Raw genomic sequence first — 55,921 nt, forward strand, 5'->3', positions numbered from 1 at the left:
GCTGAAGCTGACGTCGCGCGCGCAAAAGCTGCTGTTAAATCAACGAAATCTCGTTTTCAACGAAGTGAAGATTTGCTTAAAGATAAAGCAATTAGCCAACAAGACTTTGATGAAGCTGAAGCTGCGTATTTGCAAGCCGAGGCACAGTTAAAAATGGCTCAAGCAAACCTTACTCGGGCCAAGCTAAATGTCGATTATACGCGCGTTGAAGCGCCTATTTCTGGTCGTATTGGTCGTTCGCAACTTACTGAAGGTGCGCTACTTAGCGTGGGCCAAGCGCAACCGCTAACCACAATCACACAACTAGACCCGATTTATATCGATATTGCCCAAAGCACCAGTGACTACCTTAAATTGCAGGCCGCAATTGCCGATGGCCGCATTGTGACGGATAGCGAAAATCGCGCGCAAGTTACCGTCCGTGTTGGCGAGGCTGGTAACTACAGCACCACCGGCGAGCTGCTATTCAACGAGGTAACCGTTGATCCGCAAACTAGCGCCATTACCCTGCGTGCTAAACTGGAGAATTCAAACCACGCCATTTTGCCGGGTATGTACGTGCGGGCAGAAGTTGGAACCGGTTCGCTGAAAAATGCGTTATTGGTGCCACAAACAGGCGTATCTCGCGACCCTCGCGGTCGCGCGTTCGCCATGATTGTGAATAAAGAAGGCCAAGTTGAACAGCGATACTTAAGCGTCGATAGCACCATAGGTAGTGACTGGATAGTGACAGACGGTCTTAGTGCCGGTGAACAAGTTATCGTTGAGGGCTTACAGAAAATTCAGCCTGGTATGCCAGTACAAACTGAAGAAGTGAAGTAATTTATGGCTAAATTTTTTATTAACCGACCAATTTTTGCTTGGGTAATCGCTATTGTGATTATGCTTGCTGGTGGGCTTGCGGTTACGCAGCTACCGGTAGAGCAATACCCAGAAATTGCACCACCTTCGGTACAAATAAACGCAAGCTACCCTGGTGCTACCGCTGCCACGCTTGAAGAAAGTGTCACGCAGGTTATCGAACAAAACATGAATGGTATTGATAACTTGAAATACTTTGCGTCAACCAGTGACTCAGCCGGTAATGCAAGCATCACGCTAACGTTTGAGGCTGGCACCGATGCCGATATCGCGCAGGTGCAAGTGCAAAATAAATTGCAATTAGCCCTCCCCTTGTTACCGCAAGCGGTGCAAGATCAAGGTCTGGTAGTCGCTAAATCAAATAACTCGTTCTTATTGGTTGCAGCGCTCACATCGAGTAATCCACAAATTAGCCAAATCGATCTAGGCGATTATATTGCCAGTAACCTGCAAGACCCCATTGCTCGTACTGCTGGGGTTGGTAATGTGCGCCTATTTGGTGCGCCCTATGCAATGCGCATATGGTTAGATCCCGACAAGTTAGTGCGCTACAACATGAGCACCCAAGACGTGGTTTTGGCATTGCGCGAGCAAAATAACCAAGTTGCAGCGGGTCAGATTGGTGGCACGCCAGCTGTTGAAAATCAGCGACTAACTGCCTCAATTATTGCGCAAACACGGCTAGAAACCGTTGAACAGTTTAAAAACGTGCTACTTCGGGTAAATAGTGACGGTTCCAAAGTTACTGTTGGCGATGTCGCAGAAGTTGAACTTGGGGGCCAAGACTACGGCATAATTGCGCGCTACAACCGTCAAGCGGCAAGTGGCCTTGCGGTAAACCTAGCGACCGGCGCAAACGCCCTAGATACAGCCGCTGCCGTGAAAGAAAAGCTCAACGAGCTGCAGCAGTTCTTCCCTGAAGGCGTGGAATTAGTTATTCCTTATGACACCACGCCATTTGTTGAAATATCCATTCAAGAAGTGGTTAAAATTCTGTTTGAAGCAGTGGTTTTAGTCTTTATCTTGATGTTTATTTTCTTACAGAACCTGCGCGCAACAATTATTCCATCGCTGGCTATTCCAGTGGTGTTGCTAGGCACATTCGGCATCATGTCGGCATTGGGCTTTTCAATTAACACCCTAACCATGTTTGGTTTGGTTCTGGCCATTGGTCTGTTGGTGGATGACGCCATTGTTGTGGTGGAAAACGTTGAGCGCTTAATGAGCGAAGAACAGCTCAGCCCGCGCCAAGCAACGATTAAATCGATGGGGCAAATCACCGGCGCACTTGTAGCTATCGGCTTGGTCATGGCGGCAGTTTTTGTTCCTATGGCCTTCTTTGGTGGCTCAACCGGTGCGGTGTACCGTCAATTCTCTATCACTATTATCTCGGCAATGTCTTTGTCAGTATTAGTGGCGATTATTTTCACGCCCTCACTGTGTGCGACAATTTTAAAGCCATTGGACCACACCCACGAAGCCAAGGGCATTTTGGGCTGGTTTAACCGTAAGCTCGACAGTGCCACCAAAAAATACACCAACTCGGTACAATCAATTATTAAACGCAGTATGCGTTTCTTGCTGGTTTACTTGGGGTTAGTTGTGGTCCTTGGGTTTTTGTTTGCCCGTATGCCAAGCTCGTTTATTCCGAACGAAGACCGCGGCGTATTCTTAACACAAATGCAGTTGCCTTCGGGCGCAACTCAAGAACAGTCGCGTCAAACCATGGCAAAAATTGAAGACTACTACCTCGACCAAGCGGCCGGTGTTCGCTCGGTATTCTCGGTTGTTGGTTTTAGTTTTAGTGGTCAAGGGCAAAACTCCGGTCTCGCTTTCGTTCGTCTAACAGATTGGGACGAGCGCACCACACCAGAACTGCAAATCGACGCCATTATTGGTCAAGCCTTTGGCTTCTTTTCACAAATTCGTGAAGCTATGGTATTTGCGTTTAATTTGCCTTCCATTCCAGAGCTAGGCACCGCCAGTGGCTTTAATTTGTACTTACAAGACCGCGGCGGCCTTGGCCACGAAGGGTTACTTGAAGCGCGCAACCAATTACTCGGTATGGCCGCGCAAGAGGAATCTCTAACCGGGGTTCGCCCCAACGGTTTAGAAGACACCGCGCAGTTACGTATTGATGTCGATTATGAAAAAGCGAAAGCGCTTGGACTAAGCATTAGCGATATTAATGCCACCCTGTCGAACGCTTTTGGTACCACTTATGTCAACGACTTTGTTGATCGGGGGCGCGTCAAGCGTGTTTACCTGCAGGGTGTGCCTGAGTCCCGCATGACGCCGGAAGATATAGGTAAATGGTACGTACGTAACAGTAATGGTGAAATGGTTTCGTTTGCTTCATTTTCAACCACCGCGTGGGACTTTGGCCCACAGCGTCTTGAACGTTATAACGGCGTGCCCGCTATGAATATTCAAGGTGAAGCTGCGCCTGGTTTCTCATCTGGCGATGCCATGCTGAAAATGGAAGAACTGATTGGCAACTTACCAACAGGTATTGCCTACGAATGGACCGGCATTTCACTTGAAGAGCGCACCTCTGGTGACCAAGCTCCGTTGCTTTATGCTTTATCGTTGCTTATCGTTTTCTTATGTTTAGCGGCGCTGTACGAGAGTTGGTCAATTCCGTTCTCAGTCATGCTAGTTGTGCCACTTGGTATACTCGGCGCAGTTATTGCAGCGACTATGCGTGGACTTGAAAACGACGTTTATTTCCAAGTTGGTTTGCTAACCACCGTGGGTGTTTCTGCTCGTAACGCTATTCTTATTGTAGAATTTGCAAAAGATTTACAAGCTCAAGGTAAAGAATTGCTGCAAGCTACTTTAGAGGCCGTTCGATTACGTTTGCGCCCTATTTTAATGACCTCGTTAGCATTTACCTTTGGCGTACTGCCGTTAGCCTTATCAACTGGTGCCGGCGCCGTAAGTCGTCAAGCCATTGGTACTGGCGTTATCGGTGGTATGCTCGGTGGCACAATCTTAGCAATCTTCTTCGTGCCGTTACTATTCTACGTGGTACGCCGTGCGTTCCCACCGAAACCGGCATATGACGACGAATAGACACTAGCGAGATAATCAAACGACGTGGTAAGGTTGAGTTGTGTTTCACAACTCAACCTTTTTTTATGCTGCATCGTTATTTTGTCATTGCATTAGCTTTATTGGCGGTATTGATCGGTGTCCAACTACCGAATTTCATAACTCAATATGAGCAACGGCTTGATGCCCAGTTTACCGAAGCCATGGTGTACTACAAAGAATACCAACGTATTGCCGATACCTATTTAAACGGCGATATGCAAGCGCTTATAAAAATGCATGAGCAAAGTGACAATCCTGTGTTCAAAGATGAAGCCGTGCCTATTCGTGAGCTAGTGCGAAGAGTGGAGTTGTACCGTTATGAGCAACAACAGCTCAATCAGGGCTACTTACATAAGATTTGGTTTGTCGCTTGGCACGCTAACCCAGAAATGCGCGATGACACTTGGCGAATGTATAGTTTTAACGTACCGCTTACGCGGCAGGCGGTGTTTACAGGCGTGATTGCTGCCCTACTTGCGGTGTTGTTATTCGATGGCTGTGTGGGAGGGTGTAAGTTTGCATACCGCCGTTGGCGCCGCCGACATTCAGCAGCACCACAACATTAGCGTTTATCGTTTTTCACCTGGTACTCGCCTTCAATAACATCGCTATCTTGACGATTCTGTTGGTATTCACGCTCACTACGATAACGCGCTTGCGCTTGTTTCTGGGCTTCTCGCGTGGCTTTGGTAAATTGCCACATTTGCTTCATTTGGCGACGCTTACGCCACATTAACGGCAGTAATAAAATCCAACCAAACAACAGCAGCACTAGGCCTACAGCCAAGCCTAGCAACAACAACATACCAAATACCAACCAACTAAAAAGCACTACAATGGGGTTGGCACCGGGTTGCGGTTTTACTTTTTGTTGCCATTGCTTGATGTATATAAGCATACGAGTTCTCCTGTTACTTCCCAGTATATGGGGATTATTTTAATTCAGACAAGCGTGCAGCCCGATGATCTTGTAACAATTTGAGAATAATGCTGGTTAAATTGACAATATTAAATACAGTTCCAGAAACACTACCAACAATAACGGCATACGCTAGGCCAAGAAGTTCCGCTAGCAAAAACCAACGGCGTATTTTTACTGGGTCTTCTAATACAATTGCGCCTACCGTGAAAATAATTGATGACATATAAGCCATTAATAATGGCAAAATATCGACATCCCCTGTTAATTCCCAAATAAAAAAGCCAACATTAATTGCCACAAATGACCATAATACAAATGGCCCACGCCAGCGCAGCGCTATTAAATTTCTTACTACCGCAATACCTGTGACGACACTACCCGCAATAGCATCGAGCATAAAAAAGTGAATTGATAAAGCACCTAAAGCAAACGCACTGACAATACGGTAGCGGTTCGCTGTACCTTGTCGGTATGCAATAAAGTTTGCCACTAAAGCAAATAGTCCAAAAAGTTCTGCTACAGAAATCACATATCACCCATAAAAAAAACGGTAATGAAGGCAAAACGCTCTCATTACCGCCTTGCTTAACTACGTTTAATTAATTTCGTTCGTCGGCCGAAGCATCGCGAATGCCACGAAACTCGTTGCCTTGATACCAATTAGGCCAATCATTGTTATTGGCCAGTTCGTTACCAACCCAATAATATAGCCATAAGTCTTGCTGCACTCCGCGCAAGTCCCAGCTTGGATCAAACTCATCTGCAGGCTTATGATACGCAACTTTCACGTATTCGGCACGCTTTTGCTGACCATATTCAACACCGAATTCTACATGATCATTACCGCCCTTCGCATACAACATTGGTACCCCACGTTTCGCCAGGTTAAAGTGATCTGAACGGTAAAACGAACCCGCTTCAGGGGTTGGCTCTGGGGCTATGTAGCGTCCTTGTTTTTCAACATATTTAGCCAGGTAGTTCTCCATTTCAGAATTACCATGACCAACCACAACCATGTCTTTCATAGGGCCATACACATTCAGAACATCGGTATTTATCCCACCAACGGCTTTACTTAATGGCAGCATCGGGTTATCGGCGTACCAATCGGAGCCAAGTAACCCGCGCTCTTCAGCGGTAACTAAGACAAACACAATAGAGCGTTCTGGCTGCGGTTGGCTGGCAAAAAATTCAGCCAAAGCCATCACCCCAGCGGTTCCACTGGCATTGTCTTGGGCACCATTAAAAATACCATCATCAGGGTTCACTGGGTCTACCCCTAAATGATCCCAATGCGCCATGTAAATAACATGCTCTTCAGGGCGCGATTTGCCTTCAATGTAACCAATTAAATTGGGCGATGATAAATAATCAAATTTAGTACGCACCGAAACGTTCATTGAGGTTTTTAACGCTATAGGCTTGAAGTCAGGTTGCTGGGCAGCGGTTCGCATTTCCGCATAGTTGCTATCTACTAGCGCAAATAACTCATCGGCCTTGCTATCCGTAATCCAACCTTCAATAGCCACGCGGTCCATGTTTTTATTTTCACGTGCTAAATCAAAACGCATCGGTGAACCACCGGCAATCACTCCCCAACCATAACCTGCCGGGCCCGTTTCATGAATCACGATTGCCCCTGCAGCGCCTTGGCGAGCTGCCTCTTCAAATTTGTAGGTCCAACGGCCGTAATAAGTCATGGCTTTGCCATTAAATACTTCAGGATCTTGAGTGTCGTAGCCTGGGTCGTTCACCAACATCACCACAGTTTTACCTTCAACATCCAAGCCTTCGTAATCATTCCAGCCAAACTCCGGAGCAACGATGCCGTAGCCGACAAAAACCATCTCACTGTTCGTCAGTTCGGTTTGCTCTTGTACGCGTGGGCTCCACGCCATCATATCGCGGCGGTATTCAAATGCTTCGAGTTGTTCAGAGCTGAACGACATATCTGATACTTGGGTTGGAAGCATGCGCACTAGGGGAACCTGCTGCTGATAATTATTTTCTTTAGCGTTGTATGGTTTAAGGCCCCACTCGCGAAACTTGCCTTCAACAAATTCTACGGTTTTTCGTTCACCCTCAGAGGCTGGCGCTCGCCCTTCAAATTCGTCAGAACTCAAGGTTTGCAAATAATCTGTATAATTTTCATTAAAACTATATGGGTCAACTGCAGCATAGGCCGCTTGGGTTTGATCTGCCGTTTGCTCGGCAGGGCTGCACGCGACAAGCGAAAGCCCCGCCATTGCAAACACCAGCAGGTGCTTATTCATGGTGTTCTCCTCTAGTTACAGCGTTTGAAGTGACGCCCTTCGTTAATATTATAAGTGTCGAAATAACCTTTATTGACTTCCACCGCACTATAGTAATTAACCTGCGGTGGGTATGCTGGGCAGCGATTCGGATCGATACTTGCGCATGGTTCCATGGTAATAATTTTCACAATTTTCATCTGCTCATCAAGAAACGCGATATCTAGCGGAATAAGCGTACGGTACATCCAAAAACCAGCGTAACCTGGCCGCTCCTCACCATAGGTAAACCACATTCCGTCGTGCTCAGCTAATTGGTCACGCATCATTAAACCACGTTGACGCAATTCAAAGGTGTCGGCAATTTCCACAGTTATTGAATGTGGATGATCGTCAATGCACAACTTCGTTGTCTTTATGCTTGCTTGTGCACAAGCACCAAACAACGCCGTAGCACTCAACATAAAGCAAGCAAGTAAACGTTTCATGGCTACAACCTAACTGTTTCAAAAATAAGATGACTTAGTATGGCGCGATTAGACACAGAAAAAAAGACAAAAAAAGCCCCCAACCAAGGGGGCTAACGGGAGAGACACATAATTACTCAAATGTTATGGTCGTTGTTTCACCTTCAGTGCCAATTGTCACGTTTTGGGTGCTGATAAAATCAATGACATCGTCAGCTTCAGGATCATCTTCGGTAGTACATGACCAAGCGGCTGTGTAATCGCCAGAAGCTAAATAACCTACTTCGAAGTTATATGCTGTCGCGCCATCAAAGTAAGCCGTGGTTGCCGTATAGGGTTCTTCTTCCTCACTACCACCGAAGTCAGCAAGTGTCGCGGCATCCAAATCAGCACCTTGATAGAAATACACCGTTGCGACTGGCGTCGAGATATCCGCTGGAGCCACAGTACACTCGTTTTCAATCAGTAACGCCTCGGCGATAGAACCTTCAACATGACCAATTGTCATATTATCCACAATTCGCACACCTCGTGGCTTCAGGAAGTACCCGGCTTGCCCCACAGGATTGACTAAAGCTTGACGCAAGTCGAACTCTACTGTGTAGGCCACGTTACCGCCGGCATCTAGTGTAAAGCTGTCGAACTTCAGTTCATTAGATGGCACTGACAACGGAATACGTTCTTCACCAATAAGAACATACGAACCCTCAGCCATTTCTAAACGCAATTGGCTATAGTTTCCAGCCGGCACTTCGACGCCAGAAAGCAAGTTTTCAGAGGCTGAACCGGTAAACTCAAGCAAGTTAATACCGCGCGTATTGGCAATAACATCGCCGTTGGCATCGGTACACACATCGTTTGCTTCAATGGTATTGGTGTCTTCGCCAATCGTAAATGTCTGGTTTCCTTCGCTGTTACCAACCAGCTCGATACTATGGAAGCAAGCCCAAACTTCATCAGCTGCATCAACAGGAGCATCACTGACCCCAAGGGTAAACATAGCGGTGTTGGGTTCATCATCGGAAGAGCCGCAGGCGGTAACCAAAGTCGTTGCCGCTAGCGCTGCTGCAACGGTCGTAAATTTATTGAATTTCAACATAAAACACCCTCTGTGTTATGAAACTTGCAGTAGTTATAGCAAACTGAAATAGCATTACGAGGGGATTTACTTGAGCTTAACGAAATGACGAATTCAGCAATCCAAGAATACTGTATAAATAAGCTTCACTTAGGTTAATTCAAGCTTATTAAGTACTGATTTACATAGATCAAGCGTTGATTGTGTATGACTTAGCGCTTAAAGTAGCAACATCAAAACAACATAGTTAGCAAACCATGACCGAACATTTGGTTCAATTATCAATACCGCGACCGAACTCTCACGCTATCGCACAGCTAAAATGCGTTACTGCCATTGGTGGTGGTCATGGCCTCGGTCGTGTTCTCTCTACCCTGTCATTTTTAGAACGCCGTCTCATTGGTATTGTCGCCACAACCGATGACGGCGGCGCTAGCGGGAAATTACGCCGCAGCCATGACTGTATTGCTTGGGGCGATATACGTAATTGTCTCTCGCAGTTGGCGCAACAGCCATTAGCGGCCGATGTGCTGAATTATCGTTTCGAATCTGAGCACGAGTTACATGGGCATAATTTGGGCAATTTGATTTTATACACATTGGATCAAGTCAGTGCCCGGCCGTTAGACGGTATTCAATTATTAAGCCGTTTGCTTAATATCAATACACGTTTGTTACCCATGTCAGAAATGCCCGTTGACTTAGTGGCATCAACCCATGATGGCTTGGAATGTTTTGGTGAGCTGCATGTCGACGGCTTGTTACATATGCCGCAAAAACTTGCGTTATCACACCCTGTGGTTGCAACCCCCGAAGCACTGGCTCACATTCGCCGTAGCGAATTAATTATTCTCGGGCCTGGCAGCTTCCTTACATCGGTGATGCCGCCGCTTTTGGTCAACGAATTTGTGCAAACCATCGCAGCAGCCACCGCACCTGTCATTTTTATTGATAATCTAGCACCTGAGCATAGCCCTGCAGGGGAAATGCCTATTAGCCAGCGCTTAGAATGGATGAACCAGCAACTCGGCGAACCCTTAGTCGATGCAGTGATCACTAATCGTCCTGACGCTCATTTAAAGTTACCTGTGTTTGATCATGTCAGCGCCACTGCAGACGCACCGCACCGCCATGATTCAAGCTCTTTATTGGCAGCATTGAATGCCGCGGTTACCTATTTTTTGAAGGATTAATCATGCAGTTTAAAACACGCATTGCTCACGCCATCGTCGGCGCGCTGTTGACGGGCACGCTGTTGCATAGCGCACCAACCTATGCAACAGAACTATCGGCAGTTGAAACTCAGCAGGTGAATGCTCAGCAAGCACAAGCATTAGGGTTAGCGGTACCCTACTCAGCTAAGGTTCCTACTATTGAAAGTGTGCTTGGCTATCCGGCAGCATCACGAATTAGCAGCCCAGCAGCCATTGAGGCCTATTTTGTAAAATTAGCGGAACAATTCCCAGCGCAAGTAAAGTTAAACTATTACGGCAAGTCATGGGAAGGTCGAAACCTCTACTATGTGGCCATATCTAGTGCTGAAAACATGGCTGCCTTTGCCAACTTCCAACGCGGTATGCAACAGCTAAGCGCTGCGGATAAAACCAGTGCTCAGCAAGCCAATAAATTAATAGCAGAACTACCAGCAAGTGTTTGGCTATCATATGGCGTGCACGGAAATGAAATTTCATCTCCTGAAGCAGCCATGTTAACGGCCTATCATTTATTAGCCGCTGAAGATGAACAAACCGCCAGCTATTTGAACAACGCCGTAGTGTTTATTGATCCGGTACAAAATCCAGACGGTCGTTCGCGTTTTGTCTCGCGCTATTACATGACAGCAGGCCTAGAACACAGCGCCGATCGCCATTCTGCAGAGCACAACGAACCCTGGCCTAGTGGTCGTTCAAATCATTACTTGTTTGACTTGAATCGTGATTGGATTGCCCTGACGCAACCTGAAATTAGCGGTCAAGTTGAAGCGCTATTAGAAAATATGCCATTGGTCTTTGTTGATTTGCACGAAATGGGCGGTGACAGCAGTTACTACTTTACCCCAGAAGCCGATCCTTATAACCCGCTTATCACCAAGAAACAGCGCGAAACCTTGTGGTACATCGGTGAAAACAACGCACAGTGGTTCGATGAACGCGGTTATGACTACTTTACTCGCGAAATTTTTGATGCCTTCTACCCGGGTTACGGCGCCAGCTGGCCGCTTTATCACGGCAGTATTTCAATGACCTATGAAATGGCTTCGGCTCGTGGTCATGTTTTTCGCACCAAAGATGGCGACATTCTTACCTATGGGGACGGCGTGCAGCGTCACTTCGTAGCCTCCATTGCCACCATTGAAGCCGTGGCCCAACAACGCCAACAACTGCTGAAAAATTTTTGGGACTATCGTAATCAAGGTATTGAAGCCGGTAGCGACAGTAAACAACGTGTTTATTTATTTGCTGGGCAACAAGATCCCGCCGCCACACAGCGTTTAGCCGGTTTGTTAACACGCCATGGCGTGCAAGTTCAGCAAGCCAAAGAAGCGTTTTCGGCATGCGGCGTGAAATACCCCGCCGGTAGCTTCTGGGTCGACACAGCACAGCCCGCGCACTATATGGCGCGCACATTGTTGGATAAAAACATCGCCATGGATGATAAGTTCATTGCCGAACAAGAACGCTTGCGGGCTAATAATTTGCCCGACCAAATTTATGATGTGACCGCTTGGTCACTGCCGTTGATGTTTAACCTTGACTATCAAACCTGTAGCCGTGTACCGCGTGCCGAAAACCAGTTAGCTACCGAGCAGTTAGTCAAACCCGGCACAGTGCTCAATGCTGACGCGGAAGTTGGTTACATTGTGCCTTGGGGCGACATGAATGCGGGGCGGTTTTTAACTGAAGCCTTGCGCGCAGGTTTAACTGTGAAGCGCACTGACCTTGCCTTTACGCATAAAAATAAACAGCGCTACCCAGCCGGTAGTTTGATATTAACCCATGCTCAGAACGCTCATTTAACGGCTGCCGTGCAAAAAATTGCGTTAAGTTCTGGTGCCACCGTGCACGGTGTTGACAGCAGCTGGGTGACTGATGGCCCCAACTTTGGTTCTAATAACGTCAAATTGGTTCATGCGCCAAACATTGTCATGCTGTGGGATGAACCTGTGTCGAGCTTAAACGCCGGGCATTCACGTTATGTCATTGAACAACAGTTTGGTTACCCAGTGACCGCCATGCGGGCAGCACAACTCTCGCGTGCAGACCTCTCACATTATCAAGTACTTATTCTGCCGAGCACCTATGGAAGCCTAAGCTCTGCGCTCGGCGAAAATGGCGAAGCCAATGTCAAAAAATGGGTTGAAAATGGCGGGGTCTTAATAACCTTTGGCAACGCGACCGAGTGGGCGGTGCAGTCGGTCCTACTCAATAGCGCACTGGAGCGCGTTATCAATGAAAATCCACAAGGCCACGGTAGCGAGAAAAAAGTCGACGGTTTGTTGATAAAATCAAAAGCCGAGCACATGCATTATATTACGCCAGACGCTGCTGACCCATATTGGACCGCAGGCGTGTTGACCAACCTGGATGTTGACCTTGAGCATTGGCTAAGTGCCGGTGTGCAGCCAAACTTAATCAGTGTAACGGTTGGTAACCAAATTTACCGACCACTGAGTATTGAGCACGGCCGAAATATTGTCAGCTACAGCAAAGATGTGCTTGCGAGCGGCTATTTATGGGAAGAAAACCAACAGCAACTCGCCTATAAGCCGTTCTTAATGTGGCAACCACGTCAGCGTGGCATGGTTATTAGCTTTACCCAAGAACCGACTTATCGTGCTTATTTAGACGGTTTAAACCTGTTGTTGTTAAATGCAATATTTGGTGGCGCTGCACACGCAACGCCACTGCGTTAAGGCCGCGTTATTTGTCGGCGCCAATGCGAGAAGCAACGGCGCCACGTTGATCTTTATATTTTGCGTCTTTACGACTGCTGTACGGGCGCAAACAATCTTCATCAAGTAATTCAAAACTTAACGCACCAATTTTCATCAGTGGCCGCAAGGCTAACGGCAATTTGCCACTGTTAAAGAACTCCAGCACCACCTGCCCTGACCAACCCGGATCAATACGGTGTGCGGTCACATGTACCATGAGCCCTAAGCGCGCGAGCGACGAACGCCCATCAAGCCAACCGACCATATTACTCGGTAACGTCACTGACTCGTGGGTGACTGCCAACGCGAATTCACCTGGATGAATAAAAAACGCTTGATCAGGCGTCAATACAATCGGGTCACTCATCACGTTATTGATTGCGTGATCAATGTCTTCTCGCGGGCCGCTAATATCAATATATGCCGCAGCATGATCTTGTAATACACGAAACTCATTGCCGAGGTGAATATCAACCGTCACACCGCTGACATCTTCCGGCACTGGGCGCGGATCTAGTACAATGCGTCCATCATCTAAATAGCTTTCTATTTGTCCATCGGTTAATCGCATACCACCACTCTCTTCATTATTGTTTGGTTTGCTGTTGGGCTTGCGTATAAAGCTCTATGGCTAATTGCTGTGCACTGTTGCGCATCATAACACTCAATTCATGCTCTGGCTCTGCACTTTGCAGCGGCTTACCACAATCTAACCCAGCTCGAATACGGCTATCAAGCGGCCATTGACCTAACAACGGAACCTGTTCCCGACGTGCTACTTCGAGACCGCCTTCGCTACCAAAAATAGCATCCTGGTGACCGCACGCAGAACATGTGTAATAACTCATATTCTCAATAAGCCCGGTAATTGGCACGCCCACCTTGCGAAACATAGTAATGCCCTTTTCCGCATCGGCTAAAGCGACAGTTTGCGGCGTGGTCACTACAACCGCACCGGTAATTGGCAACTTTTGCGCAAAGGTTAGCTGAATATCGCCTGTACCCGGCGGCATATCAACAATTAAATAATCTAACCGTGGCCACTTGGTGTCACGAAACAATTGCTGCAACGCGGCACTCGCCATTGGTCCACGCCAAATAGCAGCATCTTTGGTATCGGTAAGGTACCCTAACGAGCTTGCCCAAATACCATGACGCTGATGCGGGATCATTTTCTGCTGTGCATTTATTTCCAATTTTTCTTCTTGGCCGCCTAGCATGGTTGGCAAGGAAGGCCCATACACATCAGCATCGAGAATACCCACATTGGCACCAAGTTGGTGTAAGGCTAAGGCCAACTGCACACTGACAGACGACTTACCTACCCCGCCCTTACCCGAGGAAACCACAATCACGTTGCCAAAGGTCATGGGTAATTCGGGTTGCGAGTTCGGTAGCTTCTCTACGGCAACACGCAGTTGCCAGTTATAGGCACCAAGCGTTTTATCGGCTTTGAGCGGTTCAAGCATGCCTTCACTAGCAGCAAATGGTAGCGTTAACACCGCTTGGTTTTCGTCCACCGTCACCCAGCTTGCCGGAACCGGCATGTTTAAGCCTGGTAAACGAATGTGCTCTAGTGCTTTTTGCCAATCTTTCGACTTGAATAACCCAAACATTTTATTCTCCGCTGACGTGAGGAAATAACGACTCTAAAACGTGGCATGAAAGCCGCATGATACGGACACTGCGGCTAGATTGCTAGCGCTGATTCAGGTACACTTCAAGGCTTTCAGAAACTCGAATTTAATGGAACGATTCATGCCAACAGCAACTCGCAAAATACTGGTTACGAATGCGCTACCCTACGCCAATGGCCCAATCCATATTGGCCATATGCTTGGTTATATTCAGGCAGATATTTGGGTACGCTTTCAAAAGCTTCGCGGCCACGAATGTCACTATGTCTGTGCTGATGACGCACATGGCACACCTATTATGCTTAAAGCACAGCAGCTAGGTATTGCGCCCGAGCAAATGATTGCCGACATGAACGCGGCTCACCAAGCTGATTTTGCAGATTTTCATGTGGCATTTGATCACTACCACTCAACCCACAGCGACGAAAACCGCGAGTTGGCGGAACTTATCTACACGCGTTTACGCGACAATGGCTACATTAAAACGAAAACCATTGAACAGCTGTTTGACCCACAAAAAGAAATGTTTTTGCCAGATCGTTTCGTCAAAGGCACCTGTCCGAAATGTGGCGCCGAAGACCAGTACGGCGATAACTGCGATGTCTGCGGTGCAACCTACTCGCCTACTGAGTTGAAAAACCCTAAGTCCGCGGTATCGGGCGCCACCCCAGAGCTGCGTCAATCTGAACACTATTTCTTTGACTTGCCAGCCTTTGAAGACATGCTCAAAGCTTGGACACGCTCGGGCTCATTGCAAGACGAAATGGCGAATAAACTGAACGAATGGTTTGAGTCTGGCCTACAAATGTGGGATATCAGCCGCGACGCGCCTTATTTTGGTTTCGAAATTCCTGACGCGCCGGGTAAATATTTTTACGTTTGGTTAGACGCGCCAATTGGTTACATGGGTAGCTTTAAACACTACTGTAACACCACGGGTAAAGCCGATTTTGACACTTACTGGGAAGCCAATAGCGACGCTGAGTTGTATCACTTTATTGGTAAAGACATTATCTATTTCCACAGCCTATTTTGGCCGTCCATGCTTAAAGGCGCCAACTTCCGTCAACCCACTAACGTGTGGGCGCACGGCTTTATTACGGTAAACGGCACCAAAATGTCCAAGTCAAAAGGCACGTTCGTTATGGCACGTACCTACCTTGACCATTTAGACCCCGACTATTTGCGCTATTACTTTGCCGCTAAGCTGACAAATCGTATTGACGATCTTGACTTAAACCTGACCGACTTTGCCCAGCGTGTTAACGCCGATTTAGTCGGTAAAGTGGTTAATATCGCCAGCCGTTGTGCGGGTTTTATCAGCAAAAAGTTTGACGGGAAATTGGCCGCGCAATTAACCGATACGGCACTGATTGACGAATTTCAAGCTGCCGGTGCAGGAATCACTGAAGCTTACGAAAAACGTGAGTTCTCTAAAGCCATGCGCGACATTATGGCGCTAGCTGACAAAGCCAATTTCTACATTGCCGAAAAAGAGCCATGGCAGCTCATTAAAGATCCAGCCAAAGCCGACGAAGTGCACCAAATTTGCTCTGTGGGCATTAACTTGTTCCGCTTGTTAATGGTGTATTTGACACCTGTAGTGCCGGCCCTTGCAGAGCGCGTACAAGAATTCTTGAACGACGAATTTAGCTGGAATAGCTATCAAAGGGTATTAACCAACCACGCAATTAGCCCGTTCAAAGCCTTAATGCAACGTATTGAAATGGACAAAGTAAACGCCATGATTGAAGACTCAAAACAACAAAATGAAGCCGCTAACACGCCAGCATCAACCAGTAATGGCGAATTAGAACGCGACCCAATTAGTGCCGAAATCGCTTATGACGATTTCGCTAAAATTGACCTGCGTATTGCACGTATCGCCAATGCGGAGCATGTGGAAGGTGCCGACAAATTATTAAAGTTAACCCTCGATTTAGGCGGTGAAACGCGCCAAGTGTTTGCCGGCATTAAATCGGCATACGCACCTGAAAAACTCATTGGTCAACATACCGTCATGGTGGCCAATTTAGCGCCGCGTAAAATGCGCTTTGGTTTATCTGAAGGTATGGTGTTAGCTGCGGGCCCTGGTGGTGACGAGCTGTATATTTTGAACCCGCACGATGGTGCAAAACCGGGTATGCGAGTTAAATAATGGCCATTACCGTTCACCTGCACCCAGGTAAAGAAAAATCACTGCGCCGCTTGCATCCGTGGGTGTTTAGTGGCGCTATTGCCCGCGTTAAGGGCTCGCCTAAAGCAGGCGAAACGGTATCCATTCACAGCGCTGAAGGCGACTGGCTTGGCTATGCTGCCTGGTCGCCACAGTCACAAATTCGCGCCCGCGTGTGGAGCTTTAACCAAGGCGACACTATTAACAGCGCGTTTTTTGCCAACCGTATTGCCGCCGCTAAAACCTTGCGCGACGGCTTAGCCATTGCTAGCAACGCCTATCGCTTAGTGGCCGCCGAAGCCGACGAGCTGCCGGGTGTCACTATTGATAAGTACGACAACTGGCTGGTTTGTCAGCTGTTAAGCACCGGCGCTGACTATTGGCGTGACGCTATTGTAGCCGCCTTGCGTGAACAGTTCCCAGAGTGCTCTATTTATGAACGCTCAGATGTAGATGTGCGCCAAAAAGAAGGCTTAGCGCCGCTTACCCAAGTGCTTTACAGCCCTGATGGTAGTGCCCCGCCCGCTCATATTTGGATTAACGAGAATGGCCTTGAGTTAGGGGTGGATATTCAAAGTGGCCATAAAACCGGTTACTACCTTGATCAGCGCGATAGCCGATTAGCCGTGCAAAAATATGTGCAAGGCAAACGCGTACTCAATGCGTTTAGCTATACCGGCGGCTTTGGCTTGTATGCAGCTGCGGCTGGCGCGGCAGAAGTGGTTAACTTGGACGTCTCTGCCCCGGCACTGGCGCAAGCCACGGCCAACCATGAACGAAATCAACTTAGCACTGAAACCCTGGAAAACCGCCAAGAAGATGTATTTGAAGCCTTGCGGGCTTTTTACCAGAATGGCCAGCGGTTTGACGTTATTGTGCTTGACCCACCCAAGTTTGTAGACAGCAAAGCAAACCTTGTTCGCGCGTGCCGTGGCTATAAAGACATTAACCGCCTTGCTTGCATGATTTTGAAACCTGGTGGCACGCTGCTCACGTTTTCGTGCTCGGGCTTGTTGTCAGGCGACTTATTTCAAAAAGTGGTTGCCGACGCAGCTCTTGATGCCAAACGCCCATTACATATTATTGAGCGACTGTATCAAGGCGCCGACCACCCGGTTCGCACCAACTTCCCAGAGTCATTGTATTTGAAGGGGTTGGTACTTCGCGGTTGAGTTCGCTAGTATTAAAGATATCACCAAAACATTGAATGCATTAACAGAAGGAATTGCACCATGAGTGGCGGTACTATTTTCGATAAGATCATTGCCAAAGAAATTCCAGCTGACATTGTTTATGAAGACGAATTAAGCCTAGCGTTTAAGGACATTAATCCGCAAGCGCCTGTCCATGTGTTAATTATTCCGAAAAAGCACATTGCCACAATCAACGACATTGAAGAAAGTGATCGTGAATTAATTGGGCATTTATACGTTGTCGCTGCGCGCCTTGCTCAGCAGTATGGCTTTGCCAAAGACGGCTATCGTGTGGTCATGAACTGTAACGAAGACGGCGGACAGTCGGTTTACCATATTCATTTGCACTTGTTGGCTGGCGTGACCATGGGCTGGCCGCCGTTTGCCAATAATAAACCGAAGCAAGTTGGCTAGGTTGGTGCTGTTTTATGTCTAACTTCAAAAAGCCAAGCGACCACGAGTTAAAGCAGCGTTTAACCGACATGCAATACTACGTCACGCAGCAAGACGGCACCGAACCGCCCTTTCAGAATCCCTATTGGAATGAGCGGCGGCAAGGTATTTATGTGGACGTTGTAAGTGGCGAGCCGCTGTATTCTTCAGCAGACAAATTTGACTCAAGTTGTGGTTGGCCAAGTTTTACCAAAACCATTACCGACTCGTCAGTCACAACCCATACCGACTTAAAATTTGGTATGCGCCGCACAGAAATTCGCAGTACCGAAGCCGATTCGCACTTAGGCCATGTTTTTGATGATGGCCCAATGCCGCTGGGAACAAGGCACTGCGTCAATTCAGCGGCGGTTGAATTTATTCCGCTAGAAGACATGGAAGCACGCGGTTACGGCCAGTGGATTCCAACCGTAACCGCTCAAAGCGACTAACTACAAACCTGTCGCAATACCTTCACGACGCGGGTCAGCACCGCCATACAACCCACCTTCAGGGCTTAACGTGATGCCGTGAAGGCCGCTATTTAAGTCTTGTACCTTTACGCTGTGGCCGCGAGCCTCTAGCGGCGCAGCTAACGCTTCCATGGCGGTACCTTGTTCTAAATTTGTCACGCCATTTAAGTTGGTTATGTGGGGCAAGTTAATCGCGCTCTGCATGTCTAAATTCCAATCTAACAGCCCAACTAATGTTTGCGCCACGTAGTTAATAATACGCGCGCCGCCAGGTGAACCCACGGCATGCAATGGCGCGCCCTGTTGATCAAACACCATCATGGGCGCCATTGAACTGCGCGGACGTTTGCCGGCTTGCACCCGGTTTGCAACCAACTTGCCATTTTGTTCAGGAACAATCGAAAAATCAGTTAATTGGTTATTGAGCAAAAAGCCCGCTGCCATCACACCAGAGCCAAAGCCCATTTCAATACTTGAGGTCATTGAGAAAACGTTGCCCTTTGCATCAACAATGCTCACGTGAGTGGTATTTGGAAATTCAGGCGATTTGTCATCGGCATAACTCAGCTGAGCATTTAATTCACTCGGGGTGCCGGCCTGCGCTTTGCCCATGTCTTGCTGGCTAATTAACTGCGCTCGACTCGCTAAATAGCGCTTGTTTAACAACTGCTCTACGGGTACCTCAACGAAATCACTATCCGCAATATAACGATTACGATCAGCAAAAGCTAAACGCGACGCCTGGGTAAAGTAATGACTGGCCAGTTCACCATTGACCGGCAACTCTGCTACCGGAAAATTCTCAAGCAAGCCCAAAATTTGTAACACGGTTATACCACCCGAACTGGGAGGCCCCATGCCACAAACCTCATAAATTCGGTATTCAGCACACACGGGCTCACGCACCTGCGCTTGATAGCTAGCCAAGTCTTGTGCACTTAACAAACCGGGGTTTAGCGGCGAGTTTTGTACCGCAGCAATTATCTTTTCGGCAATTGGGCCACGATAAAAAGCATCAGCACCCTGCTCTGCAATAAGCTTTAAGCTCTGTGCTAATTCGGGATTATTACGTACAGCTCCTACTGTAAGAGCCTGCCCATTAGGGTAAAAATAATCGTTGCCGGGCGACATTTTAGTTAGGCCGGGGCTTAGCTCCATGGCCAGTAATTTAGCCAAGCGTGGCGACACTTCAAAACCTTGCTCAGCCGCCAATATGGTGCTTTGAAACAACGTGGACCAAGGTAACTTCCCCCATTTTTCATGGGCTAGCTCTAAGCCGCGCAGAATACCTGGAGTGCCAACCGAACGGCCGCCTGTTACTGCTTCCATAAAGCTAGCCGGCGGCTTACCTTGCGCGTCTAAAAATAAGGCTGGTGTTGCTGCTGCTGGCGCGGTTTCACGGGCGTCAATGGTGTATAAGCGCTGTGACTCGGCATGCCAGTACAACATGAAACCGCCACCACCAAGACCAGATGACTGTGGCTCAGTAAGTGTCAGCATAGACTGGACAGCAATAGCGGCGTCAATAGCACTACCACCTTTGGCGAGAATTTCTTCACCTGCCCTCGCCGCAGCTGGCGTTGCGGCCGCCACCATATAACGCTGCGATTGCACGCCTTGCTTCTTGGTATAGCCAGTAGCAGCCTCAGGATCAAAAGCCTTGCTGTTATCATTCGCTTGCTTTAGTTGAGGTGTTGACCCTGACGGTGAATTAGATTGGTTAACTTGCGGTTCAGCGCAAGCATTGAGGAATACAAGCGCAAACAACATGAATAAACGCATGATCATACCTTTTACTGAGAAATAAACGCGGCTTGGTTTACAGCCTCCGTAACAAAACCCTATCATACGTACACTTGTACTCACGAACAACGATCAATGCCATGCATAAAGTAAATGAAGCCATTCAAGTGATTATTTGTAGCCTTGTTCTTGCTGCAGTTGCCATTTGGCTGCCGTACTATCAAGTCGAAACTGGCTCACTACTTAACCAGTACGACTTCGCACAAGCCTTAGCTTGGCAAGAACCATGGCGCTTAGTGACCGCACATATTTTCCATTTAGATGCCCGCCACGTGCTTTACAATGCGTTGGGCCTGGTTGTGGTTTGCGTGTTCTTTGCGCGCCACTTTGACGTCAGAACTTGGCTAAACGCAATATTAGTTATCGCGACCCTGTGTTCGATATTGGTTTGGTTGGTCGGCGTGCCTGAACGCTTTGTTGGCTTATCTGGGTTAATTCACGGCTTATTGGTGATGAGCCTATTATTGGAGTGGGCAAAACAAAAATACTCATTCAACGACTGGCTACCGCCACTGTCCATCGCATTGCTAACGCTTAAAGTCGTGCTGGAAATAGCAGGCTTATTAGACAGCCAAATTCTACTTAGCCAGGGCAATACCTTTGGCTATGTTCATGGGGCAGGACTGGTTGCCGGGGTGGTTGCGTGGCGACTGCATCGGCGGCGATTAGCTTCGTTGGCAATTACGCCAAGCAAGTCAACCGCTACCGACAACAGTCGTGACTAAAATTACAGCACAATTCGGTCTTTGTTCAGCTCTAGCATACGCGGGCCAATACCCTTTACCTGCATGAGTTGATTCACATCGCTAAATTGGCCTAGCTCGTCGCGCAATTTAATAATGTCTTTCGCCCGTTTAATGCCAACACCGGTGAGGGCGTAAGCTAACTGCTCGGCGTCCGCGGTATTAATGTTTATTTGGGTTTGCTGTGCGGCTGTCTGCCATGGTGCTAAGGCAGCTGCTGAAACCGGGGCTGTTGCCATCATCGGTGCCAACATAGGAAGCATAAGAGCCGCTGAAAGAAAGGTTTTCCGTAACATATGAATACACTCCTGATAAACCGTTAGTTCAAAACATAAAAGGTTTTGTGCTTGAAATTGCGCACTACAGAAGTGTATTCATGCCCTGAAACAAAGGCGAATTATTATCACGGATTAAGCTGTCAGAGATTCATGTATTGCGTTCAATGCCGCCACCGGGTCACTCGCTTGGGTAATCGGACGCCCAATGACCAGCACTTCAATACCAAGCGCCGCAGCTTCTGGCGGTGTCATTACACGGCGCTGATCGCCTTGTTCGGCACCCACTGGGCGAATACCAGGGGTAACACGAATAAAGCCGTCACCGCACTGCTGGGCTATCATTTGGGCTTCTTGTGCTGAACACACAACACCGTCTAAACCAGCTGCTTTGGTTAGTTGTGCTAAACGCAACACCTGCTGCTGTGGCGACACCGTAATACCAACTTCTCGCAGGTCTTCTTCGGTCATACTGGTTAACACGGTAACGGCAATTAAATGGGGTCTGTTGGGCATGTCTGCAATGGCATCACGAGCCGCTTCGAGCATCCGTCGGCCACCACTGGCATGCACATTCACCATCCAAACGCCTAACTCGGCCGCTGCACGTACTGCTTTGCCAGCCGTGTTTGGAATATCATGAAACTTTAAGTCCAGAAACACTTTAAAACCGCGCTCAACCAAGGCTTTTATAAAATCTGGCCCGGCACTGGTAAACAGTTCTTTGCCAACTTTTAAACCACATTGTTGCGGTGACAACTGGTCAATCAAAGGCCACGCCGATTCGGCATCGGCATAATCTAGTGCTACAAAAATCAACGAATTAGACATCTATTCTCCATCTAGGCCTATAATTGGCTTAATTTCACCCCAAGTACGGCACGACGGACAGTGCCAATACAAAGTACTACCTGAAAATCCGCAATGACGGCAACGGTATTTTGGCCGCTGCTTCATTTGTTGCTGCACTAGGCGTTGCAGCATTTTCAAACTGTCGCGTGCGCTGCCCACATCGGCGGCACGAATATGAAAGTCCATTAACTTATGGAAGCCTTTCATGGTTGGGTTTTCCACCAACGAGTTCTGCACAAATTGCTCGGCTGCCTCGATGCCGTTTTCGCGCGCAATCATCTCTGACAACATCACTGCTGCGGTAGTTGAATGCGCACTTTTCACGCATTGGTGCAAAAACTGAATCAAGCCACCTTGATCATCCACTTCATCAAAACAAGCTTTAATAAGCGGCAGTGCTTCACTAATAAATTCTGGGTCTTCGTCTAAAATACCCATCAGCATTTTTTGTGCTTTACGGTATAAGCCTTGGTTGTACCACATGCGGCCAAGCGCCAACGCTGCGCGCACACAATCGGGGTCATGCTGTCGCGCTTTTAGATAATACTTTTCGGTTGGTTCAGGTTCCGTTTGACGCTCAGCTAGCTCGCAGTACAACTGGGCTACTACGAGTTCGGCGGAACGATCAAAGCGCATCAGTTTTAGCGCAACCTTAATCGCTTTATCCCATTCATGGGTTGCTTCATATAACTCAAGCAAATGGCGCTGACAGGCCTCTCGGAACTGTTTATCGTTTTGTAGCGCAAGGAGCATTTCTTCGGCGCGGTCAAAAATGCCAGCAGCTAAATAATCAAGACCTAACTCGAACATGGCCTGCCGGCGTTCTTGTTCACTAATGCTCGGCCGCGAGGTTAGGTTTTGATGTATTTTTATGGCTCGGTCAAGCTCACCTCGGCGACGAAATAGCTTCCCTAGCGCCCAGTGTGTCTCTAGTGTGTCAGAGTCGACATCAAGTAATTCAATAAATAAATCAACCGCTTTGTCGGGTTGATCAGAAAGTAACAAATTAAGGCCAGTTACGTATTGGCGGGAGAATTGCTCTTGTTCTTGTCTATTTTCATTGCGAACGCTATTGCGCCCCATGAACCAACCATAGGCAGCGGCAACTGGTAATAGCAGAAACAGCAGCTCTAACATTAGGCTTGACTCTTATCGCTCACAAGTTGTTTTTTTAACTGACGGTTTTCGCGACGCAATCCAAATTGCGCAGCTAACATGCTGAATAAGCCAATAATAAAACCTAGCGCTAAAAATATGGCACCAACGGTTGCAACGCTAACTTGTTGCTTAGCTAGAATAAAATCAACCGCAATAACCTGATTATTCAGCGCCCCAAAGGCAATGGCAATAAGAAATAAAATAATCAGCGGCAGGCTAACAAATATGAATCGAATCATGATCTTTCCTGTCATGCGCTAAAAAAAAACGGCATGCTTAATATAGCATGCCGTTCTTATTAACTCGACGTTAAAATTATCCGATATTGTCGACCCGCTCTCGCAGTTCTTTACCGGGCTTAAAGTGCGGAACGTGTTTTGCGTCCAACTGCACCTTTTCGCCCGTTTTCGGATTACGCCCCTCGCGTGGGGCCCGATAATGCAGGGAAAAACTACCAAAGCCACGAATCTCAATTCGTCCACCAGAGGCCATTTGCTGGGCCATCTGTTCGATAAGTTCTTTCACCGCATCTTCAACCTGACGCGGAGACAGCTCTGGGTACAACTTCGTCAACTGGGTAATCAGTTCCGATTTTGTCATCACTTTCTCCTCTAACAATGCGTCAATGCTTTCGGGCCTACGCTAAGAAGCTTTTAGTCGTCGCTTTTAGCTGCTTTGAAAGCTTCAGCCATTGCGTTCGTGAAGTCGCCTTCGTCTTGCTGCTTGTTCACTGAGTCAATCGCTTCTTTCTCTTCAACTTCGTCTTTCGCACGGATAGACAAGCTTAAGGTACGGTTCTTACGATCCACGCCCATGAAGCGCGCTTCAATTTCGTCACCAACGCTTAATTCAGTGGTCGCATCTTCAATGCGGTCACGTGAAATGTCAGCAACGCGAACGTAACCTTCAACGCTGTCAGCCAGCTCAACTTTGGCACCTTTGGCATCAACTTCGATGACCTTACCTTTAACAATAGCACCTTTTTTGTTGGCCGCTAGGTAATTGTTGAACGGATCTTCTTCTAATTGCTTGATACCTAGAGAGATACGCTCACGCTCTGCGTCAACTTGTAATACCACTGCTGTCACTTCTTCGCCTTTCTTGAAGTCGCGTACCGCTTCTTCGCCAACTGCGTTCCAGCTGATGTCTGAAAGGTGAACCAAGCCGTCGATACCGCCGTCTAAGCCGATAAAGATACCGAAGTCAGTGATTGACTTGATCTTACCTGACACTTTGTCGCCCTTGTTGAAGTTCTTCGCGAACTCTTCCCACGGGTTAGCTTTACACTGTTTCAGGCCAAGTGAAATACGACGACGTTCTTCGTCAATTTCAAGAACCATAACTTCAACCACGTCATCCAAGTTAACAACTTTAGATGGGTGTACGTTTTTGTTGGTCCAATCCATTTCAGAAACGTGTACCAAACCTTCAACGCCTTCTTCGATTTCAACGAAGCAGCCGTAGTCAGTTAAGTTGGTTACACGACCAGTCAAACGGTGGCCTTCTGGGTAACGCGCAGCAATATCAGCCCATGGATCAGCGCCCAATTGCTTCAAGCCAAGCGATACGCGAGTACGCTCACGGTCAAACTTCAATACTTTCACGTTGATTTCGTCACCAACGTTAACCACTTCGCTTGGGTGCTTAACGCGTTTCCAAGCCATGTCGGTGATGTGCAACAAGCCATCAACGCCGCCTAAGTCTACGAATGCGCCGTAGTCAGTCAGGTTCTTAACGATACCCTTAACTTCTTGGCCTTCTTGTAGGTTCTCAAGCAACTCGTCGCGCTCTGCACTGTTCTCAGTTTCAATCACTGCACGACGTGAAACAACAACGTTGTTGCGCTTCTGGTCAAGCTTGATAACTTTGAACTCTAATTCTTTGTTTTCTAGGTGCGTTGTTTCACGAACTGGACGAACGTCAACCAATGAACCTGGTAAGAACGCACGTACGCCACCTAAATCAACTGTGAAGCCGCCTTTCACTTTACCGCTAATTAAACCGGTAACAGTTTCTTGGTCTTCGTAAGCTTTCTCAAGCTGCAACCAAGCTTCGTAGCGCTTCGCTTTCTCGCGAGACAGGATGGTTTCACCAAAGCCGTCTTCTACTGCATCCAATGCAACGTCAACTTCGTCGCCCACTTGAACTTCAACAACGCCTTCAGCGTTACGGAATTGTTCAACAGGGATAGCACTTTCAGATTTCAAACCAGCGTCAACAAGAACAACGTCACGGTTGATAGCTACGATGGTGCCTTTAACGATAGAACCTGGGCGAGTTTCGACCTCTTTGAGGCTTTCTTCAAACAGTTGTGCAAAATTTTCTGACATATGTGTTAACTACTTTTAGTTAAGTACGTCCACCAAGCAATCCCGAATGGCGGGGTTATTAAAATTGATCTGATGGCTGTCCTTGCTACAGACCCCTAAGCGAGCAGCTATTCGACGCTGCTAGTCTCAGATTTGGAGAGCTTGCCATGAGCAAACTCCAGAATTTGATCAACCACTTCGGTAATAGTCAAATTCGTTGAATCGATAAATAGCGAACCCTCGGCAGCACACAGTGGCGCAACCGAGCGGTTGGTGTCCCGTTCATCGCGTTCGCGAATCTCGGTGATTAATTGGTCAATTTTAGCATCAATTCCTTTTTCCCGCAATTGCTCAAAGCGACGACGGGCGCGCTCTTCAGGGCTTGCGGTTAAAAAGACTTTTGCTGCCGCGTCGGTAAACACCACGGTACCCATATCACGGCCGTCTGCAACCAAGCCAGGTAGGTCTTTAAAGGCTCGCTGGCGGCGCAATAAGGCTTCACGAACACGCGGCAATGCAGCGACCTTAGACGCCATATTCGCCACTTCTTGGGTGCGAATCGTCATGGTGACATCTTCGCCTTCCAAAATAATATGGGTTAGCTCTGGGTCTTCCTCAACGTCAAACTTAACGTCAAGAGCGCCGGCTAGTGCCACTAAGCTTTCTTCATCGTCTGCCGCGAAGCCATGGTGAATGGCAGCTAAGGCTAACACACGATAAATAGCACCACTGTCAAGCAAGTGCCAACCGAGTTTGTCCGCTAAAATACGGCTTACGGTGCCTTTGCCTGAGCCGCTTGGGCCATCAATAGTGATTACGGGTGTGTTTTTGCTCATGCTATCCTCTACCAAAATAAAAGCGCCGCAATTATACGGATCTGGCAGAAAATTGCACCCTATATTGCTGATCGTTCCATGATCTGTTTATGAATTTTGCGTGATATTACAAAACTCAGAAAAGAAATTCGGGTAGGTTTTGCTGCTGCATTCGGGGTTTAAAATGGTCACGCCCACATCGCTAAAGCCCAGTAATGCGAAGCTCATCGCCATGCGATGATCATTGTATGTCGCTATTTGTGCGTGGGTAAGTTGTTCTGGTGGCGTAACCGAAATAGCGTCTTCTGTTTCAACCACATGCGCCCCAACCTTGCGCAGCTCAGCTGCCATTGCGGTTAACCGATCGGTTTCTTTAATCCGCCAATTGGCGATGTTTCGAATGTGGGTTGTGCCTTTCGCAAAGAGCGCTAAGGTTGCAAAGGTCATGGCAGCATCAGGAATTGCATTCAAATCGGCATCAAGCGCCTTTAATGGCCCTTTACTGACGGTAATCGCATGCTTATCAACGCGAACCTGCGCGCCCATTTGCGCCAAGTAGTCGGCAAACTGCACGTCACCTTGAATACTCTCACTGCCAACACCGTGTATGGTGAGTGGGCCATCAGCAATAGCCGCTGCGGCCATCCAATATGAGGCTGCGCTAGCATCCCCTTCTAACCAGTATTCACCTGGGCTGCGATAGCTTTGGTTGCCGGGAATCATAAACTCTTGGCGGCAAATACGGTGTATTTCAATGCCAAAACGCTGCAACATAGACAAGGTTAGCTCAATATATGGCCAGCTCACCACTTGTCCGGTTAGCTGCAACACACTATCGCCCGGTAACAGCGGCAACGCCATGAGTAACGCCGAAACATACTGGCTTGAGGCACTTCCATCAATGCTTATCATGCCATGCGCCATACCCGAACCAATATCAACGGGCGGAAAACCTTCATGCTGCAAACAAGTTAGTTCGGCACCAGCCTGGCGCAGGGTATCAATCAGCGCGCCGGCTGGTCGTTCTTGCATACGCGCGTCACCCGTTAATACGCACTGAGGGTGGTCGGTTCGCTGCGCAAAGGTGGCCGCAAGCACGGCAATAAGTGGCCGCATGGCCGTTCCGGCATTACCTAAATCAAGCGCTTGCGGAATGGTTGGCCACTGCCCACCACAACCGGTAACGGTTATGGTAGTTGTGTGCCCATCGGCAACTTCAACCTGAACACCAAGGGCAACTAAGGCTTCAAGCATGCGCTCGGTATCGTCGCTGCGTAACACATTGGTCAGTTGAGTTTGTTGCCCTGGTTGGCACAACGCAGCCATGAGTAGAGCACGGTTAGCGATACTCTTTGAGCCCGGTAAGGTTACTTCACCGCGGCAGCTGCGTAGGCCTTGTAAGGTGATCATTTCAGTAGGTTAGCCATTGCATCAATAAATGCTTGGTTTTCGGCTGGCAAACCAATACTCACCCGCAAGTGATTAGGCAACTGATAGCCGGCAACAGGACGAACAATAACGCCTGCACGCAATAGTTGCTGATATATTTCCGCCGCTTCAGAGCCCACTTCAATGGTTAAAAAATTGCCGTGTGACGGAATGTAGTTTAAGCCACTTTGTTCACAAAACTGCACCAACTGCGCCATGCCGTCTGCATTCACGCGAATCGATTCAGCAAGGTACTCTTGGTCATCTAATACCACCTCGGCCGCGCGTAAACTCAAGCTGTTCATGTTAAACGGCTGACGCACACGGTTCATTAAATCGGCAATATCTGGGTGGGTAATGACATAGCCCGCACGTAAACCGGCTAAACCATAAGCTTTCGAAAAAGTACGGCTTACAATTAAATTCGGGTACTGCGCAATCCATTCCACCGACGGCGCGCGTTCAGCTTCGCTCACATATTCATAGTAGGCTTCATCTAGCACCACCAACACATTCTGCGGCACCTGCGCAATAAACTCAGCCAGCTCTTCTTTGGTTAAGAACGTACCGGTTGGGTTATTCGGGTTAGCAATAAAAATCATCCGTGTTTTCGGCGTAATAGCCGCTAACATAGCGGGTAAATCGTGGCCGTAATTCTTTGCTGGCACCGCGACCCCTTTCGCACCAATGGCTTGAGTTACCAGTGGGTAAACAACAAACGCATGCTGAGCAAAGATAACTTCATGAGTTTCATTAACGAAGGTACGTGCCAATAGCTCTAAAACGTCGTTAGAGCCATTACCTAAGGTGATTTGATTGGTGTGAACGCCAAACTTTTCCGCCAACTTGGTTTTCAAATAAAACCCATTGGCATCTGGATAGCGAGCGAGTCCACTCAGTGCATCTTGCAACGCACCTTTTACCTTAGCACTTAAACCAAGAGGATTTTCATTTGACGCTAATTTCACAATATTTTTAATACCCAGTTCACGTTCAACTTCTTCAATTGGCTTTCCCGCCTGATACGGGCTTAACGTTCGAATTCCTGGGTTCGCAAGTGCTTTCGCATTAAATTCAGTCATTAATAACTCTCGTTGTTCGTTGTTCGTACACTTCGTTGTTCGTCCGCTTCGCTATTCGAACAGTGCGAAGCACGGACGAACAGAGAACATCGTGAACGGACGAATAACGAATAACGTCTTTTATTTTAGGCTTTGCGCTCGAATTCGCGCATAAAATCCACTAACGCCTCAACCCCAGCCAACGGCATCGCATTATAAATACTCGCACGCATGCCGCCCACAAAGCGGTGCCCTTTCAAACCAATTAAACCGGCTTGTGCAGCCTGTTTCAAAAAGTCACCGTCAAGACGTTCATCAGCAAGCAGGAATGGTACGTTCATTCGCGAGCGATAGTTAGGGTGCACCGGGTTACGGTAGAAGTCTGAACTGTCAATAAAATCGTACAGTTTCGCTGCTTTGGCGCGATTCACCTCACCCATAGCAGCCACCCCGCCTTGGCGTTTTAACCACTGAAACACTAACGCTGATAAATACCAAGCGAAGGTATTCGGGGTGTTGTACATAGAGCGTTCTTTGGCTTGTACGGTGTAATCCATAATGGTTGACGTGTTGCCTTGCGCATGCCCAAGCAAATCTTCGCGTACAATGGTAATGGCAAAGCCTGAAGGCCCAATGTTTTTCTGCGCGCCGGCGTAAATAATGCCAAAGCGGCTCACATCAAGCGGTTCAGAAAGTATATTCGACGACATGTCGGCCACAATAGGCGCCTGCACATCTGGAATGTCATGCAGTGCAATACCATCAACGGTTTCATTGGGGCAATAATGAAAATACGCGGCATTGTCAGATAGCTGCCAGCGTTCGCGCGGGGCTAATGCTTTGCCCTGCTCGGTTTGCTCCGCGGCACCCACCACGTTCACATGCTGCACGTATTTTTGCGCTTCACGAATGGCAAACTCCGACCAAATGCCGCAGTTTAAATAGTCCACAGTCGCGTTAGGGCCAGCGATATTTTGTGGCACCGCACTAAACTGTCCCCGACCTCCACCGTGCATAAACAGCACTTGATAGTTGTCGGGAATAGCCATTAACTCACGTAGGTCCTGCTCGGCCTGCTCAGCAAGGCGAATAAAAGCGGGATCACGATGGCTAATTTCCATCACCGAAATACCCAGATTATTCCAGTTCAGGAATTCCTCTTGGGCTTGCTTCATCACCTCTGCCGGCAGCATTGCCGGCCCCGCAGAAAAGTTAAACGGGGCGCTCATGCAATTATTCCTCAGTTACGTCATCAACAGGTGCGTCATCCGCATCATCGTCTAAAGGTTCGTTGTTGTCTTCGCCGTCAACCGGCTCATTGAGCAACGCATCGGTTTCATCGTCTTCATCCACTTCGTCAATGCGCTGCATACCAACTACTTTTTCGTCAGCGCCAGTGCGAATTAAACGAACGCCTTGGGTGTTACGCCCAACCACTGATACTTCATTAACACGGGTACGTACTAAGGTACCTTTGTTGCTAATCAGCATAATTTGGTTGGTATCGACAACTTCCATAGCACCTACAACCAAGCCATTGCGCTCACTGACTTTAATAGACACAACGCCCTTGGTCGCACGACTTTTCGCCGGGTAATCGGTAATTGGTGTGCGTTTGCCGTAGCCATTTTCGGTCACGGTTAAAATAGTCGGCACTTCTTCTTCAATGGTCCGCGGCACAATCAGTGACACCACGCGTTGACCTTGTTCTAGGCGAATACCACGCACACCCGTTGCGGTGCGGCCCATGGAGCGAATTTGCTCTTCGCTAAAGCGAACCACTTTACCGGCATCCGAGAACAACATGACTTCGTCACCCGCGGTGGTTACGTCAACCCCGATAAGCTCATCGCCATCGTTCAGGTTCAAGGCAATAATACCGCCGCTACGAGGGCGTGAATAAGCCTCCATTGGGGTCTTTTTCACGGTACCGTTACGGGTCGCCATAACAATATATTTATCGTCTGGGTAGTCACGCGTCGGCAGAATAGCGGTAATGCGCTCATCAGCCTCAAGCGGCAACAAGTTCACAATAGGTCGGCCACGCGAAGTGCGCGTTGCCAACGGCAATTGATACACTTTCATCCAGTAAATACGGCCACGGGTTGAGAAGCACAAAATGGTGTCGTGCGTGTTCGCAACCCATAAACGCTCAATGAAATCTTCATCTTTCATCTTCGTGGCTGATTTACCTTTACCACCGCGACGCTGCGCTTCGTATTCGGTTAACGGTTGATACTTCACATAACCGTGATGCGACAAGGTCACCACCACGTCTTCTTCGTTAATTAAGTCTTCCATGCTGATGTCGTGCGCAGCTGCAGTAATTTCTGTACGGCGCGCATCGCCATATTCAGCCTTAATTTTTTCCAGCTCTTCGCGAATCACTTCCATCAAGCGTTCTGCGTTGTTCAAAATATGCAGTAGCTCTTCAATGATTTGCAGAAGGTTCTTGTATTCTTCAAGAATTTTCTCGTGCTCAAGGCCGGTTAACTTATGCAAACGCAAGTCCAAAATGGCCTGTGCTTGCTCTTCAGTTAAGTAATATTGGCCGTCACGAATGCCAAACTCAGCGCTTAAGTGATCAGGGCGTGCTGCATCAACACCAGCGCGTTCAAGCATGGCTGCAACGTCACCTAACTGCCACGCACGGCTGGTTAAGCCCGCTTTCGCGTCTGCTGCTGTTTGTGAGCGACGAATTAACTCAATAATTTCATCAATATTGGCCAGCGCAATGGCTAAGCCTTCTAAGATGTGTGCACGTTCACGTGCTTTGCGCAATTCATAAACCGAGCGACGTGTGACCACTTCACGGCGGTGTAAAATAAAGCACTCAAGCATGTCGCGCAGATTAAATAAACGTGGCTGGTTTTTATCCAAAGCAACCATGTTTATACCAAACACCACTTGCATTTGGGTGTTGGCATACAGATGGTTCAAAATGACTTCGGCAACTTCACCGCGCTTAATTTCAATGACAATGCGCATGCCGTCTTTATCAGACTCATCGCGCAGGCCACTGATCCCTTCAAGGCGTTTTTCTTTGACCAACTCAGCAATTTTTTCAATCAGCTTCGCTTTATTCACCTGGTAAGGAATTTCAGTCACGATAATGGCTTCGCGACCATTGCTGTCGGTTTCTACTTCCGCTTTGGCGCGCAAATGAATACGGCCACGACCGGTTTTGTAGGCTTCAATAATGCCAGCACGGCCAGAAATAGAAGCAGCCGTTGGAAAGTCAGGGCCAGGAATGTATTCCATCAATTCATCAATTTGAATATCTGGATTATCAATCATCGCCAAACAGCCGTTCACAACTTCAGTTAAGTTGTGTGGCGGAATATTGGTTGCCATACCGACGGCAATACCCGACGAACCATTGACTAAGAGATTCGGTACCCGAGTTGGCAATACTTCTGGAATTTGTTCGGTGCCGTCATAGTTCGGCACAAAGTCGACCGTTTCTTTATCAAGGTCGGAAAGTAATTCACTGGCAATTTTAGCCATTCGAATTTCGGTGTAACGCATTGCCGCAGCTGAGTCACCATCAACGGAACCGAAGTTACCTTGGCCATCAACCAACATGTAGCGTAATGAGAATGGTTGCGCCATACGTACGATGGTGTCGTACACTGCGCTGTCACCATGCGGGTGGTATTTACCGATAACGTCACCGACAATACGTGCCGACTTTTTGTAAGGCTTGTTAAAGTCGTTACGCAATTCATTCATCGCAAATAATACGCGACGGTGAACCGGTTTTAGACCATCACGAACGTCCGGTAACGCCCGCCCTACAATAACGCTCATGGCGTAATCAAGGTAAGAGCTCTTTAATTCATCTTCAATATTGACCGGAACGACTTCTCTGGCGAGATCACTCATAATAGTTATATCCCTAAACGATCTGTCTTTCTTATAATTCGTACGATTGCGCATTGTACCCGTAGCGAGGCGCTATCGCATCTTTTTTTATCCCTGTAGGTTGAGTACACTGTACCGACTTTTAAGCCGTAGCAGAAGCCCTATGAACCCAAATTCGAACGTTGATCCAGCAGAAATTGAAAAATTTAGTGCCATTGCCTCACGGTGGTGGGACCCCGAAGGCGAATTTAAACCGCTTCATTTAATTAACCCGTTACGTCTTGACTACATTTTGCAGCATTGCAACGGCGTGTTTGACCAGCAAGTGCTCGATATTGGCTGTGGTGGCGGTTTATTGGCTGAAGGCTTAGCGCGTGCGGGCGCACGGGTCACCGGCATTGATATGGCTGAGCAGTCGCTGCAAGTTGCCCGCTTGCATGCGTTAGAAAGCAAACTCGACATTACCTACGAGTTTGTACCAGCAGAACAATTTGCGGCCGAGCACACCGAACAGTTTGACGTAGTGACCTGCCTTGAAATGTTAGAACACGTGCCCGACCCAGCCGCCATTGTTAAAGCAGCTGCGCAGGCGGTGAAACCTGGTGGCTATGTGTTCTTTTCAACACTGAACCGCAATGCCAAGTCATGGTTACTCGGTATTGTGGCGGCTGAATACGTATTAGGTTGGGTACCGAAAGGAACTCATGAACATGCCAAGTTTATTCAACCCGCCGAGCTGTTACGTATGACCGATGCGGTCAAGCTCGAAGCCCAAGCTATGACCGGCATGCACTACTTGCCATGGCGCGGATTTTATCTTGATGATAGCAATGTCGACGTGAATTACATTGTCTGCCTGCGTAAACCGCTATGAAGTATTCCTTACCACAAGCCGTGCTGTTTGACTTAGACGGCACATTACTAGATACCGCACCCGACTTAGGTGCGGCTTTAAACCGCGTGTTAGCCGCCGAACAACGCCCACTGGTCAGTGCCGAGGAATATACGCCGTTGGCTTCACACGGTTCTGCTGGCCTTTTGCGTTATGCCTATGGCGACGAATTTGAGCAGCGCCGCGATGAGCTGCGTAGCGCTTTCCTTGCTGCTTATGCGGCCAACATTGCTGCACATACCAAACCCTTTCACGGGGTTGGTGAGTTGCTGCAGCAACTACAACAGCGCGCTATTCCTGTAGCCATTGTCACCAATAAGCCGCACGCATTAACAGCACAATTGGTGCCATGTTATCCAGAGTTTGCCCATATACAGGTGGTGATTAGTGGCGACACCTTAGCGGTTGCTAAGCCAAACCCCGAGCCCTTGTTGCACGCCGCCGACCTGTTACAAGTGGATGCTGCGAATTGTTGGTATATTGGCGACGCTGAACGCGACATTGAAGCTGGACGACGCGCCAATATGTTCACGGTGCTCGCTCGGTATGGCTATATAAGTGCCACCGATCAACCCGAAATTTGGGGTGCAAATGCCATGATTGACCGTCCTGAAGAATTGCTCGAATTGTGGTCTGAGTAATCCTTAAACACAAGATGTTGTGTCGAATGTAGGAATTTGCTGAACATCTTGTGAAACCCTTGTTAATCAACGCTTATAAATTAGTTATCTGAACATGTCGGTTAAAAGACAAAAAAATAATAAGAAAAATTTTTTCTGCTATTGATTTTCCTAAGCTGCTTTAATGGCAAGCGTTTTAGCGAAAGCCCCCACTTGCATTCAGCTTTTTTCCCCAATTTCGAGCGGTAAATTGTCTTGATCAGTGTGCGATAAGTGCTAGGATACAGGTCATTCGATCAACCCAAGATATTGTGTAAAAAACGCACGAGCAGCCCCTTACTGCACCATATCTTGTGGCTACACAAATATTATATAACAACAACGAATATGGATGCGCCTCATGAATCAACAGCTCTTCGTAACTAAACGTAGCGGCGAACGTGAACCTCTGAATTTGGATAAAATCCACCGCGTTATCAGCTGGGCCGCCGAAGGCCTCAACGACGTTTCAGTCTCACAAGTTGAAATCAAATCTCACATTCAGTTTTATGACGGCATTAAAACTGAAGATATTCATGAAACCATTATTAAAGCAGCCGCTGATTTAATTTCAGAAGAAGTGCCTGATTATCAGTACATGGCCGCTCGTTTGGCGATCTTCCATTTACGTAAACTGGCCTACAACCAGTTTGAGCCGCCGCACTTGTATGACCAAGTAACCAAAATGGTCGCTGCGGGCCGTTATGACAAGCATTTGTTAGAAGATTACAGCCAAGAAGAGTTTGAGCAAATGAATGATTTTATTGATCATTCTCGCGACTTAAACTTTTCATACGCGGCGGTAAAACAGCTCGAAGGTAAATACCTCGTACAAAACCGTGTCACCGGTGAAATTTACGAGAGCGCGCAATTTTTATACGTTCTTGTTGCGGCATGTTTGTTCGCAAACTACCCGAAAGACACGCGCATGGACTACATCAAGCGTTTTTACGACGCGACCTCAGAGTTCAAAATTTCACTACCGACACCGATTATGTCAGGTGTACGTACCCCGACGCGTCAATTCAGCTCATGTGTACTCATTGAAGCCGGCGACAGCCTTGACTCAATTAACGCCACTGCAAGCGCCATTGTGAAATATGTATCACAGCGCGCGGGCATTGGTATTAACGCGGGGCGTATTCGTGCACTGGGTAGCCCAATTCGCGGCGGTGAGGCCTTCCACACCGGCTGTATTCCGTTTTACAAATACTTCCAAACAGCGGTGAAGAGCTGCTCGCAAGGCGGAGTTCGTGGTGGTGCAGCCACCCTATTCTATCCGCTATGGCACCTTGAAGTAGAAAGCTTATTGGTTTTGAAGAACAACCGCGGCGTTGAAGAAAACCGCGTACGTCACCTAGACTATGGCGTGCAATTTAACCGCGTCATGTACCAACGTTTGATCAAAGACGATTACATTACTTTGTTTAGCCCGTCGGACGTTCCGGGCCTGTACGACTCATTCTTCGCCGACCAAGACGAGTTTGAGCGTTTATACAAACAGTACGAAGCTGACGATAACATTCGCAAAAAGCGCATTAAGGCTATCGAATTGTTTAGCTTGTTCATGCAAGAACGTGCCAGCACGGGCCGCATTTACTTGCAGAACGTTGACCACTGCAATACCCATAGTCCATTTGACCCGAAAGTGGCGCCGATTCGCCAGAGCAACTTATGCCTGGAAATCGCCCTGCCAACCAAGCCGTTGGCACATGTAAATGACGAAGAAGGTGAAATTGCCCTTTGCACGCTGTCCGCCTTTAACTTAGGCGCGATTAACACACTGGATGACCTTGACGAGATGGCCGAATTAGCCGTGCGCGCGCTTGATAGCCTACTCGATTACCAAGAATACCCAGTGCCGGCAGCGCGTAACGCCACCATGGGGCGCCGTACCTTAGGCATTGGTGTTATTAACTACGCTTATTATTTGGCGAAAAACGGTGTGCGCTACTCAGATGGCTCTGCCAACGGGCTTACCCATCGTACCTTTGAAGCAATTCAGTATTATCTAATGAAGGCTTCAATGAACTTAGCCAAAGAAAAAGGCGCCTGCCCTAAATTTAATGAAACCACGTATTCAAAAGGCATCATGCCAATTGATACCTATAAGAAAGATCTCGACACCATTTGTAGCGAGCCGCTGCAGCTTGATTGGGACAAATTACGTGAAGACATTAAAAAACATGGCATGCGTAACTCAACCTTATCGGCATTAATGCCGTCAGAAACGTCTTCGCAAATTTCTAACGCGACCAATGGTATTGAACCACCACGTGGCCATATCAGTGTGAAAGCGTCAAAAGACGGTATTACCAAGCAAGTGGTGCCAGAGTACGAAACGCTTAAAAATGCCTATGAACTGTTGTGGCAAATTCCAAGTAATAAGGGTTACTTAGAACTGGTTGGTATTATGCAAAAGTTTGTCGATCAAACTATTTCGGCCAATACCAACTATGACCCGAACAAGTTTGAAGCAGGCAAAGTACCCATGAAGCAATTGCTACAAGACTTGCTATATGCCTACAAACTTGGCGTAAAAACCCTTTACTATCACAACACGCGCGACGGTGCTTCTGACAATCAAGTCGATTTACGCGATAAAGTTGAAGCCAAAACTCGCGAACAAGAAAACCAACAAGCGACTGTTGCAGTCGTTGAAGAAGATGATGATTGCGCCGGCGGTGCTTGTAAAATCTAGTGTGGCCGTGCGAGCGGAAAGTCCAATTAAACGCCCGAACTTAACAACCAAGTTCGGGCAGTCCATTCAATAAATGGTGCGCTAAATTATGAGTTATTCAACCTTTAATAAAAATCAGATCAACCCGTTAAAAGAGCCGATGTTTTTTGGTAACTCGGTCAACGTAGCGCGGTATGATCAACAAAAACACAGTGTTTTTGAAAAGCTCATTGAAAAACAAATCAGCTTCTTTTGGCGTCCAGAAGAAGTTGATGTTAGCCGTGATCGGGTTGATTTCCAGGCATTGACCGAAAGTGAAAAGCACATTTTTATTTCAAACTTGAAATACCAAACGCTGCTTGACTCGGTACAAGGCCGTAGCCCAAATATCGCGCTGTTACCTATTGTGTCTATTCCAGAGCTAGAAACCTGGATAGAAACTTGGTCGTTTTTTGAAACCATTCACTCGCGCTCGTACACGCACATTTTGCGTAACCTATTTACCGACCCGAGCGAAGTATTTGAAGACATCGTAATTAACGAAGAAATTCAAAAGCGCGCCAATGACATCTCGAAATATTACGACGACCTCATTTTCTACACCCAGCTGTGGCAAACCCACGGTGAAGGTGAATGGGAAGTCGATGGCGCAAAGCACATCGTAAACATGCGCGAACTGAAAAAGAAATTGTTCTTGTGCATTAACTCAGTTAACGCCCTAGAAGCAGTTCGTTTTTACGTAAGCTTTGCATGTACATTCGCCTTTGCTGAGCGCGACTTAATGGAAGGTAACTCGAAAATTATTCGTCTTATTGCTCGTGACGAAAACCTTCACTTGGTGTCTACCCAGCAAATCATCAACTTATGGCAATACGGTCAAGACGACCCAGAAATGAAAGAAATTGCCGAAGAATTGCGCGAAGAAGCACTGCAAATTTTTATGAATGCGGTTGAGCAAGAAAAACAATGGGCGCACTACTTGTTTCGCAACGGTTCAATGATTGGCCTCAATGAAGAAATGCTCTGCCAATACGTTGAATACATTGCCAACATGCGCATGGAAGCCATTGGCTTTGACGCGCCATTTAAGCAACGTAGCAACCCATTACCCTGGATGAACAAGTATTTGGTGTCTGATAATGTGCAGGTAGCGCCGCAAGAAGCAGAAATCACCTCATACCTTGTTGGTCAAATCGATAGCGAAGTAAGCGCCTCCGATTTGGGAGACTTCGAGCTATAACTTGCCCTATGAGCGACAATGAGCCAAGTCTTTAAAGTTAAAGTCAACGGTCAGCACGAGCTGACCGTTGACGCTTCACAAGGTAACACTTTGCTTGAAGCGCTTGAGCAAGCAGGCCTTGAGCCGCACTACCATTGCCGCAATGGCTTTTGCGGTGCGTGTCGCGTGCAACTAACCGCCGGCGATGTCACCTATATCAATGACCCACTTGCTTTTATTCGCCCCGGTGACTGCTTAGCCTGTTGCTGTGTGCCCGCTTCAGACATTGAAATTAATCAATAATCGACCAAATCGATAAGCCATATCAAACAAACCCATTGGAAACTCGCGTCTGTTTATAGGAAAATACCCACCAGTTATTATTTTTAAAAACAGGAGTTGTTCATGTTTACTGTTATTTTCGGTCGCCCAGGTTGCCCATATTGCGTTCGCGCAAAACAAATTGCTGAAAAGCTAGCGGAAGATCGTGACGATTTCGAATTTCGCTATGTCGACATGCACGAAGAAGGCATTACCAAAGCTGACCTTGAAAAAACCGTTGGCGCACCAGTACTAACCGTACCGCAGATTTTCGTTGACGAAACCCACATTGGCGGCTGTACTGAATTTGAAGCCTATGCACGCGAAAATTTAAACTTATACGCTAGTTAATGCTTGTCGCACCCGCTTTTCCGAAATGGGATAGCGGGTGCCTAAGGTTTGCGCAAAAAAGCTCACACGGAGTTCTTCAAGCATCCATCGAATCTCGCTAATGTCTGCAGAAATAGGCTGCCCTTTTGGCACTTTAGCTAACAATTTCTGGTAATCACTCTGTAAATCAGTCAATACCAAGGTGTGTAGCCTATCTTTATTCGGATCAACCGGTAGTTTTTCTAAACGCCGCTCAATGGCTTGCAAATAACGCGGAATATCGCGCAATCGCTCAGCCCCAATATCGCTAACAAAGCCCCGATACACTAAATGATCTAACTGATCTTTAATATCGCCATGCGCCTGAATTTGGTCCAAGCTTACTTTGCCCTTTAAGCGCTTGCGAATGGCTTGGCTTTGCACTAAACAAGGCTCCACCAGTTGCGCAATAGCACTAACTCGTTCGTTTAACTCAGCGCGTGCATGCTCAAAAAGCTGTTTGAAGGCTTCGCTCGTTCGCGCTGGGTTGGCCGCTATAAACTCATCCAAAGCGGCCATAATGCAGTCGTGAATCAAGTCGTCAACTTTGCCCCACGGGTTGTAATACATGGCTAATTTGGCTTTATTTGAAAGCGATTGCTGCAAATAACGTACCGGCGATGGTAATTGCGCCAGCAATAAATGACGCAGGCCCTGGCGGTGTGCCTGCTCAGCTTGAATGGCGGTATCAAACAGCTCCTTGCGAACGCCTTCACCTTCAGGCACCAAGGCTGGATACGCCTTAATTGCATAACCGCGTTGTTGCTGCTCTAAAGTTTGCGGTAACTCACCAAACACCCATTCCGTTGCTGCTTGCGGCGTTTCGTCTGCTTGCTTCACGGCTTGGCTTAAAGCCTGCTTAACTTGCCCTTGCATGCTTTGCTGTAAAAACTCAAGGTCACGACTACTGCGCACCCGCACACCCTGCTCATTCACAGCAGCAAAATTCATTTGTAAATGGCGTGGAACTTGAGTGCTGTCCCATGCATCCGCGGGTATTGTCACACCTGTCATACGCCGCAGTTTACTCGCTAAGGCGTCTAATAGCGGTGTAGAAGCGATCAATTCAGCGCTGCAGTCTGCCAAAAATGCCTCAGCGTAATTCGGTGCGGGGACAAAGTTACGACGTAAGGTTTTCGGCAATGATTTAATCCACGCCACCACTAAGTCGTGGCGCAGAGCAGGAATCAGCCAATCAAAACCATCGGCTGTCACTTGGTTCAACAAAGCCAAGGGTATTTCAACCGTCACACCGTCGTCTTCTGCTGTAGGCTCAAATACGTAGCTAAGCTGCAGACGTATATTACCCTGCTGCCAGGTGTTTGGGTAATCCAACGCGGTCACATGGCTTGCGTCTTGCGCCATTAAATCATCACGCTCAAAGCGCAACAGTTTAGGTTGTTGTTTGACCGCCTTGTGCCACCAGCCAGCTAATAGTTGTTCGTTGTATATGCCAGCCGGAATATCGCGATCGTAAGCCGCATACAAGGCCTCGTCGTCTATCAAAATATCACGACGCCGTGACTTTTCTTCCAGCTCACGAACTTGCTCAATCAGCGCCAAGTTATGCGCGACAAAAGGTAACGGACGCTTCAGCTGGCCCTGGACGAGTGCTTCGCGTATAAAAATCTCACGCGCAGCAACAGGGTCAACCGGGCCAAACTGTACTTTACGCCGCGGTACGATAATCAAACCAAACAAGGTGACCTGTTCGTCGGCCACAACCGAGCCTTGCTTTTTCGAAAAGTGCGGCTCGTAATAATTGCGTTTCACTAAATGTTCGGCCGCCGGTTCAATCCATTCTGGCTCAATGCGCGCATTAGTACGCGCAAACAACCGAGAGGTTTCCACCATTTCAGCCGCCATGACCCACTTTGGTGACTTTTTAAATAAGCCAGAGCCGGGAAAAATATAGAACTTACGGTTGCGAGCACCCAAATACTCATGGCCTTCTTGCTTTTGCCCTAGTTGTGACAACATACCGGTTAGCAGTGCCCGGTGTACCGCCTCATAGCTAGCTGGCTCTTGGTTAATGCGAAAGCCTAAGCTCCGTACTGTTTGCCGTACTTGGGTGTATACGTCTTGCCATTCCCGCACTCGCAGAAAATGCAAAAACTCTTGTTTTAAGCGTTTTCTGAATTGCGTTTTCGATAATTCATGTTGCAGCTCGTTTAAATACGCCCACAACTTTAGGTAGCCTGCAAAGTCAGAATCTTTATCATGAAACCGCTGATGCAGCTCATCGGCTTTTTGCGCCCCTTGCTGTGGTCGCTCGCGTGGGTCTTGAATACTTAGTGCGGCCACAATCACCATCACTTCTTGCATACAACCAAATTGGTTCGCCGCCAACACCATACGTGCCAAACGCGGGTCAAGCGGTAACTGGGCAAGCTGTCGACCTAGCGTCGTTAAGCGTGGCCCATTGTAGCCACGTCGCTTCTTAGCCTGCCCTTTGCGCTGCGGTGCTAACGCATGGAGCTCTTGAAGCAGATTTAAGCCATCATTAATGTAGCGCTCATCAGGGCGCTCAATAAACGGAAATTTGCGAATATCGCCCAATTTCGCCGAGGTCATTTGCAGAATAACCGCCGCCAAATTGGTTCGTAAAATTTCCGGATCGGTATACTCGGGGCGCGCTAAATAATCCTCTTCGCTATACAAACGAATACAAATACCTGGCGCAACACGACCACAACGCCCAGCACGCTGGTTAGCGCTGGCTTGTGATATTTTCTCAATAGGCAGGCGCTGAACTTTGGTGCGATAGCTATATCGGCTTATACGGGCAGTACCTGGATCAATGACATAGCGAATTCCGGGTACGGTTAACGAGGTTTCCGCTACGTTGGTGGCAATAACCACGCGTCGCGAACTGTGGCTTTGAAAAATACGGTTTTGTTCGGCCGCAGATAGCCGCGCAAATAACGGCAAAATTTCAGTATTGGTTAGCTTTAACTCGCCAATGGCTTCAGCAAAATCACGAATTTCTCGCTCGCCACTAGCAAATATCAAAACATCGCCCGGCGCTTCGCGTTGCAGTTCTAGTAGTGCATCACACACGCCTTGTACGACGTCTAAGTCATCATTATCGGTGTCTGCGTCTTGCAGTGCACGGTACCGTACTTCAACTGGGTAGGTACGCCCACTTACGGTAATAATTGGGGCATTGCTAAAATGCTTAGAAAATCGCTCTGTTTCAATGGTGGCCGAGGTAATAATTAACTTCAACTCTGGCCGTTTTGGCAAAATGCTCGCCAACACGCCGAGTAAAAAATCAATATTCAGACTGCGCTCGTGTGCTTCATCAATAATTAATGCGTCGTAGCAGCTGAGCAAGCGGTCGTTTTGTAGCTCAGCCAATAACATGCCGTCAGTCACTAACTTGATACGAGTACCAGGCGCGGTTTCATCTTGAAAACGTACTTTGTAACCCACTACGCTGCCAAGTTCAGTTTGCAGTTCTTGCGCAATACGAGCAGCCACACTCCGCGCTGCTAACCGGCGCGGCTGGGTGTGACCAATCATGCGGCCTTGCTCTGGGTCGCCATAACCTAGCTCAAGCAGCATTTTGGGTAACTGGGTGGTTTTACCTGAGCCCGTTTCACCCGCAACAATCACCACCTGGTTCTTACTAATGGCGTTTTGAATGGTCTGTTTTTCTTGAACAACCGGCAATTCGGCTGGAAATTGAATGGCGTGCACGACAATCCTAATGGCAATAAAAAAGCTGACGCTAGTTTAACAGCGTCAGCTTAGCTTGTTAACGGCCTTTAACTCTAGTTATGACTTTAGTTATGACTTTAGTTATGACTATAGTTATCACCCAAGTGCGCATCTATAGCGCGTAATACGTCGGTGCGCGTAATCACTCCGACAACTTGTCGCTCGGTGTCGATAACCGGGTATATTTTAGGCCGGTTATTGGTCATGTGCTGCGCTAAGTCGGTAATATTCGACTCGGCATCCACGGTAACCACCTCACCGCGGTACATACAGTCAGCAACACTTGCGCCCTGCTCATTATGGTAAGTATCACGCAACATCGCGGCTAAACAGTCTTGCTCCGATAAAAAGCCAACTAGTTTGCGCTCAGCATCAACCACAGGCCCGCCGCGTTGCCCCGTTTGCAGCAACAAATCAACCGCAGCTTCAATGGTCATCTCTGGCTTGAAACTCACAGGGTGACGATTCATATAATCAACCACTTTTAACGACTGCATAGACACCTCACAAGTTTTGAATCCATACAGTAATTATAGTCAATCTTTATAAATCGCAACTTCCGCTTGGCCGCCCGCTTGGCGTTTTGCTCGGTACATACCTTCAGTGTTAAAAGGCATATGAACATTGCCATCCTTATCGACAATAATCACACCACCCGTGCCGCCAGCAGGTAACAACACGTCATGAATAACGGTGTCACCCGCTGTGACCACGTCTAATTGCTGATACTTCATGCGTGAACAAACATCCGCAGCCACATGGTAGCGAATAAAATACTCGCCATGCCCAGTGGCAGATACGGCACAACTATCGTTGTCAGCCCAAGTACCGGCACCAATAATCGGCGCATCGCCAATTCGGCCCCAACGCTTACCCGTCATACCGCCAGTAGATGTGCCGGCAGCCAAGTTGCCGTGTTTATCAAGCGCAACAGCACCAACGGTACCGTACTTAAAGTTATCATCCATGTGCGCCCACGCAGTTTTATCTTGCGGATTGCCTACTTGTTTTTTCATGCGCTGCAGGGCTTTGAAGCGCGCGTCGGTATTAAAATAACTGTTATCCACCAACTCAAGCCCTTGCTGCTTACCAAAAGCTTCGGCCCCTTCGCCGCTGAGCATAACGTGCACCGACTCTTCCATTACCTCTCGCGCCAACGCAATTGGGCTTTTAACGGTTTTAACGCTTGCCACAGCACCGGCTTCACGCGTCGCGCCATTCATAATGGACGCATCCAATTCATGGTGCCCATCCCAGGTATACACGGCGCCGCGTCCGGCATTAAACAGCGGTGAGTCTTCTAAAATTTGAATCGCCACAACAATAGCATCCATGCTGTCGCCACCTTTTTCCAGCACGGCATAGCCAGCATTCACAGCTTCTTGCAGCTTGGCTTCATATTGTGCTTCGCGCTCTGGGGTCATGCTGTCGCGGGTAATAGTGCCGGCACCACCGTGAATGGCGATGGCAAAGTTGTCTGCGGCAACGGCTTGCCCTGATGCCAGTGCCAATGCGGCTGTTAGTAGTAGTCGTTTCATTAAGTACCTCGTTGTTCGTTACTCGTGCGCTGCGCTGTTCGTCCGTGCTGCGCACTGTTCGTTGTTCGTTATTGGTTAGCCTTGTTTTAGTTTGAATTGTTTTTCGAATAACGACAAGCGCAGCGGTCGACACACACATAACGTTCATCGTAACCACGAGCAACGAACAGCGAAGCGCACGAACAGCGGAGCGGACGAATAGCGAAGCGGACGAACAGCGAAGCGGACGAACAGCGCAGCGCACGAACAACGCCTTTGCTCTAACCGCAAGATTCAGTTAAATTGAGGACATAATTTAACATACCGAAATCACGGAAATTTCATGACTCAGCCAACGTTTTACTGGCACGACTACGAAACCTGGGGTGCAAATCCGCAAACCGATCGCCCAGCGCAATTTGCAGGGCTTAGAACCACCTTTGATTTTGAACCGGTTGGGCGCCCGCTAACCATTTATAGCCAGCCCACGCCTGACTTCTTGCCGCATCCGCAAGCGGTACTTATTACCGGTATTACGCCGCAACATGCATTAGCACAAGGTATGTGCGAGGCTGCATTCGCCGAAAAAATTGCGGCGCAAATGAGCACGCCCGAAACGGTCATTGTGGGCTACAACAATATCGCCTTTGACGATGAAGTTACGCGCAACTTATTTTATCGCAATTTTATAGACCCATACGCGCACACCTGGCAGAGCAATAACAGCCGTTGGGACTTAATTGATTTAATGCGCGCCTGTTATGCATTGCGGCCCGAGGGTATCGAATGGCCCTATCACGACGATGGCCGGGTGAGCATGAAACTTGAAGATTTAACCCGCGCAAATGGCATTGATCACGGCCAAGCGCACGACGCGATGTCTGACGTTTACGCCACCATGGCGGTTGCAAAGAAAGTTAAGGAGGCGCAGCCACGGTTGTTCGATTACGCGTTTGGGCTACGTCGTAAGCAAGCGGTTAGCCAACAAATTCAGTTAACTCAGTTTACCCCACTTGCGCACATCAGCCCGTTTTATGGCGCGCACAATGGCTACCTCAGCGTGATTATGCCGCTGGCCTATCACCCTGAACAGCCTAACAGCGTGGTGTATTGGGATTTACGTTGTAACCCAAGTGCTATCGCTTCGCTAGACGAAGCACAGTTAATCGAGCGACGTTTTACCCGCCGCAGCGAACTTGCCGACCAAGGCATAGAACCTTTCGGAGGCGGCCAGTTTGCGGTCAATAAATGCCCGTTTGTTGCCCCGATCAAAGTCATTGACGAAGCAGCGCAACAGCGCTGGAGCATTGATTTTGAACAGTGCGAACGCCATCGCCAGCAACTTATCTCTGACCCGCAACTGCGTGAACGTATTATCAATGCGACAACCCATGCACGTGAGTTTGAGGCCCACCACGACCCCGATTTAATGCTCTACAGCGGTGACTTTTTCAGTGATCAAGACCGATCCAATATGGCGATCATTCGTGCAACAGAACCTGATCAACTAGCCGGCTTAGCGCTTAATTTTGCCGATAGCCGTGTGCCAGAAATGCTATTTCGCTACCGCGCACGAAATTACCCTGCCACCTTGAATGACAGTGAGCTTCAGCGCTGGCGTAGCTTCTGCCAACAACGGTTGATGTCACCGCCGGCTAAAGCGCTTAGTGCTGAGCAGTTTATGATTGAGCTAGAAAACGCCAGCATGTTACACGCTGAAAACACCAAAGCCATGCGCTTGCTGAATGACCTATACCGATATGTTCAAAGCCTCTAACTTACATTTTGACTATGTTATTGTCGGCGGCGGCAGCGCCGGCTGTGTGCTTGCAAACCGGCTTAGCGAGTGTGGCAACTACCGGGTTGCGCTCATTGAAGCTGGCGGTAATGGCCAATCCTTTTTTAGCGACATGCCAGGTGGCGTCATCCGCTTTATGCACAGCCGTAAGTTTAATTGGCTTTTTCGTAGCAGTGATCCGGCACCACTGCGCTCAGGTAAAGGCTTTTATACCCCACGCGGGAAAGGCCTTGGCGGTAGCAGCATGATCAATGCCATGATCTACACCCGTGGTCTACCCAGTGACTATGACCATTGGGCGGCTGTCAGTTCAGCTGACTGGGCTTGGCACAATATTCTGCCGCGTTTTAAAAAATTAGAGAACAATCAACGCGGAGCAAATAACTTTCATGGTGCCGAAGGCCCTCTGCATGTCAGTGACGTCCCCACCCACTTTGCCGCCGCGCGGTTGTTTGTTGACGCCGGCGTTGCTGCTGGCATTCCCTACAACGCCGACTTTAATGGTGAAACTTTAGAGGGCGTGGGCCCTTTTCAATTTACCATTCTCAATAACCAACGTTGGAGTGTGCGAAAGGCTTTCTTACAACCCGCCTTAGCACGTAAAAACTTAACCGTGTTGACCAATAGCCTGGTTGAGCGGGTTGTGTTTGAACATCATGGCCACCGACCTAAAGCCTGCGGGGTTCAATTTCGGCATAAAAACCGCAGCTATATTGCCACCGCACGCCGTGAAGTCATTCTTAGTGGCGGCGCCATCAACTCACCCCAGCTGTTAATGCTATCGGGTGTTGGTCCAGCAAGCCATTTAGCGGAGTTTGGTATTCCTCTTGTCGCCGATAGCCCACAGGTTGGGCAGAACTTGCAAGAGCATGTCGACGTGATGGTTCATTATAAAAACCGCAAAAAAGACGGCATTAGTTTGGCGCCTATTGGTTTAGCGAAAATGACAGCTGCTCTGTGGCAGTATGCATTTAAAAAGCGCGGCGCCCTTGCCGTTCCCCCGGCCGAAACTGGCGGTTTTATTCGCAGTTCTGAACGAGTAAAAGAGCCCGATTTGCAACTGCATTTTGTCTCCACACGCTTTAATGACAGCGGCTGGGATATTTGGCCAGCATTGACCAACGGCTATGCGTGCCATGTGTGCGTGCTGCGCCCACAAGCGCGCGGTGAACTTAAGCTCAATAGTACTGATGCGGCAGATAAGCCGTGCTTTACCTACAACTTTCTAGACAATGAAGCCGACCGAACGACACTTTTAAACGGTGTTAAACAGGTACGGAACATTATGGCGCAGGCCCCGTTAGCCGAACATAACGGTGGCGAAATTTGGCCAGGGCCAACGGCAAATGATGACGAGCTCATGAAAAAAATTGAGCAGAACTTAGGCTTAATTTATCACCCTACTAGTACCTGCCGAATGGGAAATGACGCCAGTGCCGTGGTTGATCCTCAGCTACGTGTCAAGGGTGTGGAAAGTTTGCGTGTTATTGATGCATCTATTATGCCGACGGTTCTTAGCGGCAATACCAACGCACCAACCATGGTGATAGCCGATGTGGGCGCCGACTTTATGTTAGCCGACGCCCAACACCACTAATTAGTGAATTTGCTTGCCAAAGCGCGCGAAGAAGCGCGCAAAGGCTGGAATAAGTATCAAGGCGCCTAACATGTTCCATAAGAACATAAAGGTGAGCAAAATACCCATATCCGCTTGGAATTTAATTGGCGAGAAGATCCAGGTTGCCACACCAATAGCCAAGGTTAAGCCAGTGAAACCAACCGCTTTACCGGTGTTTTCTAAAGCATATTTGTAGCTATCGTTTAAGTGCATTCCTTGGGCTAAGCCCTCGCGAATTTTGGTGTAAATATAAATACCATAGTCAACACCAATACCCACACCAAGTGCAATAACTGGCAAGGTTGCAACTTTCACACCAATACCCAACACGGCCATTAAGCCTTGGCTCATCACCGTGGTAAGCATGAGCGGCAAAATAATACAGGTTACTGTACGAATGCTGCGGAAGGTAATTAAACACAGCACAATAACAACGCCATAAACCCACAACAGCATTTTGGTTTGCGCGCCTTCAATAACCGAGTTGGTCGCCGCTTCAATACCCGAGTTACCCGCTGCCATAAGCAGTTCTAGGCCCTCTTGTTGGTATTGCTGATTAAACGCGTTTACTGAAGCAACCACAGTTTGCAGCGTTTCAGCTTTATGGTCATTCAGGTAAATAATAATCGGCGCCATTGAACAGTCGGGGTTAATCAACCCTGGCGGCGTACGGTTGGTGTTCGCATTTAACACGTACTGATTACGGTTCAGGCTAAACCATTTCAAGTTACCTTCGTTCAAGCCGTAAGAGCCCATTTTGGCGACATACACCACAGACTTCACATCTTGTACGCCTGGGGTATTTTCCATATGCCAGCTAAAACGATCCATGACCTCTAAGTTGTCATAGGCAATACACTGGCTCGGCGCTGTTTCCGCCATAACGACGAAAATATCCGTACTTGAACTGTAGTTATCAACTATGAACTTATTATCAAGGTTGTAACGGCTGTCTGGGCGCAGCTCAGGCGCACCGGCATCAAGGTCACCAATTTTCATTTGCTGGCTGTACACCAAGCCCCAAGTTAAACCGATTAATGCCACAACAATGGCGCTGTAAGCCCATTTAGGCTGCGAAAAACGCCCAAAGAAAGCCAATACGGGGTGCTGTTCACCGCGAGCTTCGCCCGTGTAGGCAACGCCTTTCGCTGACACGCCAGTGTAAGACATTAAAATTGGCAATAAGCCCAAGTTGGTTAATACCACAACGGCAACACCAATACTGGCGGCAATGGCGAGTTCTTGAATGACTTCAATGTCGATAACCATCAAGGTCGTAAAGCCAATTGCATCTGAAACCAACGCGGTTAAACCGGCAACATAAAGCGAACGAAACGCTAAACGGCTGGCGGCAAATTTGTCATGGCCATCAACGCGGTTGTTACTAATGGCGTTAATGATCTGTACGCCGTGGCTGACACCAATGGCGAACACCAAAAACGGCACCAACATGGAATACGGGTTAATGCCCGAACCAATCAGCTCAATAATACCCAGCTGCCAAACCACGGCGATAATAGAGCACGACAACACCGCAAATGCACTACGCCAGCAGCGGCTGTACCAAAACAGCATGAGCAAGGTAATAACAATGGCGATGACAAAAAACAAACCAACTTGGTAAGCTCCTTCTATAAGATCGCCAATAACTTTGGCGAAACCGGTAATATGAACTTTAACCGAATCAGATTGATACTTGTCGCGAATTTGTTCTTCAAGTTTCTGTGAAAGTTGTTGGTAATCAAGGGCTTCGCCAGTATCTGGGTTCACTTCATTCAGTGGCACTAAAATAAGTGCAGACTTGAAGTTGTTCGCCACCAAGTTACCCACTTCGCCTGAACGCAATACGTTAGTACGTAGCTGATCAAGCGCACGCTCTGAAGCATCCCAGTTATCTGGTATAACCGGCCCGCCGACAAAGCCTTCTTCGGTGACTTCGCTCCAACGTACGTTCGGTGTCCAAATACTTTTTAAGCCGCTGCGATTCACGCCCGGAATAAAAAACACTTCGTCGGTTATTTCTTGCAGCGTTTTTTGAAACTCAGCGGTAAAAATATCCCCTTCAGTGGTTTCCACCGCAATACGAACCACGTTACCTAAACTAGCCAAGTCTTCTTGGTGCTTAAAATAGTTCTGAATAAATTCATGCTGGGTTGGAATCATTTTGGTGAAGCTTGCTTCAGGGCGAACCTGGCTTGCATGCCATGCCAAAAACGCAGTTAATGCTGCGAATATAACAAACCACAACGGGCGGAAATTGAATAGCGCGCGCTCTAACCACACGCTGTTTGACTCAATCGACTTATCAGTCATACGGCTATAATTCCTTTATTCTTGAGCTTGTGCAGCTGCTTCGGTGGCAAAATCGGCGATTTCAAGCACACCGCGTTGGCCAACGACCGTTAAGCGGCCGTCGCCATGAGCAACTAAGTCGGTTAACGCGGCGCCAGAGCTATGGGTCATTTGCTCAATATTACCATTGGCATTAACCCAACCGATCACACCGGCGTTGCCAACCAGATAAACGCCGCCGTTAGGCGCATCAACAATAGCGTTGATATTCACCGCGTCGTCTAATTTAATCTGACTAAAGCTGTCGCCTTGGTCCGAGCTGACGAAAATATTTCCACGTAGCCCTACCACCCATAAACGCTCGCTAGCATCTACGTGCAAGCCAAAAAATGAGCCATTATAAGGCGAGTCCATCAGCTCCCAGCTGTCGCCTTGATCGGCGCTGCGAAAAATCTGCCCGGCTTCACCCGCGATATACACAAATTCGCCATCGCTAGCCAATGCATTTAAATGGTAGCCATCTGGATTATCGACGCGTTCATCTAAAATTTGCCAGCTGTTGCCGCCATCGACCGAGCGAATTAAGGTGCCATAAGCACCAACCGCCAAAATGACGTCGTTGCTTAAAGCTCGAATATCTAGAAATGGTTTAGTTGGGCCATCTTCTTTGGCATATGTTGCGTTGTCTAATAAGAACAAAGCATTGTCTAAAGCGAACAGAATGTCGTCTTCTGCGTCAGGGTCTGAGCCATCAAACTGCTCTTGTTTGGCGGTAAGTTCATCGACAAGTTGCTGAAAATGTTCAATCTGCAAGTCAATAAACTGAAAACCATCTAATTGCAGTTGCCAAGTTTTACCGCCATCCGTTGTGGCGGCGATCACGCCATGGTGCCCTGCGGCCCAGCCATTTTGGTCATCAATAAAGTCAACTGACGTAAATAACACGCTGGTTGGTACATCAGCTTGTTGCCAATCGTTACTCGCGTTATCGCGGTATAGCACTACGCCATAATCACCAACGGCTATGGTAGAACTAGAGGTTTGGGTAATTTCAGTAAGCACTGTACGTGGTGCTTTTGCGGCTTTCATTGCCGGCGCGTAAATCACCTCATAATCAGTGATTGTGTCGCTATTTGCGAGTGCCGGAGCGCCATTTAAGGTGGCTACGACAAGTGCACCAGCGCAAGCTGTCGCTTTTATCATGGAACCCTCGTAAAAATTCTGAGTCTTATATCTTGTAAATAGTTGCAAATTTCCAATTCGCGATACATGCTATGGAAAAATAACTAGAGGTCAAACCAGCTGATACCTTACAACGAACAAGGTTGTAAGGCTAGTGTCAGATGGTGATTTAAATTTGTTTCGTTTTGATGTAGCTTTATGTAAGTAAAGCATGCATATGAAGAACAACAAGGAAAAAGCACAATGAATAAAATGATGCTAAAAGCCGGTATTTTTGCGCTATCGGTCGTGTCTGCAAGTGTCATGGCAAAAGTTAGCCCTGAAGAAGCAGCACGATTAGGAAATGATTTAACGCCTGTTGGCGCGGTTACCGCCGGTAACGCCGATGGCACTATTCCTGCTTGGACAGGTGGTTACAGCAAGCAAGCTGACGGCGAAATCCCTGAGCGCCCTGCTGACCCATTTGCTGATGAAAAGCCGCTGTACACCATTACAGCTGCAAACCTAGAAGAATATAAAGATCTTCTTTCTGCTGGCCAAATGGCGATGTTTAAGAAGTATCCTGATTACAAAATGCACGTTTACCCAACGCATCGCACCGCGGCTTACCCACAAGAAGTGTATGACGTGATTGCAAAGAATGCGGTAAACGCCGAAATGGTTGCTGGTGGTAACGGTTTATCTAACTTCGATAAACACATTCCTTTCCCAGTTCCACAAAACGGTTTAGAAGTTATCTGGAACCACATTACCCGCTATCGTGGTGGTGCTGTACAGCGCTTAGTAAACCAGTTCCCAGTATTAGAAAACGGTGACTTCGTACCGGTATTACTACGTGAATCATTAGTATTCCCTGAGTACTTGAAAACGGGCCGTGAGTCTGCCGACGACAACGTGTTGTTCTATTTCTTACAAGAAGTTTTAGCACCAGCGCGTATGACAGGTACGGTATTGTTGGTTCACGAAACCATTGACCAAGTAAAAGAAGCGCGTCGTGCATGGTTGTACAACGCTGGTCAGCGTCGTGTTCGTAAAGCGCCATCGGTTGCTTATGACGGCCCAGGTACAGCATCTGACGGCTTACGTACGTCTGACGGCTTAGACATGTTCAACGGTGCCCCAGACAAATACAACTGGGAACTCGTTGGCAAAAAAGAAATGCTCATTCCATACAACAACTACAAGTTGATGGACACCAACCTTTCTTATGACGACATCATTGGCCCAGGCCACATGAACCAAGACTACGTGCGTTACGAGAAGCACCGTGTGTGGGAAGTAAAAGGCACATTGAAAGATGGCGAGCGTCATATTTACGCAACCCGTCATATGTTTATTGACGAAGACACGTGGACAGCGTCGGTGATTGACCATTACGACGGTCGTGGCGAATTGTGGCGTGTAGCAGAAGCCTACAACACCCAGTTCTACTACCACGATACCCCGTGGATGGCTGCTGAAGCACTGTACGACTTAAACTCTGGTCGTTACATTTTGCTTGGCTTAGCGAACGAAGAAAGTGAATACATGGACTTCGACATTGAGCCACAGCGCAGCGACTTCTCAACAGGTGCTCTGCGCCGTATGGGTATTCGTTAATAAATAGCTTTTCGCAAAACAAAAAGCCGGCCTCTATAGCCTAATGCCAGTCAGTTAAGCGCTGACTGGCATTTTTTCGAAAATTTCAAATACCCAGACTACCTGCCCGCTGTGTCAACCTAAGCATGCACCAGCCTGATTTTAAGTTAACATATAAACTATGGGTGACTTAGAAGATGATTATGCCCAAGCTTAAAACCCAAATAATACCCAACTGTATTAGTCGGTGAATCCGCGCAATGTAATGGGTCATTTCCACCCAGTAAACCGCGCAGGGTTGCCGGTAAGTTCGCTTCTAAGCTGCCGTGGCGAGGTTTCCCAAAAGGGTCTTTGCTGTGGTGCTCAATCACGGTATTATCGGCATTGCTCAGCGTCACACCACCGAGCCTAAACGGACGCGGTGTGTATATGCAATCCTGTGATGGCCGCCCTCGGTGCCTGGCGCGTGGTCAGTAATTATCGAAATATCTTCAATGTAACTGCGAATAATGTAATGACTACCGCTTTGACTTACCACCACCTTTTCAAGCTGATCGATGTTGTCATACGTACATGTGACCATGCTGCCACTGTCTTTAAGAAACTATGCACTGCGCATCTGTCTGCGACTAATTGGCAGAATAGTGAACACCCTATCTTACTGCACCAAGACTTTGTTCACTAATTAACACATATGGAATAAATACAAAGCCATCATCAATCGGCGTCAACTGCTCAAAATATATTATCCCGTGTTCATAGGAGTAAATATATTTTACGACTGGTTTTTGGGGCGTATGAAGATAACTATTATCGACAATTAGCCGAAGATGAGGCAGCATGACTCAAACAAATACGCCTCCGAATTTACCGGTTCGATTCACATCTTTATATTTGCGGGGATTGGTAACTTTCGAGTTTTTGATACTTGGGGTGGATGTTCTGTAATCTTCTAAGTTGCTGATATTACTCATTCAGGTTCTCCATAACTTTCGAGATTATACCTCAAAATGGGAATGTTTTGGAGATGGTGGCGATTGCTAGTAATGCTGGAGTGGGTGTGGAACTGTGATGATGGGTGACTCAGGATCCCGCAGGGATCCTGAGCTAAAGAACACTACCACTATTTACTTACTTTAAGGAAAGTCCACGCCAGTACAATGCTTAGAATTAACGCAAAACTCTCGCCTAGCTCATCTTTACTTGGCAGGGTGAGTAACTTCGAAAGATGCGAAGGGGAATACACAATTGATATTGCCAACACTAAGCTTAATACAGTAGCTAACAGTACATACGGTAGCCCTCTATGTAAGCTAAAATGCGCCAAAGCTACAAGCAAAGCAACCTGAATGAAAATCTGTAAGGATATTACTCGCCAAAACACTTCGGCCCCACCTTTCGCGGCAGACTCCATGATTGGAAACCCTTTAAATAAAAAGCTGTGGGCAAAAAACAAAGCAAAAAATATGAAAACATCTAGTGCCAGCAAGTTCGCCAAGTAAGGCATGGCTTCAGTTATTTTTTTCATTATCTATCTCCCATGTCTTGCTTGTGACATCATTGCTTGCCCCAACTCAATACGGTGGTACGTGTCCCAAAAATTGAATTTACCGTTGTACTTCTTATCAATATATTGAAGGCTGTTTTGCATTATTTTTGGCATAAACTGTCGCCCAGCAAGGAATGTAGAGTTCAATAATATTCGGCTAGATGTTGGAGCATTTGTACCAAATCTATTAACAGTAAAACTCTCGACAAACCCTTGCTCCCTCCTAACAAGGAAGTTATCTAGCTTTTGACCTCGAATACTTATAGCTCCAGACATCAAATCATTGAATGCAGCCTTGTTTTTATCGTATAGGTCCACACCCAAATCATTCAAATAATCATGAGTATCGCCAGCAGTAAAGAAGTCTCCTATTTTTAACATTGTTTCTTGTTGAGCAAAAAGTCATTTAAGTCACCAGCGACACCAAACCAAACAGTATCCCCCTCTGGCAGGATAGTTGGCACTACTTAAAATTTAACCAGTTGGGGCGTTAAGGTTTGATTGTGCCACGCTATTCAGAAGAACGTAAGCAAGTAGTTCTTAGTAAATTATTACCGCCGTTAAATATGACGGTAGCAGAAGTATCTCGAGTTGAGGGCATTGGCCTGCAAACTTTGTATAATTGGCGCGATAAAGCCAAATTACAGGGGCGTCCAGTGCCAGGAAATAAACCAACACCAGACCAATGGTCACCAGAAGCAAAGCTTGCTGTGGTTATCGAAACAAGCGCTCTGAATGAAGCGGAGCTCAGTGAATACTGCCGTGCTAAAGGACTCTATGTCGAGCAAGTCAAAGCGTGGAAAGCAGACTCACTAAAAGGCTTTGCAAGTTCACGCGAGCAAGAGCTCGAAGCCAAGCAGCAACGCAAAGCAGATCGCAAAGAGATTAAACAACTTAAGCGCGAGCTTCGCCATAAAGAAAAAGCATTGGCAGAGACCGCAGCATTACTGGTGTTAAGAAAAAAGCTGGATGCGCTTTGGGAGAACGACAGCGAGGACGATTGACCTCGGTCTCAGAGCGCACACAATATGTAACGTGGATACGTGAAGCAAAAGAATCAGGTGCTCGATTGCCGTTGGCTTGCGAAGAAGCGGGTATCAGTTTACGTACCTATAAGCGCTGGTATCAGAATGGCAAAGTGCTTACGGACAAACGTCCGGATGCTGTGCGTACAGAGCCAGCGAATAAGCTCTCAGCGGCTGAACAGGCAATTATATTAAACGTCAGCAATGAGAAGCGCTTTGCCAGTTTACCGCCGACGCAGATTGTACCGACGTTGCTTGATGAGGGCCTTTATTATGGCTCCGAATCAACTTTTTACCGGGTGCTTAAGCCCAACCTAGCCACACTGTAATCCCCCCGAAAAATCGGAGCAGTTATAAGTAGAAAATTCCGTTAAACTAAAACGAAGGAGTTTTCTATGCGCAAATCACGATACACAGACAGTCAGATCTTAGCGATTCTGAAACAAAACGAGAACGGTGTACCTGTTCCAGAGCTTTGCCGTGAACACGGCATGAGCTCAGCTCAATTTTATAAATGGCGCGCCAAGTTTGGTGGCATGGACGCATCTATGATGAAGCGTCTTAAAGATCTTGAGGACGAAAATAAGCGTCTCAAGAAAATGTATGCCGAAGAGCGACTCAAGGCTGAGATCCGCAAGGAAGCCCTTGAGGGAAAGCTGTAAAGCCATCT

Annotated in this window: 47 protein-coding genes and 2 pseudogenes (1 of these 49 cut by a window edge); 21 read left to right on the forward strand and 28 right to left on the reverse strand. The window is 47.8% G+C overall.

Going from position 1 to position 55,921, the window contains the following annotated elements; translation table 11 throughout:
* The 3 genes from BM334_RS05615 to BM334_RS05625 form a co-directional block, all read left to right on the forward strand.
* Nucleotides 1–822, forward strand: partial view of an efflux RND transporter periplasmic adaptor subunit gene (locus tag BM334_RS05615; RefSeq protein WP_092838990.1) — the 3' portion only. It extends 327 nt beyond the left edge of the window; only the last 822 of its 1,149 coding nucleotides appear in the window; the start codon falls outside the window, past its left edge; the stop codon is at nucleotides 820–822.
* 3 nt (nucleotides 823–825) lie between these two features.
* Complete coding sequence (locus BM334_RS05620; RefSeq protein WP_092838993.1) at nucleotides 826–3,936, forward strand: efflux RND transporter permease subunit; 3,111 nt, start codon at nucleotides 826–828, stop codon at nucleotides 3,934–3,936.
* Nucleotides 3,937–4,001: 65 nt separating this feature from the next.
* Entirely contained in the window at nucleotides 4,002–4,523 is a 522-nt protein-coding gene (locus BM334_RS05625; protein ID WP_092838996.1) for a DUF2937 family protein, read from the forward strand.
* Here BM334_RS05625 and BM334_RS05630 read toward each other — a convergent pair.
* The 5 genes from BM334_RS05630 to BM334_RS05650 all read right to left on the reverse strand — a co-directional run bounded on the left by BM334_RS05630 (nucleotide 4,520) and on the right by BM334_RS05650 (nucleotide 8,697).
* Complete coding sequence (locus tag BM334_RS05630) at nucleotides 4,520–4,855, reverse strand: hypothetical protein (protein ID WP_092838999.1); 336 nt, start codon at nucleotides 4,853–4,855, stop codon at nucleotides 4,520–4,522. The two genes, BM334_RS05625 and BM334_RS05630, sit on opposite strands and share 4 nt — an antisense overlap.
* A 34-nt stretch (nucleotides 4,856–4,889) precedes the next feature.
* The gene (locus tag BM334_RS05635; protein ID WP_092839002.1) at nucleotides 4,890–5,408 is read right to left on the reverse strand and encodes a YgjV family protein; all 519 of its coding nucleotides are present in this window, start codon (nucleotides 5,406–5,408) and stop codon (nucleotides 4,890–4,892) included.
* A gap of 70 nt (nucleotides 5,409–5,478) precedes the next feature.
* On the reverse strand, nucleotides 5,479–7,152 hold the full coding sequence (locus tag BM334_RS05640; RefSeq protein WP_092839005.1) for a M28 family metallopeptidase: 1,674 nt from the start codon (nucleotides 7,150–7,152) through the stop codon (nucleotides 5,479–5,481).
* A gap of 11 nt (nucleotides 7,153–7,163) precedes the next feature.
* A complete protein-coding gene (locus BM334_RS05645) occupies nucleotides 7,164–7,619 on the reverse strand; it encodes a DUF192 domain-containing protein (protein ID WP_092839008.1) in 456 nt (151 codons plus the stop codon).
* 112 nt (nucleotides 7,620–7,731) lie between these two features.
* Nucleotides 7,732–8,697, reverse strand: a complete 966-nt coding sequence (locus tag BM334_RS05650) for a DUF4382 domain-containing protein (RefSeq protein WP_092839011.1) — start codon at nucleotides 8,695–8,697, stop codon at nucleotides 7,732–7,734.
* Between the two features lie 236 nt (nucleotides 8,698–8,933).
* On the opposite strand from BM334_RS05650, the gene BM334_RS05655 reads away from it, so the two are divergent.
* Together BM334_RS05655 and BM334_RS05660 are read left to right on the forward strand one after the other, a co-directional pair.
* The gene (locus BM334_RS05655; protein WP_092839014.1) at nucleotides 8,934–9,869 is read left to right on the forward strand and encodes a gluconeogenesis factor YvcK family protein; all 936 of its coding nucleotides are present in this window, start codon (nucleotides 8,934–8,936) and stop codon (nucleotides 9,867–9,869) included.
* Between the two features lie 2 nt (nucleotides 9,870–9,871).
* A complete protein-coding gene (locus BM334_RS05660; protein WP_092839017.1) occupies nucleotides 9,872–12,589 on the forward strand; it encodes a M14 family metallopeptidase in 2,718 nt (905 codons plus the stop codon).
* Between the two features lie 7 nt (nucleotides 12,590–12,596).
* Here BM334_RS05660 and dcd read toward each other — a convergent pair whose 3' ends face one another.
* Together dcd and apbC are read right to left on the reverse strand one after the other, a co-directional pair.
* A complete protein-coding gene (gene dcd, locus BM334_RS05665) occupies nucleotides 12,597–13,181 on the reverse strand; it encodes a dCTP deaminase (RefSeq protein WP_092839020.1) in 585 nt (194 codons plus the stop codon).
* Nucleotides 13,182–13,197: 16 nt separating this feature from the next.
* Nucleotides 13,198–14,226, reverse strand: a complete 1,029-nt coding sequence (apbC, locus tag BM334_RS05670; protein WP_241970906.1) for an iron-sulfur cluster carrier protein ApbC — start codon at nucleotides 14,224–14,226, stop codon at nucleotides 13,198–13,200.
* A 142-nt stretch (nucleotides 14,227–14,368) separates the two neighbouring features.
* Here apbC and metG point away from each other — a divergent pair, with 142 nt between their 5' ends.
* The 4 genes from metG to msrB are packed head-to-tail and all read left to right on the forward strand — an operon-like array spanning nucleotide 14,369 to nucleotide 18,500.
* On the forward strand, nucleotides 14,369–16,405 hold the full coding sequence (gene metG, locus BM334_RS05675) for a methionine--tRNA ligase (protein ID WP_092839023.1): 2,037 nt from the start codon (nucleotides 14,369–14,371) through the stop codon (nucleotides 16,403–16,405).
* Nucleotides 16,405–17,595, forward strand: a complete 1,191-nt coding sequence (locus BM334_RS05680) for a class I SAM-dependent rRNA methyltransferase (RefSeq protein ID WP_092839026.1) — start codon at nucleotides 16,405–16,407, stop codon at nucleotides 17,593–17,595. The genes metG and BM334_RS05680 overlap by 1 nt, the downstream gene beginning before the upstream one ends.
* A 60-nt stretch (nucleotides 17,596–17,655) precedes the next feature.
* On the forward strand, nucleotides 17,656–18,030 hold the full coding sequence (locus tag BM334_RS05685) for a histidine triad nucleotide-binding protein (RefSeq protein ID WP_092839029.1): 375 nt from the start codon (nucleotides 17,656–17,658) through the stop codon (nucleotides 18,028–18,030).
* A gap of 14 nt (nucleotides 18,031–18,044) precedes the next feature.
* Nucleotides 18,045–18,500, forward strand: coding sequence for a peptide-methionine (R)-S-oxide reductase MsrB (gene msrB, locus BM334_RS05690; RefSeq protein WP_092839032.1), 456 nt, complete (start codon nucleotides 18,045–18,047; stop codon nucleotides 18,498–18,500).
* Here msrB and ggt read toward each other — a convergent pair whose 3' ends face one another.
* Nucleotides 18,501–20,303 (reverse strand): gamma-glutamyltransferase, encoded by a 1,803-nt coding sequence (ggt, locus tag BM334_RS05695; RefSeq protein ID WP_420849430.1) that lies wholly within the window; start codon nucleotides 20,301–20,303, stop codon nucleotides 18,501–18,503. It abuts the gene before it with no gap.
* A gap of 101 nt (nucleotides 20,304–20,404) precedes the next feature.
* Here ggt and rrtA point away from each other — a divergent pair, with 101 nt between their 5' ends.
* Nucleotides 20,405–21,049, forward strand: coding sequence for a rhombosortase (gene rrtA, locus BM334_RS05700; RefSeq protein ID WP_092839038.1), 645 nt, complete (start codon nucleotides 20,405–20,407; stop codon nucleotides 21,047–21,049).
* A 2-nt stretch (nucleotides 21,050–21,051) separates the two neighbouring features.
* Here the strand turns inward: rrtA and BM334_RS05705 are convergent, their stop codons facing one another.
* The 11 genes from BM334_RS05705 to gyrA all read right to left on the reverse strand — a co-directional run bounded on the left by BM334_RS05705 (nucleotide 21,052) and on the right by gyrA (nucleotide 32,850).
* Nucleotides 21,052–21,363, reverse strand: coding sequence for a ComEA family DNA-binding protein (locus BM334_RS05705; protein ID WP_198677339.1), 312 nt, complete (start codon nucleotides 21,361–21,363; stop codon nucleotides 21,052–21,054).
* Between the two features lie 114 nt (nucleotides 21,364–21,477).
* On the reverse strand, nucleotides 21,478–22,173 hold the full coding sequence (pyrF, locus tag BM334_RS05710; RefSeq protein ID WP_092839041.1) for an orotidine-5'-phosphate decarboxylase: 696 nt from the start codon (nucleotides 22,171–22,173) through the stop codon (nucleotides 21,478–21,480).
* Entirely contained in the window at nucleotides 22,174–23,331 is a 1,158-nt protein-coding gene (gene lapB, locus BM334_RS05715; protein ID WP_092839044.1) for a lipopolysaccharide assembly protein LapB, read from the reverse strand.
* The gene (locus BM334_RS05720; RefSeq protein WP_157981863.1) at nucleotides 23,331–23,591 is read right to left on the reverse strand and encodes a lipopolysaccharide assembly protein LapA domain-containing protein; all 261 of its coding nucleotides are present in this window, start codon (nucleotides 23,589–23,591) and stop codon (nucleotides 23,331–23,333) included. The genes lapB and BM334_RS05720 overlap by 1 nt, the downstream gene beginning before the upstream one ends.
* Nucleotides 23,592–23,667: 76 nt before the next feature.
* On the reverse strand, nucleotides 23,668–23,952 hold the full coding sequence (locus tag BM334_RS05725; protein ID WP_055437856.1) for an integration host factor subunit beta: 285 nt from the start codon (nucleotides 23,950–23,952) through the stop codon (nucleotides 23,668–23,670).
* A 53-nt stretch (nucleotides 23,953–24,005) separates the two neighbouring features.
* Complete coding sequence (rpsA, locus tag BM334_RS05730) at nucleotides 24,006–25,682, reverse strand: 30S ribosomal protein S1 (protein WP_092839051.1); 1,677 nt, start codon at nucleotides 25,680–25,682, stop codon at nucleotides 24,006–24,008.
* 107 nt (nucleotides 25,683–25,789) lie between these two features.
* Nucleotides 25,790–26,497 carry a (d)CMP kinase gene (gene cmk, locus BM334_RS05735; protein WP_092839054.1) on the reverse strand — a complete coding sequence of 236 codons (708 nt, stop codon included), beginning with the start codon at nucleotides 26,495–26,497 and terminating at the stop codon, nucleotides 25,790–25,792.
* Nucleotides 26,498–26,584: 87 nt separating this feature from the next.
* Nucleotides 26,585–27,886 carry a 3-phosphoshikimate 1-carboxyvinyltransferase gene (gene aroA, locus BM334_RS05740; RefSeq protein WP_092839057.1) on the reverse strand — a complete coding sequence of 434 codons (1,302 nt, stop codon included), beginning with the start codon at nucleotides 27,884–27,886 and terminating at the stop codon, nucleotides 26,585–26,587.
* Nucleotides 27,883–28,986: a histidinol-phosphate transaminase gene (hisC, locus tag BM334_RS05745; RefSeq protein WP_092839060.1), complete on the reverse strand. Its 1,104-nt coding sequence runs from the start codon at nucleotides 28,984–28,986 to the stop codon at nucleotides 27,883–27,885. Before hisC ends, aroA begins: the two co-directional genes overlap by 4 nt.
* Nucleotides 28,987–29,111: 125 nt before the next feature.
* Nucleotides 29,112–30,194: a 3-phosphoserine/phosphohydroxythreonine transaminase gene (serC, locus tag BM334_RS05750; RefSeq protein WP_092839063.1), complete on the reverse strand. Its 1,083-nt coding sequence runs from the start codon at nucleotides 30,192–30,194 to the stop codon at nucleotides 29,112–29,114.
* A gap of 4 nt (nucleotides 30,195–30,198) precedes the next feature.
* Nucleotides 30,199–32,850, reverse strand: a complete 2,652-nt coding sequence (gene gyrA, locus BM334_RS05755; protein WP_092839066.1) for a DNA topoisomerase (ATP-hydrolyzing) subunit A — start codon at nucleotides 32,848–32,850, stop codon at nucleotides 30,199–30,201.
* 142 nt (nucleotides 32,851–32,992) lie between these two features.
* Between gyrA and ubiG the strand changes: the two genes are divergently transcribed.
* From ubiG to BM334_RS05785, 6 genes are all read left to right on the forward strand, one after another.
* Entirely contained in the window at nucleotides 32,993–33,703 is a 711-nt protein-coding gene (gene ubiG / locus BM334_RS05760; protein WP_092839069.1) for a bifunctional 2-polyprenyl-6-hydroxyphenol methylase/3-demethylubiquinol 3-O-methyltransferase UbiG, read from the forward strand.
* On the forward strand, nucleotides 33,700–34,362 hold the full coding sequence (locus BM334_RS05765) for an HAD family hydrolase (protein ID WP_092839072.1): 663 nt from the start codon (nucleotides 33,700–33,702) through the stop codon (nucleotides 34,360–34,362). The genes ubiG and BM334_RS05765 overlap by 4 nt, the downstream gene beginning before the upstream one ends.
* Before the next feature lie 379 nt (nucleotides 34,363–34,741).
* Nucleotides 34,742–37,081: a class 1a ribonucleoside-diphosphate reductase subunit alpha gene (nrdA, locus tag BM334_RS05770; RefSeq protein WP_092839337.1), complete on the forward strand. Its 2,340-nt coding sequence runs from the start codon at nucleotides 34,742–34,744 to the stop codon at nucleotides 37,079–37,081.
* Nucleotides 37,082–37,169: 88 nt separating this feature from the next.
* Nucleotides 37,170–38,300 carry a class Ia ribonucleoside-diphosphate reductase subunit beta gene (gene nrdB, locus BM334_RS05775; protein WP_092839075.1) on the forward strand — a complete coding sequence of 377 codons (1,131 nt, stop codon included), beginning with the start codon at nucleotides 37,170–37,172 and terminating at the stop codon, nucleotides 38,298–38,300.
* A gap of 18 nt (nucleotides 38,301–38,318) precedes the next feature.
* Nucleotides 38,319–38,582 carry a class I ribonucleotide reductase maintenance protein YfaE gene (yfaE, locus tag BM334_RS05780; RefSeq protein WP_092839079.1) on the forward strand — a complete coding sequence of 88 codons (264 nt, stop codon included), beginning with the start codon at nucleotides 38,319–38,321 and terminating at the stop codon, nucleotides 38,580–38,582.
* A gap of 102 nt (nucleotides 38,583–38,684) precedes the next feature.
* Nucleotides 38,685–38,951: a GrxA family glutaredoxin gene (locus BM334_RS05785; RefSeq protein WP_055437845.1), complete on the forward strand. Its 267-nt coding sequence runs from the start codon at nucleotides 38,685–38,687 to the stop codon at nucleotides 38,949–38,951.
* On the opposite strand, the gene hrpA is transcribed toward BM334_RS05785, so the two are convergent.
* The 3 genes from hrpA to BM334_RS05800 all read right to left on the reverse strand — a co-directional run bounded on the left by hrpA (nucleotide 38,937) and on the right by BM334_RS05800 (nucleotide 44,230).
* Entirely contained in the window at nucleotides 38,937–42,671 is a 3,735-nt protein-coding gene (hrpA, locus tag BM334_RS05790) for an ATP-dependent RNA helicase HrpA (RefSeq protein WP_241970907.1), read from the reverse strand. The genes BM334_RS05785 and hrpA overlap by 15 nt on opposite strands.
* Nucleotides 42,672–42,769: 98 nt before the next feature.
* A complete protein-coding gene (locus BM334_RS05795; RefSeq protein ID WP_092839085.1) occupies nucleotides 42,770–43,189 on the reverse strand; it encodes a CBS domain-containing protein in 420 nt (139 codons plus the stop codon).
* A gap of 39 nt (nucleotides 43,190–43,228) precedes the next feature.
* Complete coding sequence (locus BM334_RS05800; protein WP_092839088.1) at nucleotides 43,229–44,230, reverse strand: isoaspartyl peptidase/L-asparaginase family protein; 1,002 nt, start codon at nucleotides 44,228–44,230, stop codon at nucleotides 43,229–43,231.
* A gap of 322 nt (nucleotides 44,231–44,552) precedes the next feature.
* On the opposite strand from BM334_RS05800, the gene sbcB reads away from it, so the two are divergent.
* On the forward strand, nucleotides 44,553–45,986 hold the full coding sequence (gene sbcB / locus BM334_RS05805) for an exodeoxyribonuclease I (protein ID WP_092839092.1): 1,434 nt from the start codon (nucleotides 44,553–44,555) through the stop codon (nucleotides 45,984–45,986).
* Nucleotides 45,955–47,604, forward strand: a complete 1,650-nt coding sequence (locus BM334_RS05810) for a GMC family oxidoreductase (protein WP_126801828.1) — start codon at nucleotides 45,955–45,957, stop codon at nucleotides 47,602–47,604. Before sbcB ends, BM334_RS05810 begins: the two co-directional genes overlap by 32 nt.
* On the opposite strand, the gene BM334_RS05815 is transcribed toward BM334_RS05810, so the two are convergent.
* Entirely contained in the window at nucleotides 47,605–49,938 is a 2,334-nt protein-coding gene (locus BM334_RS05815) for an efflux RND transporter permease subunit (RefSeq protein ID WP_092839095.1), read from the reverse strand.
* Between the two features lie 15 nt (nucleotides 49,939–49,953).
* Nucleotides 49,954–51,120, reverse strand: a complete 1,167-nt coding sequence (locus tag BM334_RS05820) for a WD40/YVTN/BNR-like repeat-containing protein (RefSeq protein ID WP_092839097.1) — start codon at nucleotides 51,118–51,120, stop codon at nucleotides 49,954–49,956.
* 222 nt (nucleotides 51,121–51,342) lie between these two features.
* On the opposite strand from BM334_RS05820, the gene BM334_RS05825 reads away from it, so the two are divergent.
* Nucleotides 51,343–52,698: a DUF1329 domain-containing protein gene (locus tag BM334_RS05825; RefSeq protein WP_092839100.1), complete on the forward strand. Its 1,356-nt coding sequence runs from the start codon at nucleotides 51,343–51,345 to the stop codon at nucleotides 52,696–52,698.
* A 158-nt stretch (nucleotides 52,699–52,856) separates the two neighbouring features.
* Here the strand turns inward: BM334_RS05825 and BM334_RS12685 are convergent, their stop codons facing one another.
* From BM334_RS12685 to BM334_RS05845, 4 genes are all read right to left on the reverse strand, one after another.
* Nucleotides 52,857–53,075, reverse strand: a complete 219-nt coding sequence (locus BM334_RS12685) for a hypothetical protein (RefSeq protein WP_092839103.1) — start codon at nucleotides 53,073–53,075, stop codon at nucleotides 52,857–52,859.
* Nucleotides 53,072–53,260 carry a hypothetical protein gene (locus tag BM334_RS05835; RefSeq protein WP_092839106.1) on the reverse strand — a complete coding sequence of 63 codons (189 nt, stop codon included), beginning with the start codon at nucleotides 53,258–53,260 and terminating at the stop codon, nucleotides 53,072–53,074. The genes BM334_RS12685 and BM334_RS05835 overlap by 4 nt, the downstream gene beginning before the upstream one ends.
* 540 nt (nucleotides 53,261–53,800) lie before the next feature.
* On the reverse strand, nucleotides 53,801–54,205 hold the full coding sequence (locus BM334_RS05840; protein WP_092839109.1) for a hypothetical protein: 405 nt from the start codon (nucleotides 54,203–54,205) through the stop codon (nucleotides 53,801–53,803).
* 3 nt (nucleotides 54,206–54,208) lie between these two features.
* Entirely contained in the window at nucleotides 54,209–54,607 is a 399-nt protein-coding gene (locus BM334_RS05845) for a hypothetical protein (protein ID WP_092839112.1), read from the reverse strand.
* A gap of 122 nt (nucleotides 54,608–54,729) precedes the next feature.
* On the opposite strand from BM334_RS05845, the pseudogene BM334_RS12815 reads away from it, so the two are divergent.
* Both BM334_RS12815 and BM334_RS05860 read left to right on the forward strand, forming a co-directional pair.
* Nucleotides 54,730–55,556: pseudogene (locus tag BM334_RS12815) on the forward strand (IS3 family transposase); the annotation flags it as partial.
* 90 nt (nucleotides 55,557–55,646) lie between these two features.
* Nucleotides 55,647–55,910 (forward strand): annotated as a pseudogene (locus tag BM334_RS05860) (transposase); the annotation flags it as partial.
* Between the last annotated feature and the right edge of the window lie 11 nt (nucleotides 55,911–55,921).

It is taken from the genome of Pseudidiomarina donghaiensis (genome assembly GCF_900116895.1).
Taxonomy (GTDB): domain Bacteria; phylum Pseudomonadota; class Gammaproteobacteria; order Enterobacterales; family Alteromonadaceae; genus Pseudidiomarina; species Pseudidiomarina donghaiensis.

Coding starts and splice junctions, on each gene's coding strand:
- BM334_RS05620 (WP_092838993.1), top strand. CDS start 826: ATGGCTAAATTTTTTATTAACCGACCAATTTTTGCTTGGGTAATCGCT.
- BM334_RS05625 (WP_092838996.1), top strand. CDS start 4,002: ATGCTGCATCGTTATTTTGTCATTGCATTAGCTTTATTGGCGGTATTG.
- BM334_RS05630 (WP_092838999.1), bottom strand. CDS start 4,855: ATGCTTATATACATCAAGCAATGGCAACAAAAAGTAAAACCGCAACCC.
- BM334_RS05640 (WP_092839005.1), bottom strand. CDS start 7,152: ATGAATAAGCACCTGCTGGTGTTTGCAATGGCGGGGCTTTCGCTTGTC.
- BM334_RS05645 (WP_092839008.1), bottom strand. CDS start 7,619: ATGAAACGTTTACTTGCTTGCTTTATGTTGAGTGCTACGGCGTTGTTT.
- BM334_RS05650 (WP_092839011.1), bottom strand. CDS start 8,697: ATGTTGAAATTCAATAAATTTACGACCGTTGCAGCAGCGCTAGCGGCA.
- BM334_RS05655 (WP_092839014.1), top strand. CDS start 8,934: ATGACCGAACATTTGGTTCAATTATCAATACCGCGACCGAACTCTCAC.
- BM334_RS05660 (WP_092839017.1), top strand. CDS start 9,872: ATGCAGTTTAAAACACGCATTGCTCACGCCATCGTCGGCGCGCTGTTG.
- dcd (WP_092839020.1), bottom strand. CDS start 13,181: ATGCGATTAACCGATGGACAAATAGAAAGCTATTTAGATGATGGACGC.
- apbC (WP_241970906.1), bottom strand. CDS start 14,226: ATGTTTGGGTTATTCAAGTCGAAAGATTGGCAAAAAGCACTAGAGCAC.
- metG (WP_092839023.1), top strand. CDS start 14,369: ATGCCAACAGCAACTCGCAAAATACTGGTTACGAATGCGCTACCCTAC.
- BM334_RS05680 (WP_092839026.1), top strand. CDS start 16,405: ATGGCCATTACCGTTCACCTGCACCCAGGTAAAGAAAAATCACTGCGC.
- BM334_RS05685 (WP_092839029.1), top strand. CDS start 17,656: ATGAGTGGCGGTACTATTTTCGATAAGATCATTGCCAAAGAAATTCCA.
- msrB (WP_092839032.1), top strand. CDS start 18,045: ATGTCTAACTTCAAAAAGCCAAGCGACCACGAGTTAAAGCAGCGTTTA.
- ggt (WP_420849430.1), bottom strand. CDS start 20,303: ATGCGTTTATTCATGTTGTTTGCGCTTGTATTCCTCAATGCTTGCGCT.
- rrtA (WP_092839038.1), top strand. CDS start 20,405: ATGCATAAAGTAAATGAAGCCATTCAAGTGATTATTTGTAGCCTTGTT.
- BM334_RS05705 (WP_198677339.1), bottom strand. CDS start 21,363: ATGTTACGGAAAACCTTTCTTTCAGCGGCTCTTATGCTTCCTATGTTG.
- pyrF (WP_092839041.1), bottom strand. CDS start 22,173: ATGTCTAATTCGTTGATTTTTGTAGCACTAGATTATGCCGATGCCGAA.
- lapB (WP_092839044.1), bottom strand. CDS start 23,331: ATGTTAGAGCTGCTGTTTCTGCTATTACCAGTTGCCGCTGCCTATGGT.
- BM334_RS05720 (WP_157981863.1), bottom strand. CDS start 23,591: ATGATTCGATTCATATTTGTTAGCCTGCCGCTGATTATTTTATTTCTT.
- BM334_RS05725 (WP_055437856.1), bottom strand. CDS start 23,952: ATGACAAAATCGGAACTGATTACCCAGTTGACGAAGTTGTACCCAGAG.
- rpsA (WP_092839051.1), bottom strand. CDS start 25,682: ATGTCAGAAAATTTTGCACAACTGTTTGAAGAAAGCCTCAAAGAGGTC.
- cmk (WP_092839054.1), bottom strand. CDS start 26,497: ATGAGCAAAAACACACCCGTAATCACTATTGATGGCCCAAGCGGCTCA.
- aroA (WP_092839057.1), bottom strand. CDS start 27,886: ATGATCACCTTACAAGGCCTACGCAGCTGCCGCGGTGAAGTAACCTTA.
- hisC (WP_092839060.1), bottom strand. CDS start 28,986: ATGACTGAATTTAATGCGAAAGCACTTGCGAACCCAGGAATTCGAACG.
- serC (WP_092839063.1), bottom strand. CDS start 30,194: ATGAGCGCCCCGTTTAACTTTTCTGCGGGGCCGGCAATGCTGCCGGCA.
- gyrA (WP_092839066.1), bottom strand. CDS start 32,850: ATGAGTGATCTCGCCAGAGAAGTCGTTCCGGTCAATATTGAAGATGAA.
- ubiG (WP_092839069.1), top strand. CDS start 32,993: ATGAACCCAAATTCGAACGTTGATCCAGCAGAAATTGAAAAATTTAGT.
- BM334_RS05765 (WP_092839072.1), top strand. CDS start 33,700: ATGAAGTATTCCTTACCACAAGCCGTGCTGTTTGACTTAGACGGCACA.
- nrdA (WP_092839337.1), top strand. CDS start 34,742: ATGAATCAACAGCTCTTCGTAACTAAACGTAGCGGCGAACGTGAACCT.
- nrdB (WP_092839075.1), top strand. CDS start 37,170: ATGAGTTATTCAACCTTTAATAAAAATCAGATCAACCCGTTAAAAGAG.
- yfaE (WP_092839079.1), top strand. CDS start 38,319: ATGAGCCAAGTCTTTAAAGTTAAAGTCAACGGTCAGCACGAGCTGACC.
- BM334_RS05785 (WP_055437845.1), top strand. CDS start 38,685: ATGTTTACTGTTATTTTCGGTCGCCCAGGTTGCCCATATTGCGTTCGC.
- BM334_RS05795 (WP_092839085.1), bottom strand. CDS start 43,189: ATGCAGTCGTTAAAAGTGGTTGATTATATGAATCGTCACCCTGTGAGT.
- BM334_RS05800 (WP_092839088.1), bottom strand. CDS start 44,230: ATGAAACGACTACTACTAACAGCCGCATTGGCACTGGCATCAGGGCAA.
- sbcB (WP_092839092.1), top strand. CDS start 44,553: ATGACTCAGCCAACGTTTTACTGGCACGACTACGAAACCTGGGGTGCA.
- BM334_RS05810 (WP_126801828.1), top strand. CDS start 45,955: ATGACCTATACCGATATGTTCAAAGCCTCTAACTTACATTTTGACTAT.
- BM334_RS05815 (WP_092839095.1), bottom strand. CDS start 49,938: ATGACTGATAAGTCGATTGAGTCAAACAGCGTGTGGTTAGAGCGCGCG.
- BM334_RS05820 (WP_092839097.1), bottom strand. CDS start 51,120: ATGATAAAAGCGACAGCTTGCGCTGGTGCACTTGTCGTAGCCACCTTA.
- BM334_RS05825 (WP_092839100.1), top strand. CDS start 51,343: ATGAATAAAATGATGCTAAAAGCCGGTATTTTTGCGCTATCGGTCGTG.
- BM334_RS05835 (WP_092839106.1), bottom strand. CDS start 53,260: ATGGTCACATGTACGTATGACAACATCGATCAGCTTGAAAAGGTGGTG.
- BM334_RS05840 (WP_092839109.1), bottom strand. CDS start 54,205: ATGAAAAAAATAACTGAAGCCATGCCTTACTTGGCGAACTTGCTGGCA.
- BM334_RS05845 (WP_092839112.1), bottom strand. CDS start 54,607: ATGTTAAAAATAGGAGACTTCTTTACTGCTGGCGATACTCATGATTAT.